47 protein-coding genes and 1 tRNA gene (1 of these 48 only partly in view) are annotated in these 56,623 nt (G+C 72.8%); 18 read left to right on the forward strand and 30 right to left on the reverse strand.

The window, feature by feature from the left end; all coding sequences use genetic code 11:
• The first annotated feature begins 140 nt into the window (after positions 1-140).
• On the forward strand, positions 141-422 hold the full coding sequence (locus tag ACIRPU_RS19250; protein ID WP_384109355.1) for an SHOCT domain-containing protein: 282 nt from the start codon (positions 141-143) through the stop codon (positions 420-422).
• A 61-nt stretch (positions 423-483) separates the two neighbouring features.
• Here ACIRPU_RS19250 and ACIRPU_RS19255 read toward each other — a convergent pair.
• A tRNA-Pro gene (locus tag ACIRPU_RS19255) sits at positions 484-557 on the reverse strand.
• Between the two features lie 44 nt (positions 558-601).
• Entirely contained in the window at positions 602-2,032 is a 1,431-nt protein-coding gene (locus ACIRPU_RS19260) for an MFS transporter (protein ID WP_403868489.1), read from the reverse strand.
• Positions 2,033-2,156: 124 nt separating this feature from the next.
• Here ACIRPU_RS19260 and ACIRPU_RS19265 point away from each other — a divergent pair, with 124 nt between their 5' ends.
• Positions 2,157-2,735, forward strand: a complete 579-nt coding sequence (locus ACIRPU_RS19265) for a TetR/AcrR family transcriptional regulator (protein ID WP_403868492.1) — start codon at positions 2,157-2,159, stop codon at positions 2,733-2,735.
• Positions 2,736-2,744: 9 nt separating this feature from the next.
• Here the strand turns inward: ACIRPU_RS19265 and ACIRPU_RS19270 are convergent, their stop codons facing one another.
• Entirely contained in the window at positions 2,745-3,947 is a 1,203-nt protein-coding gene (locus ACIRPU_RS19270; protein WP_403868495.1) for a serine hydrolase domain-containing protein, read from the reverse strand.
• A gap of 370 nt (positions 3,948-4,317) precedes the next feature.
• Between ACIRPU_RS19270 and ACIRPU_RS19275 the strand changes: the two genes are divergently transcribed.
• The 8 genes from ACIRPU_RS19275 (at position 4,318) to ACIRPU_RS19310 (ending at position 21,906) form a co-directional block, all read left to right on the forward strand.
• Entirely contained in the window at positions 4,318-5,286 is a 969-nt protein-coding gene (locus tag ACIRPU_RS19275; RefSeq protein ID WP_403868498.1) for an SDR family NAD(P)-dependent oxidoreductase, read from the forward strand.
• A 585-nt stretch (positions 5,287-5,871) separates the two neighbouring features.
• Positions 5,872-12,918, forward strand: coding sequence for an SDR family oxidoreductase (locus ACIRPU_RS19280; RefSeq protein ID WP_403868501.1), 7,047 nt, complete (start codon positions 5,872-5,874; stop codon positions 12,916-12,918).
• A 44-nt stretch (positions 12,919-12,962) separates the two neighbouring features.
• Entirely contained in the window at positions 12,963-17,474 is a 4,512-nt protein-coding gene (locus tag ACIRPU_RS19285) for a beta-ketoacyl synthase N-terminal-like domain-containing protein (protein ID WP_403868759.1), read from the forward strand.
• Positions 17,471-17,797: an acyl carrier protein gene (locus tag ACIRPU_RS19290; protein WP_403868504.1), complete on the forward strand. Its 327-nt coding sequence runs from the start codon at positions 17,471-17,473 to the stop codon at positions 17,795-17,797. The genes ACIRPU_RS19285 and ACIRPU_RS19290 overlap by 4 nt, the downstream gene beginning before the upstream one ends.
• 3 nt (positions 17,798-17,800) lie before the next feature.
• Positions 17,801-18,616 (forward strand): alpha/beta fold hydrolase, encoded by an 816-nt coding sequence (locus tag ACIRPU_RS19295; RefSeq protein WP_403868507.1) that lies wholly within the window; start codon positions 17,801-17,803, stop codon positions 18,614-18,616.
• The gene (locus tag ACIRPU_RS19300; RefSeq protein WP_403868510.1) at positions 18,613-19,788 is read left to right on the forward strand and encodes a glycosyltransferase; all 1,176 of its coding nucleotides are present in this window, start codon (positions 18,613-18,615) and stop codon (positions 19,786-19,788) included. Before ACIRPU_RS19295 ends, ACIRPU_RS19300 begins: the two co-directional genes overlap by 4 nt.
• Positions 19,785-20,852, forward strand: coding sequence for a class I SAM-dependent methyltransferase (locus ACIRPU_RS19305; RefSeq protein WP_403868513.1), 1,068 nt, complete (start codon positions 19,785-19,787; stop codon positions 20,850-20,852). Before ACIRPU_RS19300 ends, ACIRPU_RS19305 begins: the two co-directional genes overlap by 4 nt.
• 100 nt (positions 20,853-20,952) lie before the next feature.
• Positions 20,953-21,906 (forward strand): alpha/beta hydrolase fold domain-containing protein, encoded by a 954-nt coding sequence (locus tag ACIRPU_RS19310; protein WP_403868516.1) that lies wholly within the window; start codon positions 20,953-20,955, stop codon positions 21,904-21,906.
• Between the two features lie 153 nt (positions 21,907-22,059).
• Here the strand turns inward: ACIRPU_RS19310 and ACIRPU_RS19315 are convergent, their stop codons facing one another.
• From ACIRPU_RS19315 to ACIRPU_RS19335, 5 genes are all read right to left on the reverse strand, one after another.
• Positions 22,060-23,130: an Ldh family oxidoreductase gene (locus tag ACIRPU_RS19315; RefSeq protein WP_403868519.1), complete on the reverse strand. Its 1,071-nt coding sequence runs from the start codon at positions 23,128-23,130 to the stop codon at positions 22,060-22,062.
• Positions 23,131-23,149: 19 nt separating this feature from the next.
• Positions 23,150-24,868: a thiamine pyrophosphate-dependent enzyme gene (locus tag ACIRPU_RS19320; RefSeq protein ID WP_403868522.1), complete on the reverse strand. Its 1,719-nt coding sequence runs from the start codon at positions 24,866-24,868 to the stop codon at positions 23,150-23,152.
• A 13-nt stretch (positions 24,869-24,881) separates the two neighbouring features.
• A complete protein-coding gene (locus ACIRPU_RS19325; RefSeq protein WP_054241279.1) occupies positions 24,882-25,742 on the reverse strand; it encodes an amidohydrolase in 861 nt (286 codons plus the stop codon).
• A 403-nt stretch (positions 25,743-26,145) separates the two neighbouring features.
• A complete protein-coding gene (lhgO, locus tag ACIRPU_RS19330) occupies positions 26,146-27,357 on the reverse strand; it encodes an L-2-hydroxyglutarate oxidase (RefSeq protein ID WP_403868525.1) in 1,212 nt (403 codons plus the stop codon).
• 37 nt (positions 27,358-27,394) lie between these two features.
• Entirely contained in the window at positions 27,395-28,843 is a 1,449-nt protein-coding gene (locus ACIRPU_RS19335) for an aldehyde dehydrogenase family protein (protein ID WP_403868528.1), read from the reverse strand.
• A 190-nt stretch (positions 28,844-29,033) separates the two neighbouring features.
• On the opposite strand from ACIRPU_RS19335, the gene ACIRPU_RS19340 reads away from it, so the two are divergent.
• On the forward strand, positions 29,034-29,321 hold the full coding sequence (locus ACIRPU_RS19340; RefSeq protein ID WP_403868531.1) for a putative quinol monooxygenase: 288 nt from the start codon (positions 29,034-29,036) through the stop codon (positions 29,319-29,321).
• 136 nt (positions 29,322-29,457) lie between these two features.
• Here ACIRPU_RS19340 and ACIRPU_RS19345 read toward each other — a convergent pair whose 3' ends face one another.
• From ACIRPU_RS19345 to ACIRPU_RS19400, 12 genes are all read right to left on the reverse strand, one after another.
• Positions 29,458-30,486 carry a methionine synthase II (cobalamin-independent)-like protein gene (locus ACIRPU_RS19345; RefSeq protein WP_403868534.1) on the reverse strand — a complete coding sequence of 343 codons (1,029 nt, stop codon included), beginning with the start codon at positions 30,484-30,486 and terminating at the stop codon, positions 29,458-29,460.
• Positions 30,487-30,489: 3 nt separating this feature from the next.
• The gene (locus tag ACIRPU_RS19350) at positions 30,490-30,963 is read right to left on the reverse strand and encodes a heme-binding protein (RefSeq protein WP_403868537.1); all 474 of its coding nucleotides are present in this window, start codon (positions 30,961-30,963) and stop codon (positions 30,490-30,492) included.
• Positions 30,960-31,745 (reverse strand): alpha/beta fold hydrolase, encoded by a 786-nt coding sequence (locus tag ACIRPU_RS19355; protein ID WP_403868540.1) that lies wholly within the window; start codon positions 31,743-31,745, stop codon positions 30,960-30,962. The genes ACIRPU_RS19350 and ACIRPU_RS19355 overlap by 4 nt, the downstream gene beginning before the upstream one ends.
• A 26-nt stretch (positions 31,746-31,771) precedes the next feature.
• Entirely contained in the window at positions 31,772-32,143 is a 372-nt protein-coding gene (locus ACIRPU_RS19360) for a VOC family protein (RefSeq protein ID WP_384109392.1), read from the reverse strand.
• Entirely contained in the window at positions 32,140-32,931 is a 792-nt protein-coding gene (locus tag ACIRPU_RS19365; RefSeq protein ID WP_403868543.1) for a fumarylacetoacetate hydrolase family protein, read from the reverse strand. The genes ACIRPU_RS19360 and ACIRPU_RS19365 overlap by 4 nt, the downstream gene beginning before the upstream one ends.
• On the reverse strand, positions 32,928-34,376 hold the full coding sequence (locus ACIRPU_RS19370) for an NAD-dependent succinate-semialdehyde dehydrogenase (protein ID WP_403868546.1): 1,449 nt from the start codon (positions 34,374-34,376) through the stop codon (positions 32,928-32,930). Before ACIRPU_RS19370 ends, ACIRPU_RS19365 begins: the two co-directional genes overlap by 4 nt.
• A gap of 46 nt (positions 34,377-34,422) precedes the next feature.
• Positions 34,423-35,343: a VOC family protein gene (locus ACIRPU_RS19375; protein WP_403868548.1), complete on the reverse strand. Its 921-nt coding sequence runs from the start codon at positions 35,341-35,343 to the stop codon at positions 34,423-34,425.
• Between the two features lie 109 nt (positions 35,344-35,452).
• Positions 35,453-36,361, reverse strand: coding sequence for a LysR family transcriptional regulator (locus ACIRPU_RS19380; RefSeq protein ID WP_403868551.1), 909 nt, complete (start codon positions 36,359-36,361; stop codon positions 35,453-35,455).
• A 103-nt stretch (positions 36,362-36,464) separates the two neighbouring features.
• Positions 36,465-37,418, reverse strand: a complete 954-nt coding sequence (locus tag ACIRPU_RS19385; protein WP_403868554.1) for a sugar ABC transporter substrate-binding protein — start codon at positions 37,416-37,418, stop codon at positions 36,465-36,467.
• 42 nt (positions 37,419-37,460) lie between these two features.
• A complete protein-coding gene (locus ACIRPU_RS19390; RefSeq protein ID WP_403868557.1) occupies positions 37,461-38,483 on the reverse strand; it encodes an ABC transporter permease in 1,023 nt (340 codons plus the stop codon).
• On the reverse strand, positions 38,480-39,967 hold the full coding sequence (locus tag ACIRPU_RS19395) for a sugar ABC transporter ATP-binding protein (RefSeq protein WP_403868560.1): 1,488 nt from the start codon (positions 39,965-39,967) through the stop codon (positions 38,480-38,482). Before ACIRPU_RS19395 ends, ACIRPU_RS19390 begins: the two co-directional genes overlap by 4 nt.
• Positions 39,964-40,521 (reverse strand): carboxymuconolactone decarboxylase family protein, encoded by a 558-nt coding sequence (locus ACIRPU_RS19400; protein WP_403868762.1) that lies wholly within the window; start codon positions 40,519-40,521, stop codon positions 39,964-39,966. Before ACIRPU_RS19400 ends, ACIRPU_RS19395 begins: the two co-directional genes overlap by 4 nt.
• 200 nt (positions 40,522-40,721) lie before the next feature.
• Between ACIRPU_RS19400 and ACIRPU_RS19405 the strand changes: the two genes are divergently transcribed.
• On the forward strand, positions 40,722-41,135 hold the full coding sequence (locus ACIRPU_RS19405; protein ID WP_385552694.1) for a cupin domain-containing protein: 414 nt from the start codon (positions 40,722-40,724) through the stop codon (positions 41,133-41,135).
• A gap of 31 nt (positions 41,136-41,166) precedes the next feature.
• Here the strand turns inward: ACIRPU_RS19405 and ACIRPU_RS19410 are convergent, their stop codons facing one another.
• The 8 genes from ACIRPU_RS19410 to ACIRPU_RS19445 form a co-directional block, all read right to left on the reverse strand.
• On the reverse strand, positions 41,167-41,955 hold the full coding sequence (locus ACIRPU_RS19410) for an alpha/beta fold hydrolase (RefSeq protein WP_403868564.1): 789 nt from the start codon (positions 41,953-41,955) through the stop codon (positions 41,167-41,169).
• A 279-nt stretch (positions 41,956-42,234) separates the two neighbouring features.
• Positions 42,235-43,560, reverse strand: coding sequence for an MFS transporter (locus ACIRPU_RS19415; protein WP_403868567.1), 1,326 nt, complete (start codon positions 43,558-43,560; stop codon positions 42,235-42,237).
• 204 nt (positions 43,561-43,764) lie between these two features.
• The gene (locus ACIRPU_RS19420) at positions 43,765-44,715 is read right to left on the reverse strand and encodes a VOC family protein (protein WP_403868570.1); all 951 of its coding nucleotides are present in this window, start codon (positions 44,713-44,715) and stop codon (positions 43,765-43,767) included.
• Positions 44,712-45,824, reverse strand: coding sequence for a 4-oxalomesaconate tautomerase (locus ACIRPU_RS19425; protein WP_403868573.1), 1,113 nt, complete (start codon positions 45,822-45,824; stop codon positions 44,712-44,714). Before ACIRPU_RS19425 ends, ACIRPU_RS19420 begins: the two co-directional genes overlap by 4 nt.
• Positions 45,821-46,525, reverse strand: coding sequence for a 4-carboxy-4-hydroxy-2-oxoadipate aldolase/oxaloacetate decarboxylase (locus ACIRPU_RS19430; RefSeq protein ID WP_384117629.1), 705 nt, complete (start codon positions 46,523-46,525; stop codon positions 45,821-45,823). The genes ACIRPU_RS19425 and ACIRPU_RS19430 overlap by 4 nt, the downstream gene beginning before the upstream one ends.
• Positions 46,522-47,274, reverse strand: a complete 753-nt coding sequence (locus ACIRPU_RS19435; protein ID WP_384117632.1) for a PIG-L deacetylase family protein — start codon at positions 47,272-47,274, stop codon at positions 46,522-46,524. The genes ACIRPU_RS19430 and ACIRPU_RS19435 overlap by 4 nt, the downstream gene beginning before the upstream one ends.
• Positions 47,275-47,343: 69 nt before the next feature.
• Positions 47,344-47,994, reverse strand: a complete 651-nt coding sequence (locus tag ACIRPU_RS19440) for a GntR family transcriptional regulator (RefSeq protein ID WP_355702351.1) — start codon at positions 47,992-47,994, stop codon at positions 47,344-47,346.
• A gap of 139 nt (positions 47,995-48,133) precedes the next feature.
• Entirely contained in the window at positions 48,134-48,646 is a 513-nt protein-coding gene (locus tag ACIRPU_RS19445) for a hypothetical protein (protein ID WP_403868578.1), read from the reverse strand.
• A gap of 122 nt (positions 48,647-48,768) precedes the next feature.
• On the opposite strand from ACIRPU_RS19445, the gene ACIRPU_RS19450 reads away from it, so the two are divergent.
• On the forward strand, positions 48,769-49,152 hold the full coding sequence (locus ACIRPU_RS19450; protein ID WP_403868580.1) for a cupin domain-containing protein: 384 nt from the start codon (positions 48,769-48,771) through the stop codon (positions 49,150-49,152).
• Here ACIRPU_RS19450 and ACIRPU_RS19455 read toward each other — a convergent pair.
• Positions 49,142-50,194 carry a LacI family DNA-binding transcriptional regulator gene (locus ACIRPU_RS19455; protein WP_403868583.1) on the reverse strand — a complete coding sequence of 351 codons (1,053 nt, stop codon included), beginning with the start codon at positions 50,192-50,194 and terminating at the stop codon, positions 49,142-49,144. The genes ACIRPU_RS19450 and ACIRPU_RS19455 overlap by 11 nt on opposite strands.
• A gap of 129 nt (positions 50,195-50,323) precedes the next feature.
• Between ACIRPU_RS19455 and ACIRPU_RS19460 the strand changes: the two genes are divergently transcribed.
• Positions 50,324-51,481, forward strand: coding sequence for a Gfo/Idh/MocA family protein (locus tag ACIRPU_RS19460; protein ID WP_403868765.1), 1,158 nt, complete (start codon positions 50,324-50,326; stop codon positions 51,479-51,481).
• A 148-nt stretch (positions 51,482-51,629) separates the two neighbouring features.
• Positions 51,630-52,298 (forward strand): hypothetical protein, encoded by a 669-nt coding sequence (locus ACIRPU_RS19465; protein WP_403868586.1) that lies wholly within the window; start codon positions 51,630-51,632, stop codon positions 52,296-52,298.
• Between the two features lie 56 nt (positions 52,299-52,354).
• Here ACIRPU_RS19465 and ACIRPU_RS19470 read toward each other — a convergent pair whose 3' ends face one another.
• Positions 52,355-53,389 (reverse strand): LacI family DNA-binding transcriptional regulator, encoded by a 1,035-nt coding sequence (locus ACIRPU_RS19470; RefSeq protein ID WP_403868588.1) that lies wholly within the window; start codon positions 53,387-53,389, stop codon positions 52,355-52,357.
• A gap of 118 nt (positions 53,390-53,507) precedes the next feature.
• Between ACIRPU_RS19470 and ACIRPU_RS19475 the strand changes: the two genes are divergently transcribed.
• The 3 genes from ACIRPU_RS19475 to ACIRPU_RS19485 form a co-directional block, all read left to right on the forward strand.
• Positions 53,508-54,674 (forward strand): phytanoyl-CoA dioxygenase family protein, encoded by a 1,167-nt coding sequence (locus tag ACIRPU_RS19475; protein ID WP_403868591.1) that lies wholly within the window; start codon positions 53,508-53,510, stop codon positions 54,672-54,674.
• Between the two features lie 15 nt (positions 54,675-54,689).
• Positions 54,690-55,466 (forward strand): SDR family oxidoreductase, encoded by a 777-nt coding sequence (locus tag ACIRPU_RS19480; RefSeq protein WP_403868593.1) that lies wholly within the window; start codon positions 54,690-54,692, stop codon positions 55,464-55,466.
• A gap of 171 nt (positions 55,467-55,637) precedes the next feature.
• Positions 55,638-56,623, forward strand: partial view of a Gfo/Idh/MocA family oxidoreductase gene (locus ACIRPU_RS19485; RefSeq protein ID WP_403868596.1) — the 5' portion only. The gene runs 19 nt beyond the window's last position; only the first 986 of its 1,005 coding nucleotides appear in the window; its start codon is at positions 55,638-55,640; the stop codon falls past the right edge of the window.

Below are 56,623 nucleotides of genomic sequence, written 5' to 3' on the forward strand. Positions count from 1 at the left end.
GTTCAGCGCCCGGGCCGACGTGCGAGGGAAATCCGGCGGTGGTCCAATGGGGGTGTCCGGTGCGCCGACCGTCGCGCGTCGGCCGGGAAGCGGTCGAAGGCCGTCTCTCTCGCAGGTCTCCGGCGAGAAAGGAAACCGCCGTGCCAGGTCTCCTCCGCGGGGTCGCCCGCACAGCCGTAGTGGCCGGTACCGCGACCGCCGTGTCGAACCGCGTGTCACGCCGCCAGCAAGGGCGCTGGGCCCAGCAGGATCCTCAGCAGGCCGCGCCGCAGCCGGCACCGGCCGCCGCTCCCCCACCCGCCCAGCCCGCCGACATGAGCAGCAAGATCGACCAGCTGAAGCAACTCGGGGAGCTCAAGGCCCAGGGTGTCCTCACCGAGGCCGAGTTCGAGGAGCAGAAGCGCAGGATCCTCGAGTCCTGAAGCGAGAGGCCGTACCGGAACGACTCCGATACGGCCTCTGGCTCACGACGACTTCGAAAAGTCGGGACGACAGGATTTGAACCTGCGACCCCTTGACCCCCAGTCAAGTGCGCTACCAAGCTGCGCCACGTCCCGAGGCGTTGCCGCGGCGGTGAGCCGCGGGAACGCGCAGGCAAAGCCTACCGTACGGGGGTGGGGGCGGCGGTCGGCGTCTGGTGGGCGGCCGGCTCCGGCAGACGGTTCGCGCGGCGGACCGGGACGAGCAGGGCGGCGAGGGCGGCGCCCAGGCAGAGCACCGCGAGCAGGGTGAAGCCGTGGGTGTAGCCGGAGCCGTAGGGCAGGCCCGACGGCTGGAGGCGGCCGGTGACCAGGACGCTGGTGACGGCGGCTCCGATGGACCCGCCGATGGTGCGGATGTTGGCGTTCATGCCGGTGGCGGCGCCGGTCTGCGCGGCGGGCACGCTGCCGACGATCAGGTTGGCCATCGACGCGAAGGCCAGGCCGATGCCGAGGCCGAACACGCCTGCCACGAGGGCGACCTGCCACTGTTCGTCGTGCCAGAGGGCGAGGAAGCCCAGCGCGACCGCGCCGAGTGCGGCCCCGGCGGTGAGCAGTGCCTTGGCCCCCACGCGGGGCTCGAGTCGGCCGCTGAGCACGCCGGAGACGAACATCGCGAGCAGCATCGGCAGCATGAGGAGCCCGGAGGCGGTGACGCTCGCGCCGAAGCCGTACCCGGCCGTGCTCGGGGTCTGGACGAACCCGGGCAGGAAGGACCAGATCGCGTACATGCCCGCGCCGAACAGCAGGGCGGCGAGGTTGGTGGTCCACACGGCCGGCAGTCGCATGATGCGCAGGTCGATCAGCGGGCTGCGGGAGCGGGCCTCGGTGAACAGCCACAGCGCGAACAGCGCCACGGCCACGGCGAACAGGCCGATCACCCGGACCGAGCCCCAGCCCCAGTTGCCCGCCTGACTGAGCGGCAGCAGCAGGGCGACCAGCCAGCCGGACAGCAGCACGGCGCCGAGCCAGCTGACCTTGCCCTCCGCCCGATCTGGCGACTCGGGCACGTAGCGCACGGCGATCAGCGTGGCGGCCGCGACGATGCCGACGGGGATCCAGAACAGCCAGCGGTAGTCGAGTGCGGAGACGATCGGTCCGGCCGCGACCATGCCGACACCGCCGCCGGCGGCGATCACGGCGGACAGGTTGCTGATGCTGCCGGGCACCCGGGACGGGGCGAACTCGTCCCTGATGATGCCGAAGGAGAGCGGGAACAGCGCGCCGCCGATGCCCTGGACGACCCGGGCGAGGATCAGGACGCCGATGTTCGGCGCGAGCGCGGCGAGCAGACAGCCGGCCAGGACGGCGAGCAGGACTCCGACCAGGGTGCGCTTCTTGCCGATCAGGTCGCCGACCCGGCCGAGGATCGGCGTGAAGACGGACGCGGACAGCAGATACGCGGTCATCACCCAGGTCGCGGTCGACTGCGAGGTGTGCAGCGCGTGCTGCACGGTCGGCAGCGCGGGCGCTATCAGCGACTGGAGCATGGAGAACACGCCGGCACCGGTCGCGAGGACCGCGAAGGTGAGGCGGGTGGACTTGCGGGGCATGACAAGCCTCTCGGAAAGACCCGGAAAGAGGAGAAGAGGCCTCGGACTGTTAAAGTGGAGGCACCCCTCCACTGTAGCGGAGGCACCCCTCCGGTTCAACCGAGTCCCCGCCCAGGAGGCAGCAGTGCCGGCTCAGCAGTTCCCCATCAGCGAGATCGTCGCGGCTCAGCGCCCGGCCCGTAAGGACGCGGCCCGCAACTACGACGCGCTGCTGGCCGCCGCCCGCGAGGCGTTCGCCGAGCACGGCTCCGAGGCGTCCCTGGAGGACGTCGCCCGGCGCGCGGGCGTGGGCATCGGCACGCTGTACCGGAACTTCCCGACCCGCCGGGCACTGTTCGAGAGCGTGTACGCGGACGAGGTCAACGCGCTGTGCCGGTCGGCCGTGGAGCTCGCCGCCCTGGAGCCGTGGGAGGCGCTCACCGCCTGGCTCGACCGGTTCGCCGGCTACATGGTCACCAAGCGGGCGGTGCGCGAGGCGCTGGAGGACGAGTCGGAGATCTTCCAGGCCTGCCGTGACTCGATGTACGCGGCGGGCGGCCCGCTGTTCGAGCGGACCCAGCGGGCCGGGCTGGCCCGCGCGGACATGGACTTCGGCGATCTGGTGCGACTGGTCGCGGGTATCACCGCGACGGTTTTCGTGGACGACGCCCAGCGCGACCGCGTCCTGGCCATCGCGCTGGACGGGGTGCGCGCCGGGCGTTGACCGCGCGGGTCAGCCGGCCAGCGGGTGCTGCGGGTCGAGCAGGTCCGCGATCCGTTCGGTGATCGTCTGGGCGGTGTTGCCCGCGGGGGCGTCCGGGCCCACCGTCGTGGACACCGCGATGGACAGCCGCTTGTGCGGCTCGTACGCCATCACGGCCGCGTAGCCGAAGAAGGACGGGTTCTGCACGACCCAGCCGTTCTTGACGACGACGCCGAGGCCGAAGTGGAAGTCCTCGGTCATGGGCAGGCAGACCGTGGCGGGGCAGTTCGCGGTCTGGTGCCCGAGGCCGACCGTGCCCGGATCCAGCTGGGTGCGGAAGGAGCGCTTCGAGAGCAGCTCGCCCGAGCCGATGGCCTGTCCGGAGCGCGCCAGGTCGCAGATGTTCTGGGTCAGGATGGCACCGGGGGCGGTGGTCCAGGAGGGGTTCCAGTAGGTGGACTCCTCGTAGGTCCCGCGTTCGTCGTCATAGGCGTGCAGCACGGGCGGCGGGATGAGCGCGGTGTCGTTGTTGCGGGTGTTGCGCAGCTTCAGGGGCCTCATGACGCGCTCCCGCAGGAGGCGGTCGAGCGAGGTGCCGGAGATCTCCTCCAGGGCGCGGCCGAGGAGGACGAAGTTGGCGTGCGAGTAGCTCCAGTTGGTGCCCGGCCGGTACCACAGGGGGTGGCTGAGCGAGATCCCGACGACCTCCTCGGGGGCCCAGTGCTGCCAGGGGTCGGCGTAGAGCTTCTTCAGGAAGAGTGGGTCGGTGACGTAGTCGTGCAGGCCCGACGTCGAGTCGCCGAGCATCCGCAGGGTGATCTCGTCGCCGTGCGGCAGGTCGGGCAGCCAGCGGGAGACCGGGTCGTCGAGGCGCGCCTTGTGCTCCTCGACGAGCTGGAGCAGCACCGTGCCCATGAAGGCGATGCCGACCGAGCCGGTCCGGAAGTGCGCCGCGGGCGTGGCGGGCACGTCCGTGAGGGACTCGCCGTCCGCGCCGGTGACGAGTTCACGCCCGCCCACGGTGACCTTGACCAGGGCGGCCTTGAGACCGAGCTCCTTACGGGCCGCGCGGACGAGGGCGAGGACCTCGCGCGCCTGGCCCCCCGGTTTCTGGGTGGCGGCGCAGGCCCGGTCATGGTGGCCGGGGTCGGCGGTCGCGGCCGCGGCGGCCGTCTGAAGGGTCGAGGCGAGGAGAGCGGCGGCGCACAGGAGCGCCGTACGGGTACGCGTCATATGGGCACTATGGGCTGATTGTCACATCGGTCACGGGGACAACACTCCGTACGCCGTCACCCTGGACCCGAACGGCCCCTCGGCACACCGGAGGAGACCCGCCCGGCCGGCCCGCCCGGCCCGCCCGGTTTGTGTCGCACGGAAGGACCGCGACCACCCGTTCTCCCCGAGGGGTGCTGCTCCGACGTCGCGGGCGGCGGCTGACTGGGCGTCACGATCCCGGAGCCGTACGGCGGTCATGGCCTCGGCAGGGCCCGGCACGCGTGCGGGTTCGCCCGGGCCGCGGCCGAGATGGATCGGCGCACGTCCCTTGCCCCGGAACATGCCCGGTGAGAACGTGATTCCCGAACAGCCGTGACACCACTGACAGTTGCGGTCAGACGGTCAGACCCGCGGGCTCTTCGAGGCGTGGCACGGCCTCGCGGACGACCCCGGGCCGCGGGCCGTCGTCCCCACCCGCGAGGCGAGGGACAGCCACGCCGGGACGAGCCAGGTCGTGAAGGTGGTCGTCGCCAAGCCCCTGGGGCTGCGGGACAGGAGGCGGGGCCACCGGGGCGCGGGGACAGGGAGGACGGTGGGCGTGGAGGACTTCTCGGGCCGGCCGGGGGTGGCGTTCGTCGCGGGCGGCACGGGCGGCATCGGCACGGCGGTCGTACGGACGCTCGCGGCCCGCGGCAGCGCGGTGGTGTTCACCTACCGGTCCCGGCGGGAGGCGGCCGAGGCCCTCGCCGAAGGGACGAAGGGGCTCGCGCCGCTCCCGGTGGACCTGACCGACGAGGCGGCGACGGCCCGGGCGGTGACCGCGACCGCCGAGGCGTACGGCGGCATCCACACGCTCGTGTACGCGGCCGGTCCGCAGGTGCCGATGCGGCATCTGAGCCGGGTGACCCCGGGCGAGTACCGGGCCCAACTCGAGGCGGACACTGTGGCGTTCTTCAATCTCGTCCATCCGGCGCTGCCCGTCCTGCGCCGGAGCGGGGGCAGCGTCGTCGCGGTCACCACCGTCGCCACCCGGCGCTTCCCGGTACGCGACGGACTGTCCTCGGGGGCGAAGGGAGCGGTCGAGGCGGTCGCCCGCGCGCTGGCCGCCGAGGAGGGGCGCTACGGGGTCCGCGTCAACTGCGTCGCGCCGGGCATGCTCACCGACGGCAACGCGGGCCGGCTGATCGAGTCGGGCGAACTGGACGACGAGGCGCTCGCCGTCACCCGGCGGAACATCCCGCTGCGCCGGTTCGGAGAGGCGGCGGACATCGCGGAGGCGGTGTCCTTCCTCGCCTCGGACCGGGCCGGATTCATCACGGGCCAGGCTCTGGGGGTGGACGGCGGCTACAGCGTGTGAGGCGCCCGGGACTCCCCCGTCGTCGGCCGCCTGGGGGGTGGGTGACCACGCAGTCAAGCCGGTCGACGACCTCCCGAGGACCGGCTCGACTCCGCGGTCGTTCCAGTCTTCGTGGGAGGTCGGCCGGCGTCAAGGCCTGTCTCACGGGGCGACTCGGGCACCGTCGTCAGCACAAGCCTTTCCCGGTCACTCCCGGAACGACACACAGAATTTTCCCCGCCGCCCGACCGACGCCGGGAATGTGCGTAGCGATTCGGACAAGCGGTCCACAGGAACCCATTTCCTGCGTTCGTTCATGTTTCTACAGTGTGAGTGGAGGGTGAACGGGGCCGGACCGACAAGGAATTCATCCGATTTCCTACGCCCTGGCCCTCCCCCCGCGACTGACCGAATCATTGCGGCTGGGTACCGGCCGATCGTTCGAACGTTGACCAGTGAGTAATAAGCGCACTACCTTTCAACGCGTTTCGAGCACGCGCTTTAGAACGGCGTTCCGCGGTGGCCCTCTGCCCGCGGGAATCCGGTGAGCCGCCATTGCTGTCCCGAACCCCCCACCGTGCAGTCTCACCCTTGATTCGGAGAATCATGACGTCTGCTGTGCGTTCCGAGGACATGATCATCGGCATCACTCCTTTCGGCGAACCCGATGCCGGGCTCGCCCTGGCGATCAACCGGGCCGGCGGGCTCGGCGTACTCGACCTGGGATCCGGTGACCGAAGAACCCGCGAGGCCCTGTCCCGTCTGCGCCGCGCCTCCCCGGGCGGCTTCGGAGTCCGGGTCGACGCGCACTGTCGGCTGACCCCCGCCGACCTGGGCCCCGACGGCCCGCACACGGTGGTCCTCTCCACGGAGGCGGCACAGGCCGCGCGGGCCGCGGAGCCCGACGAGGCGCCCTGGCCGATCGCCGGTCTTTCGGCGCGCCACCGCGTGCTGGTCGAGGTCACCGACCTGGCGGGCGCGCGGGACGCGTTACGCGCCGGAGCGCACGGCCTGATCGCCCGCGGCGCCGAGAGCGGTGGCCGGATCGGCGAACTGAGCACCTTCGTCCTGCTCCAGCAGCTCCTCGCCGCCCCCGAGGTGACCTCGCCGGTGTGGGCGTGCGGCGGAATCGGCCCGCGTACGGCCGCCGCCGCGGTGGCCGGCGGTGCGGCGGGCGTCGTCCTGGACAGCCAGCTCGCGCTGCTCGCCGAGTCGGCGCTGCCCGAACCCGCCGCCGCCGCGCTGCGCACCCTGGACGGCTCGGAGACCGTCGTCCTCGCCGGACACCGGGTCCTGCTGCGGCGCGGCCCGGACGCCCCGCGGCTCGCGCAGCACGCGGAGCCGCGGGCGGTGGCGGCGCTGCTGGGCGCGCAGGACCCGCACGGACAGCTGCTCCCGGTGGGCCAGGACGGCTTCCTCGCCGCGCGGTTCGCCGAGCGCTGGGGTGACGTGCGGCGGACCCTGCGGGCGCTGCGGGACGCGGTCCTGGACGCCGTACGAGACGACACGGCCGTACGGGCGCTGCGGGACCGGTCACCGATGAGCCGGGCGCTCGGCACCCGGCTCCCCCTCGCCCAGGGGCCGATGACCAGGGTGAGCGACGGGGCCGCGTTCGCCGCGGCGGTGGCGGCCGACGGGGCGCTGCCCTTCCTCGCCCTGGCGTTGGCGGACGGCGCGCGGACCCGGACCATGCTCGCCGAGACCCGGGACGCGGTGGCCGGCCGGCCCTGGGGGGTGGGCGTGCTCGGCTTCGCGCCGGAGGACGTGCGCGCCGCACAGCTGGAGGCCGTACGGGAACTGCGGCCGACGCACGCGATCATCGCGGGCGGACGGCCGTCCCAGGCGCAGGCCCTGGAGCGGGACGGCATCCGGACCTTCCTGCACGTGCCGTCGCCGGGACTGCTGCGGCAGTTCCTGGAGGCAGGGGCGCGCCGGTTCGTGTTCGAGGGCTCGGAGTGCGGCGGGCACGTCGGACCGCGCGGCAGTTTTCCGCTCTGGGAGGCCCAACTGGCGGTCCTGGAGGACTGGTCGGCGGGTCACGGGGCCGAGGACGTCGAGGTGTTCTTCGCGGGCGGAGTCCACGACGAGCGGTCGGCGGCGATGGTCGCCGCGCTCGCCGCGCCGCTGACCGCGCGCGGAGCGGCCGTCGGCATGCTGATGGGCACCGCGTATCTGTTCACCGACGAGGCCGTGTCCCGCGGCGCGATCCGGCCGCTCTTCCAGCGGCAGGTCATGGCCGCCGAGCGCACCACGCTCCTGGAGTCGGCGCCGGGACACGCCACCCGCTGCGTGCCGAGCCCGTTCGCCGCCGGCTACCGCGACGAGGAGGCCCGGCTGCGGGCCGAGGGCGTGGCGGACCGGCGGATCTGGGAGGCCCTGGAGCGGCTCAACGTCGGCCGGCTGCGCATCGCGAGCAAGGGCGTGACCCGGGACGCCGACGGCTCCCTCGCCCCCGTCGACGAGCGACGCCAGCTCGACGAGGGGATGTTCATGGCCGGGGAGGTGGCCGTGCTGCGCTCGACGACCACCACGGTCGCCGCGCTGCACGCGTCGGTGACCACCGGCGCGATCGAGCATCTCGCCCTGCGCGCGGCGGAGTTGGGCCAGGAGGAGCCGGTCCGGGAGCCGGCCGCCCCGGCCCCGCTCGACATCGCCGTCGTCGGCATGGCGTGCATGTTCCCGCAGGCGCCCGACCTGCCCGCCTTCTGGGCGAACGTGGTCGGCGGCGTGGACGCGGTCGGCGAGGTCCCGGCCGACCGCTGGGATCCGGCCGTCCACCACGGCGCGTCGACCCCGTCCAAGTGGGGCGGCTTCCTGCCCCGCATCCCCTTCGACCCCCTGCGGTACGGGATCCCGCCCACGTCGCTCGGCAGCGTCGAGCCCGTGCAGCTGCTGTCCCTGGAGGCGGCCCGGCGCGCCCTGGAGGACGCCGGATACGGCGAAGGGGAGCGGGAGTTCGACCGCTCCCGCACCTCGGTGGTGTTCGGCGCGGAGGCGGGCAGCGACCTGTCGAACGCGGCCACGCTGAGGGCGGTCCTGCCCTCCTACTACGGCAGCGTCCCGGCGGGCCTCGACGACCAGCTCCCGCAGCTCACCGAGGACTCCTTCCCCGGCATGCTCGCCAACGTCATCTCCGGGCGGATCGCCAACCGGCTCGACCTCGGCGGCGCCAACTACACCGTCGACGCCGCCTGCGCCTCCTCGCTGGCCGCGGTGGACGTCGCCTGCAAGGAACTCGTCGGCGGCACCTCCGACGTGGTGCTCTGCGGCGGAGCCGACCTGCACAACGGCATCAACGACTACGTCCTCTTCTCCTCCGTGCACGCCCTGTCCCCGACCGGCCGCTCCCGCGCCTTCGACGGTTCGGCGGACGGCATCGCCCTGGGCGAGGGCGTGGCCTGCGTCGTCCTCAAGCGGCTCGCGGACGCCGAACGCGACGGCGACCGGATCTACGGTGTGATCAAGGGCCTCGGCTCCTCCAGCGACGGCCGCTCGCTCGGCCTCACCGCGCCCAGGCCCGAGGGCCAGCGCTCGGCCCTGGAGCGCGCCTACCGCAACGCGGGCGTCTCCCCGGCCGACGTCGGGCTCGTCGAGGCGCACGGCACCGGGACGGTGGTCGGCGACCGCACCGAACTGCGCATCCTCAGCGAGGTGTTCGAGGAGGCCGGGGCGCGGCCGGGCGGCTGTGCGATCGGCTCGGTGAAGTCGCAGATCGGACACACCAAGTGCGCCGCCGGACTGGCCGGCCTGATCAAGACCCTGCTGGCCCTGCACACGGGCGTCCGGCCGCCCACGCTGCACGTCGAGGCCCCCAACGCGGCCTGGGACCCGGAGAACAGCCCCTTCGCCTTCCATGCGCGGGCCCGGCCCTGGGCGACGCCCGCCGGTGAACGGATCGCCGGGGTCAGCGCGTTCGGCTTCGGTGGCACCAACTTCCATGTGGTGCTGAGCGCCTACGCCGACGGCGTGCCGCCGGTGCGGGGCGCGGACGCCTGGCCGGCCGAACTGTTCGTCTTCCGCGGACGGGACGCCGCCGCGGCCGGCCGTGCGGTGGACGAACTGCTCAGGGCCACGGAGGCGGAGGGCCGGCCGTGGCGGCTGCGGGACCTGGCGCTCGGCGCCGCGCGGCGGTCGGACGCGAGCGGGGAACCGGCGCAGGTAGCGGTCGTGGCGACGGACGTCGACGACCTGGTCGGCAAGCTGCGACGCGTGTCGGCCGATCCGGCCGGACACGACCCTGCGCGGGGGATCCACCGGGCCGGACCGGGCGACGGGCACGGTCTCGGGGACTCCAAGGTCGCCTTCCTCTTCCCCGGCCAGGGCAGCCAGCGCACCGGCATGCTCGCCGACCTGTTCGTCGCCTTCCCCGAGCTGCGGCCCTACCTGGAGCTCGGACGGGCCCACGCCGACGCCCTGTATCCGCCGGCCGCCTTCGACGAGGCGGTTCGCGGCCGTCAGGAGGCCGCGCTGACCGACACCCGGGTGGCACAGCCGGCCCTCGGCGTCGCCGGGCTCGCCGCGCACGCCGTGCTCACCGCGGCCGGGGTACGGCCGGACATGGCCGCCGGACACAGTTACGGCGAGCTGGTCGCCCTCTGCGCGGCCGGCGCGCTGAGCCCCGAGACGCTGCTGGACCTGAGCGCCGAACGGGCGGCGGCGATCCTCGAAGCCGCCGGGGCGGCCGCGCCGACCGGATCCACCGCTCCCACTGGATCCACCACGTCCGCCACATCCACCACGTCCACCACGTCCACCACGTCCGCCGGTGGCGATCCCGGGACCATGGCCGCCGTCGCGGCCGGCGCCGACAAGGTGGCGCGGGCGCTCGCGGAGACGCGGGCGCCGGACTCGGTGGTCGTCGCCAACCGCAACTCGCCCGAGCAGACGGTGATCTCGGGCCCCACGGACGCCGTCACCGAGACCGTACGGCTGCTGCGCGAGGCCGGACTCGGGGCCAAGCGGATCCCCGTGGCCTGCGCCTTCCACAGCCCGCTGGTCGCCGGCGCCGGCGACCGGTTCGCCGAGGCGCTCGCGGCCCGGCCGGTGTACCCGCCCGAGTTCCCGGTGTGGTCCAACCGCACGGCCGCGCCGTACCCCGCCGACGCGGACGAGGTGCGGGCCGGACTCGCCGCCCAGATCGGCGCCCCGGTCGCCTTCGCCGAGCAGATCGAGGCGATGTACGCGGCGGGCGCGCGGATCTTCGTCGAAGCCGGTCCCGGGTCGGTGCTGACCCGGCTGGTCGGGCAGATCCTCGGCGACCGTCCGCACCACACGGTGGCCTGCGAGCCGCGCCCCGGCGGCGGTCTGCAGGGCTGGCTCGACGCCCTGGCCCGGCTCGCCGTCGCGGGCCTGCCGGTACGCGCCGGGTGGCTGCTGCGCGGCCGGGACGCGGTCGACGCGGTACGGACCCCCGTGCCGAAGCGGCCCGGCTGGACGGTCGACGGACAGCTGGTCCGCACCGCCGCCGGCGCCCTCCTTCCCGGTGCGCTCGCACCGGCCCGACGAGTCGTGGAATCCCCCGAGAGGACCGTGGCGACTGTGCCGACGAACCCCCCGCACGGCGTCCCGTCCGACCGGGACGCACTCGTCTCCGAATTCCTGCGCACCAGCCGGGAGATGATCGCCGCCCAACGGGACGTACTGCTCACCTACTTCGGCGCCACCGCGGGCGCGCCGCCCGCACCGCCCGTGGCGGCGGTGCCGCAGGTGATCCAGGCGGTGCCCCAACTCGCCACGGCGCAAACGGCGGTGGCCGCCGTGACGGCGGAACCGACCCAGGACGCCGCTCCACCCCGGGCCACCGGGCCCGCCGATGTCCAGCAGGTCGTCCTGGAGATCATCAGCGAACGCACCGGCTACCCCGTCGACATGATCGAGCCCGACCTCGACCTCGAGGCCGACCTCAGCATCGACTCCATCAAACGGGCGGAGATCGCCGGTGAGCTGGCCAAGCGCCTGGGCGCCGGGACGGGCGCGGACCTCGCTTCGATGGACGACGACGAGCTGGAGGAGCTGGCCAAGGCGCGCACGGCCGCCGCGGTGACCGACTGGCTGACCGCCCGGCTGGGCGCACCGGCCGCCCCGGCGGCGCCCACCCCCACCCCCGAGCCCGACGCGGCGGTGGCGGCGGCGGCCGTGGCGGACTCGGAGCCCGGGACGCCTGTGCGGGCCGCGCAGGAGGTGACCGGCGTGCCGCCCAGGAGGCACGTACTGCGGCCGGTCCTGCTCGACGCGGGCGCCGACGCCTCCGCCGCCCCCTCCACCACGCTCTCGGGCACCCGATGGACCCTTCTCGGGGAGGCCCCCGAGGTGGCGGCCCGTCTGGCGTCCCACGGCGCCGACGTCGCCGTACGGGCCCGGGACCACGTCCTGACCGAGGCGGACGGGCCGGTGGACGGCGTGCTGTACCTCGGCGCCCTCGACGACGACGGCCCCGTCCTGCCGGACGCGTTCCCCGTCCTGAAGGCGGCCCTGGCACGCGGCCCGCGCTGGTTGCTGGCCGTGCGGACCGTCGAGGGCGGGACACCCGACCCCCGGACCGCCGGGCTGCGCGGTCTGTTCCGGACGGTGGCGCGCGAGTACCCGGAGCTGGTCGCCCGGGTCGTCGACCTCGCCGACGCCGCGCCGGCCGCCGTCGCGGACGCCGTGGTCGCGGAGGCCCTCGCGCCGGACCGTACCCCGGTCGTGTGGCGGACGCCGGCCGGCCGGCACGGTTTCGAGCTGGTCGAGGCGCCGCTCGGCGCGCTCGGCAGCACGGGCGCCGGACCGGCCGGGGACGGGGCCGCCGAGGCGGCGGCGCTCGGTCTCGACCGGGACTCGGTGGTCCTGCTCGCGGGCGGGGCGCGGGGCATCACCGCGCAGTTCGCCGCCGCGCTCGCCCGCGCCGCCCGCTGCCGTCTGGAGCTGCTCGGCCGGACCCCCGCGCCGGACGGTCCCGAGGACGCGGACACCGCGGCCGCCCGCACCCCGGCCGAGCTGCGTGCCGCGCTCGCCGCGCGCGGCGGCATGAAGCCGGCGGAGATCAACCGCGCCGCCGAACTCCTGCTGGCCCAGCGGGAGATCACCGCCACCCTCGCCGAACTCACGGCGCTCGGCGGCCGGGCCCGCTACCGCTCCGTCGACTTCCGCGAACCCGGGGCGGTGCTCCAGGCGGTGAAGGAGATCCACGCCGAGCACGGCCGGCTCGACGGCGTGGTGCACGCGGCCGGGGTGATCGAGGACCGGCTCGTCGCGGAGAAGAGCGCCGAGTCCTTCCAGCGCGTCTACGGGACCAAGGCGACCGGCGCGGACGCCCTGCTCACCGCGCTGGAGGAACTGCCCGCCGCACCCGCGTTCACGGTGCTGTTCGGCTCGATCTCGGCCGTCCTGGGCAACCGGGGCCAGGTGGACTACGCGGCCGCCAACGACGCGCTGGAGACCCTCGGCGCGGCCTTCGCCGCCCGTACCGGTCACCGCGCGGTGACCGTGCACTGGGGGCCGTGGGCGCCCGCGGCCGGGCACGCCGGCATGGTGGGGGTGGAGCTGGCCCGGGAGTACGCCCGGCGCGGCATCCGGCTGATCGATCCCGAGGAGGGGACCGCGGCGCTGCTGCGGGAGCTGGCCTGGGGCGACGAGTCCGCCACCGCCGTCGTCCACACCGCCTCGGGCTGGTGACGGCGCCCGTGGCCGCGCGTCACCTGCCCGTCGCCATCGTCGGCATGGCGGTACTGCTGCCCGGCGCCGCCGACCTGGACGCGTACTGGCGGAACCTGCGGGACGGCGTGGACGCGATCGGCGAGGTGCCCGAGGGGCGCTGGGACCCCGAGTACTACCGCCCCGGCACGGCCTCCGACCCTGCTGTCGCGGACCGGGTGTACGCGCGGCGGGGCGGGTTCGTGGACGGGCTGGCGCAGGTGGAGGTCACCCGGTTCGGGATCATGCCCCACTCGGTGGCCGGGACCGAGCCGGACCAGCTGATCGCCCTGCAGGTGGCCTCGGCCGCCCTCGACGACGCCGGCGGCGCGGACCGGCTCCCCGACCGGGGGCGGGTCGGCGTCGTCCTCGGTCGGGGCGGCTATCTCGGACCCGGCCTGGCCCGGCTCGACCAACGGGTCCGGACGGCCGGTCAACTCGTGCGCACGCTCGGCGAGTTGCTGCCCGACCTGACGTCCGACCAACTCGGCCGGGTGCGGGCGGCGTTCACCGAGCGGCTCGGTCCGGACAGTCCCGAGTCGGCGATCGGCCTGGTGCCCAATCTCGCCGCCTCCCGGATCGCCAACCGGCTGGACCTGCGCGGTCCCGCGTACACCGTGGACGCCGCCTGCGCCTCCTCGCTGGTGGCCGTGGACCAGGCGGTGGGCGAACTCGGCTCCGGGCGCTGCGACCTGATGCTCGCGGGAGGCGTCCACCACTGCCACGACATCACGCTGTGGAGCGTCTTCTCCCAGCTCCGCGCCCTCTCCCCCAGCCAGCGCAGCCGCCCCTTCCACCGGGACGCCGACGGCATCCTGATCGGCGAGGGGACGGGCGTCGTCGTCCTCAAGCGGCTGGCCGACGCCGAGCGCGACGGCGACCGGATCTACGCGGTGATCCGGGGCACCGGGGTGGCCAGCGACGGCCGGGCCGCCGGGCTGGTCAACCCCGATCCGGGCGGTCAGGCGCAGGCCGTCCGGCAGGCGTGGCGGGCCGCCGGACTCGACCCGGCCGAGCCCGGTTCGATCGGGCTGCTGGAGGCGCACGGCACCGCGACCCCGGCCGGCGACGAAGCCGAACTGGCCACCCTCGCCGAGGTGTTCGGCCCCGGTGAGGGCGAAGCGGTGCTGGGGTCGGTCAAGTCGATGATCGGGCACACCATGCCCGCCGCCGGGGTCGCCGGCCTCGTCAAGGCCGCGCTCGCCGTCCACCACGGCACGCTGCTGCCGACGCTGCACTGCGACGACCCGCACCCGGCCCTGGCCCGCACCCGGTTCCGCACCCTGGAGAAGGCCGCCGACTGGGAGACCACCGAGCGGCAGCCCGTGCGCCGGGCCGCCGTGAACGCGTTCGGGTTCGGCGGGATCAACGCGCACGTGGTGCTGGAGGAGGCGCCCGGGGCCCGCGGATCCCGCGCGAGCGCCCCGCCCCGTCAGCTCCTGGCGGTCGCCGAACCCGAGCGGGTCCTGCTGCTCGCCGCCGACTCCCCCGCGCGCCTCGCCGCCCTTCTGGACGCCGACGACGACAGCGTGCGGGCCGCCGGGCTCGCCCCCACGCATCCGCACCCGGACGCGGGACCCGCCCGCCTCGGCATCGTCGACCCGACCGCGAAGCGGCTCGCTCTGGCCCGCCGCACGGTCGCCAAGCAGCGCGCCTGGCACGGCCGCAGCGACGTCTGGTTCCGGCCGAGCCCCCTGCTGGGCGCCGGCCGGGGCGGACCGGCGTTCCTGTTCCCCGGTCTGGAGGGCGACTTCACTCCGCAGGTCGACGACGTGGCCGCCCACTTCGGTCTGCCCGCCCCGTCCGTCGCCGGGGACCGGCCCGGTGACGTGGGCCGCCACGGTTTCGGCGTCGTCGCCGTCGGCCGGCTGCTCGACGCGGCGCTGCGCCGCAGCGGGATCGTGCCGGACGCGGTCGCCGGGCACAGCGTGGGCGAGTGGACGGCGATGGCGACGGCAGGCCTGTACTCCGGGGACGAGGTCGACGCGTTCATGGCGGGCTTCGACCCCGACTCGGTGACGGTCGCGGGGCTGGCCTTCGGTGCGATCGGCGCGTCCGCCGAGCGGGTCCTGGCCGCCCTGCGGGACGGCGGCCCGGCCACGGCGGGCCTGGTGCTCTCCCACGACAACGCGCCCGGCCAGTCGATGGTGTGCGGTCCGCAGGCGGCGGTGGAGGAGTTCGTGCGGGCCTTCCGCGCCCAAGGGGTCCTCAGCCAGGTGCTGCCGTTCCGGTCGGGTTTCCACACCCCGATGCTGGAACCGCATCTCGGCCCGATCAAGGAGGCCGCCGACCGGTTCCGGCTGTATCCGCCGCACACCCCGCTCTGGTCGGGGACGACCGCCGCGCCCTTCCCCGAGGACGAGGCGGGGATACGGTCCCTGTTCGTCCGCCATCTGCTGGAACCCGTCCGCTTCCGGCAGCTGACCGAGGCGCTGTACGCGGCCGGACACCGGGTGTACGTCCAGGTCGGCCCGGGTCAGCTCGGCTCCCTCGTCGGGGACACCCTGGGCGGCCGGGATCACCTGGTCGTCGCCGCCAACTCCCCCCACCGCTCGGGCCTGGCCCAGCTCCGCCGGGTGGCCACCGCGCTGTGGACGGCGGGGGCCGCGGTGACGCCCTCCCTGGCCTCCCCCGCGTCGCCGGCCGCGGCCGCGCGGGCGGCACGGCCGCCGGTACGGCTGGACCTGGGCGGCGCCCTGGTGTCCCTCGCGCCGCAGCGGCTCGCCGCACTGCGGGCCGAACTGCGCACCCCGCTCCGCGCCCCGCTCCGCGCCCCGGTCCGCGCGGCGGGCCCCGCCGGTGCGTCGCCGCTGGACGCCCTCGTCGAGGGCTCACCGATGGCCGCCGAACTGTCCGCCCTGCTCCACGAGACGGCGGACACGGCGGCCGCCCTCATGACCGCGCGGGCCACGGCTCCCCCGGCCGCCCGGCGGACGGGCCCCTGGCACAGCAGCGTCCACGTCTCCCCCGACACCATGCCCTACCTGCTGGACCACTGCTTCTTCCCGCAGCGGCCCGGCTGGCCCGAGGTCGCCGACCGGTGGCCGGTCGTCCCGGCGACGACGATCGTGCGGCACATCGTGGACGCGGCGGTGGAGGCGGCCCGGGAGTGGGCTCCCGGCAGGGTGCCGGTCGCCGTGCACGGCGCGCGGTTCGAGGAGTGGCTCACCGCCACCCCCGCCGTCGACGTGCCGGTGACCGTGACCCCCGAGGGCCCCGACCGGCTGGCCGTCTCCTTCGGCCCCCGGGCCAGGGCCACCGTCGAACTGGCCGCCGCCCACCTGCCGCCCCCCGCCCCGTGGCCCACCGACCCCGGCGCCGAGCGCGCTCCGGACCACACCGCAGCCCAGCTCTACGACGAGCGCTGGATGTTCCACGGCCCGGCGTTCCAGGGCGTCACCGAACTCACCGCGATCGGCGACCGCCATGTGCGCGGGGTGATCACCACCCCGTCCGCGCCCGGCGCGCTGCTGGACAACGTCGGCCAGATCCTCGGCTACTGGATCATGGCGACCCGCGCCGAGCGCACCGTCGTGTTCCCGGTCGGGATGCGGGAGATGCGCTTTCACGGACCGCGTCCGGCGCCGGGGACCGAGGTGGGGTGTCTGGTGCGGATCACCTCGCTCACCGACGCCTTCCTGGAGGCCGACGTCCAGCTGACGGCCGGGGGCACGGTGTGGGCGGAGCTGTACGGCTGGCAGGACCGCCGGTTCGACAACGACCCGAAGACCCGGCCCGTCGAGCGCTTCCCGGAGCGCCACACCCTGTCCGAGACTCGTCCGGGCGGCTGGCAGCTGCTGCACGAGCGGTGGCCGGACCTGGCCTCGCGCGAGCTGATCATGCGCAACTCCCTCGGCGGAGCGGAGCGTTCGCAGTACGCGGAGCACCCGCCGCGCGGGCGTCGGCAGTGGCTGCTGGGCCGGATCGCGGCGAAGGACGCGGTACGGCGGTGGCTGTGGGACCAGGGCGAGGGCCCGGTCTTCCCGGCCGAGCTGCGGGTGCGCAACGACGAGGCCGGCCGGCCGTACGTCACCGGCGTGCACGGCCGCGTCCTGCCTCCGCTGGACGTCTCGCTGGCCCACTGCGCGGAGGCCGGCGTCGCCATCGTCCGGCCGCACACGCCGGGCCCCGGCCCCGGGATCGACATCGAGGAGGTCACCGACCGCACCCCGGAAACCCTCGCCGCCGCCCTCGGCGAGGGCGAACTACGGCTGCTGCGCGCCCTGTCGGCCGGCTCCGACGGCTCCGGCGACTCTGGCGGCTCCGGCGGCTCGGAGGCCCTGTGGTTCACCCGTTTCTGGGCCGCGAAGGAGGCCGTCGCCAAGGCGGAGGGCACCGGATTCGGCGGCAGGCCACGGGACTTCACGGTGCTCGACGCGACACCGGCCGGCGACCGGCTGACCGTCGCGGGCCGCCTGGAACGCGCCTACGCCGTGCACTGCGCACCGGCCGCCAATCCGCCCCGGCTGCCCGACCGTTCGTACGTGGTGGCCTGGACGACGGGACACCCGACCGCAGAGGAGTACGACGCCCGATGACACCCCCCACCCCCCGCATCCCCGTCACCGCCGACGAGAAGTCCGTCCTGGCCGATCTCACCGGCATGCTCACGCGGCTCCTGCAGGACGAGTACGGCCTCGACGACATCGAGATCGACATGCAGACCACCTTCAACCGCGACCTGGAGCTGGAGAGCATCGACCTGGTCACCCTGGCCGGCCTGCTCCAGGAGCGGTACGGCGACCGGGTCAACTTCGCCGAGTTCCTGGCCGGCATGGAGTTCGACGAGATCATCGAACTGACCGTCGGACGGCTCGTCGAGTACGTCGTGACGAGCCTGAAGGCCGCGGAGGCGAGCTGAGTCATGGCGATGGTCGACACCGGCTCCGTCCGGTTGCACGTACAGCGGCTCGGCCCCCGGCAGGGCCGGCCGGCCACCGCCACCGTGGTGCTGGTGCACGGTCTGCTCACCGACAGCCTGGCCAGCTACTACTTCACCATCGCCCCGGCGTTCGCGGCCGCGGGCCTCGACGTCGTCATGTACGACCTGCGGGGCCACGGCCGCAGCGAGCGCCCCGCCCGGGGCTACACGCTGGACGACAACGTCGACGACCTTCAGGCGCTGCTCGACCGGCTGGCGGTGACCGGTCCGGTGCACCTGGTCGGCAACTCCTACGGCGGCACGATCGCGTTCGGCTACGCGGCCCGGCACCCCGAACGTGCGGCGAGCGTCACCCTCGTCGAGTCCGAACCGGCCACCGCAGCCTGGGCGGTGAAACTCGGCGGGATCCTGGACCGGGTCGTGACGCAGCTCGCCCACAACGAGTCCGACGCGATCGCGTGGATCACCGCCCACCGCGGTCACAACACCGCCCGGCTGGCCAAGGGCGCGGCCCGGCTCGCCCGGGAGACCACCCTCGGACAGGACATCCCGGCCAGCCGGGTGCTGACGGATGACCAGGTGGCCGCGGTGCGCTGCCCGGTGCTCGGTCTGTACGGCGGCGACTCCGATCTGGCCGAACTCGCGCCCTGGCTCGAGGCGGTGCTGCCGCACTGCCGGACGGTGGTGATCCCGGGGCATGAGCACTCGGTCCTCGTGGAGGCCTCAGGAACGGTCGGCGGGCACATCCTGACCCTCGTCGACGAGGCCGGGCGGGTGGCGGCGGAGGCGGCCGGATGAGCCGGTTCCTGTTCGTCGTGCCGCCGTTGGTGGGTCACCTCAACCCGGCGATCGGTGTCGCCGCCGAACTCGCCGCACGAGGCCACCGGGTGGCGTGGGCCTGCCCCGATCCGGAGCTGGTCGGCCGGCTGGCGGGCCCCGGAGCCGGGTCCGTCTTCGCCTGCGGCGGGGCGCCGCGCGGCGAGCGGCCCGCCGACCTGCGCGGCCCGGAGGCGCTGAAGTTCCTGTGGGAGTGGTACCTGCTGCCGCTCGCCGAGGCGATGGCGCCCGGTGTGCGGGCGGCCGTCGAGGAGTTCGGGCCGGACGTCGTCGTCGCCGACCAGCAGGCCTTCGCCGGCGCGCTGGTCGCGGAGCGGCTGGGTCTGCCGTGGGCGACCTCGGCGACCACCTCGGCCGAGTTCACCGACCCCCTCGCCGGGCTGCCCAAGGTCCGGGAGTGGCTGGACCGGCGGCTGGCCGCACTGCGGTCCGCGATCGGCGATCCGGCGGGCGACGCCGACCCCCGCTTCTCGCCGCATCTCGTCCTGGCCTTCAGCACCCCGGAGTTGGCGGGCGACGGACCCGGTGGCGTCCGCTGGGTGGGCCCGTCGATCACGGCCCGGCCCTCGGCCGCCGCCTTCCCCTGGGAGTGGCTCGACGACGGCCGGGCCACCGTGCTGGTCACGCTCGGCACCGCGAACACCGACGTCGGCGGACGGTTCCTCGAGGTCTGCCGGGACGTGCTGCGGGAGCGGGCCGACCGGGTGCAGGGCGTGATCGTCGATCCGGGCGGCGCGCTGGAGCCACAGGGCGACGACAAGGACCTGCTGATCCTGCCGTCCGTGCCTCAACTCGCCCTGCTGGAGCGGCTGGAGAGGGGATCCGGCGCGGTGGTCTGCCATGCCGGGCACAACAGCGTGTGCGAGGCCCTGTGGCACGGCCTTCCCCTGGTCGTGGCCCCGATCCGCGACGACCAGCCGGTCGTGGCCGGGCAGGTCACCGACGCGGGGGCCGGTGTGCGGGTGCGGTTCGGCCGCGTCACCCCGCGACAGCTGGGCGCGGCGATCGACTCCGTCCTGGCCGGACCCGGACACCGCGCCGCCGCCGGCCGGATCCGTACGGCGTTCCGCGCCGCGGGCGGTTCGTCCGCCGCGGCGACCCATCTCGAGGACCTGGCAGGGGAGTTCAGATGAGCGAAGAAAGCACGCGCGCCGAGCGGATCGCCGAGGCCCGGCCCGCCTACCAGGCGGACCTCGCCGCCGACCCGGCCCGCTTCTTCGAGCCCCGGCGTACCACCTGCCCCTGGTGCGACTCGGCGGCGCTGACCACCCGGCTGCGCACCACCGACCTGCTCCAGCACAAGCCGGGCCGCTTCGTCCTGGACCGCTGCGAGGGCTGCGGGCACACCTTCCAGAACCCTCGACTGAGCGCCGAGGGGCTGGAGTTCTACTACCGGGACTTCTACGACGGGCTGGGCGAGAAGAAGCTCGGGGACACCTTCGGGGGCCGGACGAAGATGTACCGGGGGCGGGCCGGGTCGATGCTGCCGCACGACCCCGCGCCGAAGACCTGGCTGGACGTCGGCACCGGGCACGGTCACTTCTGCGCGGCCGCCCGGGAGGTGCTGCCCGGGACGACGTTCGACGGGCTGGACTTCACCGACGGCGTCGAACTCGCCGAGCGGGAGGGCCGGGTGGAGCACGGCTACCGGGGCGCGTTCCCCGAGCTGGCACCCGAACTCGCCGCCCGTTACGACGTGGTGAGCATGTTCCACTACCTGGAGCACAGCACCGACCCCGACCGCGAACTGCGGGCCGCGCACGAGACGGTGCGCCCCGGCGGCCATCTGCTCATCGAGGTGCCGGACCCCGAGAGCCGCTACGCGCGGCTGCTGGGCCGCTGGTGGCTGCCCTGGCTCCAGCCGCAGCATCTGCACTTCGTGCCGGTGGCCAATCTGCGGGAACGGCTCACGCGGCTGGGCTTCACGGTGGTCGCGGAGCAGCACGCCGAGCCGCACGACCCGGTCGACCTGCTGGCCGCCGTATGGCTGGCGCTGGACCACGTGGCGCCGCGCGAGGACGCGCCGTGGCTGCCCGAGGCGCCGGGCGCGCTGCGCCGCACGCTGCGCGGGGCGCTGCTGCTCGCCGGGATCCCGGCGTTGATCGTCGGCACCCTGCTCGACCGGTTCGCGGTGCGTCCGCTCTCGCACCGGCTCGGGGTGTCGAACGCGTACCGGATCGTGGCCCGGCGCGACTGACCGACCGGTGCGCGCGCGGGTTCCGCCATGCTAGCTTCGCCCCGTTCTATTCAACAGGAATCCTGACGATCGACGGCACGGCTCGACGAACGGAACGCGCATGTCCCTCCTGGCCAGACCGGCGGTGGCCGCCTTCGCCGCCAAGACGATGCAGGGCCTCACCGGGCTCGCGAGCCGCCGCTCCGGTGGCCCCGGCTCCACGGCCGACGGGCAGGCCCGTTTCCCGGAGTACCCCCGCGCGGTGCGCGAGCTGACGGTGCCGACCTCCGTCGCCCCGGCACAGGTCACGGTGTACGCGCCCCCGGCCGGGACGGCGACGCCCGCGCCCGTCCACGTCAACTTCCACGGTGGCGGTTACGTCGTGTCGATGCCGGAACTCGACGACGGGCTCTGCCGGTGGCTGGCCGCCGAGGCGGGGGTGGTCGTGGTCAACGTGAAGTACGTCGTCGCCCCGCAGCACCCGTTCCCGGCCCCGCCGACGCAGGCCTTCGAGGTGGTGCGCTGGGTCGCCGAGCACGGCGCGGAGCAGGGCTGGGACGGCGGGCGGCTCACCGTGGGCGGACAGAGCGCGGGCGGCGGACTCGCGGCGGCCGTGGCCCGCCAGGCCCTGGAACAGGGCGGACCCGCGATCGCCCTCCAGGTGCTGCACTACCCGCCGCTGGATCTCGCGACCAGCGCGAAGGACAAGAAGGCGGCTGTCGCCAAGCCCATGCTGCGGCCCTGGATGGCCGAGATCTTCGACACCTCGTACGTGCCGGATCCGCGCGAGCGCGCCCACCGGCTCGTCTCGCCCGCCCATGCCTCCGACACCGCCGACCTGACGGGCATCGCCCCGGCGCTGGTCATCACGGCCGAGTACGACCTGCTCAGGAACGAGGCGGTGCGGTACGCGGAGCGGCTGGGCGCGGCCGGTGCCCTCGTCGAGCACCATGACCTCGCCGGGGCCGACCACGGCTACGACACCAAGGACGACGAAAGGGCCCGGACCACCTACGCGCTGATCGCCCGTCATCTTCGACGGGCGACCGACGCCGGTACGCCGCAGCCCTCTTGAGGCGAGGCCGGGGGGGACGGGGCGGGAGAGGGCGGGAGGGCGCGTCCGCCGCACCGGACGCCCCCCGGGTGGCCCGCAGGCGCAGTCCGCCGCACCGGCGCGCCCCGGCCACCTGCCCCCGCCCCGGTCGTCGCCCCGGGCAGCCGCCGTCCCCTATCCAGCGGCTGCCGGCAGGGCGACGCCCAGCTTCTCGGCGCGCTCGGCCAGGTCGCGCCACACCTTGGGCGCCACCGGTACGCCCTTCTCCCCGCGGCCGGCGGCCACGGCTGCACTGCGCTCGCCGGGGTAGAACACGCCCTGCGCGTCGTCCGCGGCCGGCAGGCCCTTGAGCGTGTCCAGCGTGGCGTCCACGGACTCGGTGAAGGCGTCCGTCCCCCCGAAGGCGGCCGGGTCGACGGCGATGAGCAGGGCGTTCTGGCGGTGCTTGCGGCCGGCCGGGTCGTCCGAGTGGAACGACGCGAAGATCGGCGCCCCCACGAGCACGCTGGTCAGCAGCTCGAAGGCGAGGGACATGCCGGAGCCCTTCGCCCCGCCGAGCGGCAGCGGCATGACCGCCCGCTCGGGGTCGGTGGTCGGGGTGCCGTCCTCGGTGGCGGCCGCGCCCTCGGGCAGCGGGGTGCCGCTCGCCTTCGCCTGCCGGATCCTGCCGAGGGCGATGGTGGCGGTGGCCATGTCCAGCAGCAGCGGCGCGTGCGCCGACGAGGAGTCGGTCGGGACGGCGATGGCGAGCGGGCTGGTGGCGACCGCCGCTCCCCTGACTCCGGTGTAGCCCATGTTCGGCATCCCGGCGACGAACCCGATGCCTACCAGGCCCTGTTCGGCGATCTTCGACACGTAGTAGCCGATCGCGCCGGTGTGCACCGTGCGGCGCACTCCCACCGCCGCGATGCCGGTCGTCCTCGCCCTGGTCACGGCCTCCTCGGCCGCCGCGCTGAGCGCCACCGGGCCGGGTGCGCGGTCGGCGTCCAGGACGGCGGCGGCCGGGGTGGTGGACTCGACCGTGATCCGGGCGTCCGCGTTGGCGACGCCCTTCTCCAGCAGGTCCAGGTAGGCGGGGACCCGGGCGATGCCGTGCGAGTCGACGCCGCGCAGCGCGGCCCACACGAACACGTCGGCGGTGGTGCGGGCGTGTTCGGCGCTCAGGCCGCCCTTCTCGAGAAGGGCGGCGGAGAAGGTGCGCAGGTCCTCCGCGGGCACCAGGATCTTCGTAGCGGGGGTGGACATGGTGGCGGTGCCTCCTGGTTCAGCGGGTGACGAGGACGTCGACGACGGCGGTGGTGCCCTCCGCCACGGCCTTGAGGGCGCGCTCGAGGGCGGGCCCGAGCGCCTGTGCGGTGTCGACGGTCTCGGTGTGCATGCCGAACGGCTCGGCGAACTGGGCCAGTCGGGGCAGACGGTGCAGGTCGGTGCCGAGCCATTCACCGGTGTCGGCGGCCGCTCCGTCGGGATAGAACCTGCGGTGGTTGAGGTTCATCGACTTGTAGACACGGTTGTTGAACACCACGATGAGCAGCGGGAGTTCGTACGCCTTGCTCGCGTCGTACGAGGGGACGACCGGGTTGTAGGCGAACGCGCCGTCGCCGATCGTGAGGACCACCGGCCTGTCCCCGGCGGCGAGTTTGACGCCGAGCGCCACCGCGATGCCCTGGCCGAGGCCGCCCTGCACGTAGAAGTACGAGTCGGGGGCGGCCGTGCGCAGGTGCCGCTTGACGACACGGCTGTGGGTGATGGTCTCGTCGACGACGATGCCCTGCGCGCCGTCGAGCAGCTCGCGCAGCGTGGCCGCGACCAGCACCGGGTCGACGCCCTCGGCCTGCTGCTGCGCCCCGGCCCTGTGCTCGGCGTCGGCGACGGCGGCCTGCTCGGCGGCGTGCCGCTCGTCCTGCGCGGTGCGCCGTACGGCGACGGCGGCCTCGTCGAGGTCCTTCGCCCGCTTGGCCAGCTGGCGCAGGGTGTTGGTGACGTTGCCCTCCAAGTACCTGTCCGCGAACAGGACTTGGTAGACGACATGCGGACGCTGCGGCACCTCGTCGATGACGACGACCTGCGCCTTCGAGGGGCGGCGCGACGGCGGGTAGAACGGGGCGCGGCAGTTGACGAGGAGGATGAGGTCCGCCTCGTCCATCCACGGGCCGATGTCGTTGCCCGCGTGCAGCGGGTGGGTGCGCGGGAAGTTGCCGCACACCGCCGAGTCCGGCTCGACGACCGGGATGTTCCAGGCCTCGGCGAAGGCGACGAGGGCCTCGAAGCCGCCCGCCTCACGGCCGGCGGTCTCGGTCACGATGACCGGGTTCCTCGCCTCGCGGATCAGCTGGGCGACCGGGTCGACCTCCTCGGGCGAGCTGTGCGTGGAGCCCGGCGGCACGAGGGGCTTGGCCTCGCGGCCGTCCCATTCCTCCAGCAGGATCTCCAGCGGGACGTTCAGGTACGCCGGGCCCGCCGGGGCCCGCCAGGCCAGCTCGGCCGCCCGCGTGACCATGGTGGGCAGCGTGTGGACGCTGGCGGCCTCCGTGGACCACTTGGTGAACGGAGTCGCGACACCGTGCGGGCCGCCCACGATGGACAGGTTCCGGTACCACTGGCCGCCCGGGTCCTGTCCGGGGCCGTCGCCGTAGGTGGTCGACTCCGAGGAGCTGACCACCATCGGGACGCCGGCGAGCAGCGCCCCGTGGACGGCCATCGAGCCCTGGAGCAGGCCGGGGGCCGCGTGCAGCAGCACACCCTGCGGCCGGCGGCTGACCAGGCCGTAGCCGGTGGCCATGCCCACGGCGACGGTCTCGTGGGTCAGGTCCAGGTACCGCGGGCAGGGCAGTCCGTCGCGGTGGCGCCGGGCGAGGGACTCCCACACCGGGGCCCACTCTGACCCGGACGAGCAGAACAGGTAGTCGGCGCCGACGGCGTTGAAGGCGGTGACGAGAGCGTCTCCGCCGTCGGCTCGCGGTGAGGTGGTGGTGTCGGTCATCTCTCGTGTTTCCTCAGCCCTCGATCGGCCAGTTCAGGACCTCGGAGATACCGCGGCCCATGATCCACTCCAGCTCCTCGGGCGTGAAGTCCCAGTGCTTGGTGAACTGCTCGATGGTGTCGGTGTAGGTGATGCCGTGGCCCAGCAGGCGGGTGATGTCGGTGCCGTAGAAGCAGCGCTGCGGACCCATCTTGTCGACCATCTCGCGCACGTACTTCTGGATGTTGTTGTTCGGGAACGGCTGCGTCGAGTAGCCGGGCAGCGCGGACACCTTGACGTAGATGTTCGGGTGGGCGGCGAGGTCCGCGGTCTCCGCGACCCAGTATCCGATCGCGTCGTCGACGCAGCGGGCCATGATGCCCATGTGGTCGATGATGATCTTCAGCTCGGGGTGCTTGGCGGCGATCTCGCCGAGCTCACGCTTCCAGATCGGGGCGTGGACCATGGTGGGGATGCCGAGCTCCGCGGCGACGGGCCAGTACCAGTCGTTGGTGCCGTCGATCATCCAGTTGCGGTCCTGCGGGCGGTGGAAGGTCAGTCGCGTGCCCTTGATGTGCGGGTTCTGCGCGAAGTCCTTCAGCATGGCCTTGCCCTCTTCGGGCTTGTTCTGCGGGATGCGGGCCATGATGCCGAAGCGGTCCGGGTGCGCCTCACAGGCTTCGAGGGCGTAGTCGATGCGGTCGCCCTCCCAGGAGGGCGGCAGGATCAGCGCGCGGTTCACGCCGGCCTCGTCCATCAGCTCGAGGGCCTCCTCGTAGGAGAAGGGGTCCTCGCGGTGGCCGTTGAGGCGGATCCGCTCCCGGGCGCCCGGGACCCAGGGGCGGTCCGGGGTCTCTTCCAGCCAGATGTGGATCTGCGTGTCGACGACGAACATGTCCCGTACTTCTTTCTCTCGGTAGGGCACGTGGTGAGGCGTTGCGGAGGGAACGCTAGGCGGCCGGAAAGGCCTTGCGGAGCCCCTGGGAGCGCAAGCTGTTGTTGCGTGAAAGCGCCCTGTTCGCAGGGCACTTTCAGGTTGCGCGCGCGGTCGCCGAAAGCGGTTTCCGGGCCTGTTGCGCCACCGGTTGCGCAGCAGGCTTCTCGGCCTGTTGCGCAACCGGTTTCTCGACCCGCTTCGGTGGCCTGTTGCACAACCGCTTCCCGGCCTGCATCGGCCCGCCCTGTTGCGCAACCGGTTCCCGGCCCGCTTCGGCCGCCCTGTTGCGCAACCGGTTCCCGGCCTGCTTCTCGGCCTGCTTCGGCCGTCCTGTCTCTCGGCCGGTTTCCCGGCCTGTTTCTCAGCTGCTGCCGGAAGCGCGGTCGAAAACGGCTTCGACGATGTGCTCGGCGATCGCCATGGAGGCCGTGGCGGCCGGCGAGGGCGCGTTGCGGACGGCGGTGACCCGGCCCACCCGGTGGATTCGGAAGTCGTCCACGAGGGTGCCGTCCCGGTCCAGGGCCTGGGCGCGCACGCCCGCCCCGCCGCGTACGACGTCCTGGACGCCGACCGCGGGGACGTACAGCTTGGCGTCCTTCATGAAGGCCTTCGCCGAGAACGACCCGCGGTACTCCCTGACGCCCGTGCGCCAGTGCTGGGCCGCCATCCTCCAGACGCCGGGGTAGGCGGCGAGGCCGAGCAGGTCCTTCGGGGAGACCCGGGTGCGGGTGTACCCCTCCCTGGCCAGCGCCAGGACCGCGTTGGGGCCGACCTCCACCGAGCCGTCGACGCGGGGCGTGAAGTGGACGCCGAGGAACGGGTAGCGGGGGTCGGGCACCGGGTAGATCAGGCCCCGCACGAGGTCGGTCCTGTCCGGCCTGAGCAGCATGTACTCGCCCCGGAACGGGACGATCCGCGGTTCTCGCCGGTCCTGCGCGAGGCCCGCCACGGTGTCGGAGTGCAGGCCCGCGCACAGGATCAGCCGGTCCACGCGCACGCGCCGCGGTCCGGAGACCACCTCTATGCCGCCGGGCACCTCGGTGAGGGAGGTGACCGGGAAGCCCGTCCGCACCTCTCCCCCGGAGCCGACGACGTCGTCGGCGAAGGCCCGGGCGATCGCCGGATAGTCGGTGATCGCGGTGCGCGGGGAGTAGAGGGCCGCGACACCGCCGGCGTTCGGCTCGATCTCCCGGATCTCCTCGCGGGAGACCTTGCGCAGATCGGGCACGTGGTTGTTCCTGGCCCGGTCGTAGAGGGCGTTCATCCGGCCGAGTTCGTCGTCGCGGACCGCCACGACCAGCTTGCCGATCTCGCGGTACGGCAGCTCGCGGTCCTGGCAGTACGCGCGCAGCAGGGCCACGCCCCGTACCGTCAGCTCGGCCTTGAGACTGCCGGGCGTGTAGTAGATGCCGGCGTGCACGACGCCCGAGTTGTGGCCGGTCTGGTGGAGCGAGACCTCCCGCTCCTTCTCGAAGACCACGACCCGGGTGCCGGGCCTGCTCAGGGCGATCTCTCGGGCCGTCGCCAGACCCACGATGCCGGCACCGACGATGCCGATCGTCTCATCAGCCATCGAACGCCTCCTCTCTCTTGTCCACTGCTCCCGATCGTCAGCCGCCGAAGTGCACGGCGACAGTCTTGACGCGCGTGGAAAAGCGCAGGACTTCCTCGCCCTGCTCCTTGTAGGCCGTGCCGGAGTCGTGGAACCCGCCGAAAGGCAGGTGGACGTCCCAGCCGGTGGTGGTGGAATTGACCGCGACCTGTCCGCACTCGGCCTCGTCGACGAATCGGTGGGCGCAGGCGAGGTCGCGGGTGAAGACGGCGGCGGCGAGGCCGAAGCCGGAGTCGTTGACCGCCTCGACGGCCGCGTCGAAGCCGTCGACCGCGCGCAGGACGAGGACCGGCCCGAAGACCTCCTCGCGCCAGATCGCCATCTCGGGGGTGACGTCCCCGAGCACGGTCGGCCGCACATAGCAGCCGTGGGCGCGCTCGCCCTCGGTGTCCGCGTGGCCGCCGGTGAGCACGGTGGCGCCCTGCCCGACCGCCCCGGCCAGGTCGGCGAGGACGCTGTCGCGCTGTTTCGGGCTGGACAGCGGGCACAGGGTGGTCGCCGGGTCGCTGCCCGGGCCGACCTTCAGCCGCTCGACCTCGGCGACCAGCAGCCGGGTGAACTCCTCGTACACCGGCCGCTCGACCACGACCCGGCTGGTGGCGGTGCAGCGCTGGCCCGCCTGCCCGAACGAAGCCGCCACGGCGGCCTTCGCGGCGGCCGGCAGATCGGCGTCCTTCAGCACCACCGAGGCGTTCTTGCCGCCCAACTCGCCCTGGAAACGGACGTTGCGGTCGGCGAGACGGCGACGGATACGGTTGCCGACGGCGTTGGAGCCGGTGAAGGTGATGCCGACGATCCGCGGGTCGTCGAGGAGGGCCTCCTCGATCTCCGCGGTCCGGCCGGTCACGACGTTCAGCACGCCCGCGGGGAGTCCGGCGTCGTGCAGGGCGCGGGCGAAGTGCAGGCCGGAGACCGGGGTCTCGGTGGCCGGCTTGAACACGGCCGCGTTGCCGGTCGCGAGCAGCGGGGCGAGCTTGCGGGCGGGCGTGATCAGCGGGTCGTTCCACGGGCTGATCACCAGGATCACGCCGATCGGCTCGCGCTGGGTGTGGGTGCGGTGGTGGGGCCGTACGTCGTGCAGGAGGGTGCCGTAGCCCTGGCGGGAGAGACCGGCGTAGTACTCCAGGAAGTCGGCGGCCTTGAGGGTCTCGCCGGTCGCCTCGGTGAGGGTCTTGCCGTTCTCCGCCGTGACGTCGGCGGCGATCTCCTCGGCCCGTTCGCGGATCAGCCGGGCCGCGTCGGTGAAGACCCGGGCCCGCTCGAAGGGGCTGGTGCGCTTCCAGACGGCGAACCCCCGCTCGGCGTGGTCGAAGGCACGGGTGACGTCCTTGGCCGTGAGGGCCGGAACGCGGGCGACGGGGGTGCGGACGTCGGCGGGGTCGAGGACGTCGATCCACTCGGCGCTCGCCACCCACTCCCCGCCCACGAGGGTTTCCAGGGTACGCATGTCGGGTCACTTCCTTTGTCGGCCAGGGTGCGGACTGTGACGACACACCACGTCAGGGCGGTGCCGCCAGCTCTGCGGCAGCAGGCATTGGTTGCGCCGCGCGCGGGTCGGCGCGGGCCTGATCCATGCTGGAATCGGCGGGCCGGAGGCCTGACCGCGGTCTCCGCCCACCCGCCGAGGAGAACCGGACATGTCCTACGCCGTCGTCGCCCACTACCGTTGCGCCCCCGCCGACGGGACGAGCGTCCGCGCCGCGCTGCTCCAGGTGCGCGAGCACACCCGTGCCGAGCCGGCGAACGAGGGGTACGAGGTGCACGCGGTCGAGGCGCAGCCCGGCGGCTTCCTGCTGTACGAGCGGTACGCCGACCGGGCCGGGTTCGAGGCGCACAAGGCGGCCGAGCACTTCCAGAAGCTGATCGTGGCGACCGTGTGGCCGCTGCTGACGGACCGGACGGTCACCTTCGCCGAGGTGCTGTAGGGCGCACGGCACGGCGCCTTGCCGTGCCTTGCCGTGCTTTGCCGTGCCTTGCAGCATCTGCCGTGGGGTGTCGTGGCCGTACGGCGTGGGCCGGGCAACTCGCTTGAGTCGCCCGGCCCTTGTCCGTGCGCCGCTGTCAGAACTCGTTGCCCCACACGTAGCGGGCGACCGTCTCCACCAGCACGAGCTTCCTGCGCTGCTCCTGCGCGGTCAGCAGCGGCCGGTTCGCCACGTCGGCGAAGCCCCGGGACGGCGACACGGCCGCGTCCTCGAGGTCCTTGAACGCACCGACGGCGTCGATGCGGGCCATCACCGTGTCGATGTCCTCGAGTTCGGGGACGGTCGCGTCGACCACGCCCAGGCACACGTCCCGGTCCTCCGGCAGCGCCCGGACGAGGTCCAGTTCGGCGTCGGTGCCCTGGTCGAGGGGCAGGATCCAGCGGTCGGCCGGTACCGCGCCGTACAGCCGCTCGGCGCGCGCCCGGTCCACGGCCCCGGGTGCGGCGAAGCCGGGGGCGACCCCGATCCGTACGCCCTCGGGACGCTCGTCGAGACGTACCGCGAGGGCCTCGACGGCGAGGGCGTCCTCGAAGGACAGGGCGCCCGGGTCGGCCGGTTCGGTCGCCAACTGGTCCAGCAGCAAAGGATTGTTGAGCTGGATCAGGCGTACGCCCTTCGACACCAGCAGCTCGATCTCCGCCTGCACGATCTCCGCGAGGGCCTCGCCCAGTTCGCGTGCCGAGGACACCCCGAGGCCGGGCCGGTAGGTGGTCGCGGCGAGGTACGCCGGGGAGGGCAGCGAGGCCTTCGGCGCGATCACCGTCAGCGTGGTGAGCCGGTCGGCCCAGTCGGCGAGCAGCGGGCCGCTCGCCTTGGGCAGGGACTCGGCGACCCAGCCGACCAGTCCGTCCGCACCGACCTCGTCGGTGCGGCGGAAGCCGGTCACCGCGTCGAGGACGGCGCCCCGGAAGTCCTCGCGGGGGAAGTCGCCGTCGGTCACGACGGTCGAACGGAGTCTGCGCTGGAAGACGACCGCTTCCTCGACCGCCGTCCGTTCGGCGGCCGCCCGTGCCTTTGGGTCGCCGGCCGCGCGGGCGGCGACCAGCTCGGCGGGACGGACCAGGCTGCCGTGGTGGTCGATGCGGTAGTTGAACGTGTCCGCCATGGGTCACGCGTCCTTTCCGGGCCCGGCCGCGCCCGCGACGCCCCAGGCGGCGAACTCCAGCTCGTAGCCGAGGGCGGCGAGCACCTCGTCGGCGATGGTCTGGTCCTCGTCCGCGGTGCCGCCCGCGATGCCGAGACCGCCGATGATCTCGCCGTCCTTCTTGATGGTGACGCTGCCCTCGGTGGCCATGATCGGCATGGCGGCGCCCGGGAGTTGGGAGAGCTGGGCGAAGAAGACGGGCTGGCTCTCCTGCCACTTCTTCAGCATCTTGCCGGGCCGCTGCATGACGGCCGCGGTGTACGCCTTGGCGCGGGCGATGTCCGGGGTGAGGGGGCGGGCCCCGTCCGGGCGGCGGATGGCGATGGGGAAGCCGCCGGCGTCCACGACGGCGACGCTCACCGCCTTGCCCACGGCCCGGGCCCGCTGGGTGGCGGCCTCGATGATCTCCTCGGCGGCGGCCAGGGTCAGGCTGCTCATACTGCTTCCTTCGGTGCGGTGAGGGTGCGGCGCAGTCGGGCGACGGCCTCGTTGTAGGCCTGGGGCGTCTCCCAGTACATGGAGTGCGGGGCGCCCGGGACGATCTCCAGGTGCGATCCGGCGAGCAGTTCGTGGGCACGGGTCACCGTCTTGACGCTCAGCACGGCGTCCTTCTCGCCCGCGAGGAAGGCGACCTTGACGCCCGACGCCTCGACCTCCTCCAGGGAGGGGCCGTTGGTGTCGAGGTTGCGCAGATCCTGCATCCTGGCCACGTTGAAGGTGCCCATCTGCTGGAACAGGAAGGTGAGGTCGGCGCGCTCCCGCTGGAACGGCTTGGTCAACAGCCGGTCGATGACCGGGAGTTGGACGGCCTCGGCGCGGTCGGCGGCGGCCAGCTCCTTCAGCTCCGGGTGACTGATGCCGCCCAGCGAGTGGCCGAGGACGACGGACGAGACGCGCTCGGGGCGCAGCAGGCCGGCGCGCAGGGCGGCGACGGAGCCGATGGACTGCCCGACCAGCATGACGTCGGTCAGGTCCTCCTGGTCGAGGACGGCGACGACGTCACCGGGGAAGTCCTGGCCGTCGAACTCCGCCATGGACGAGTCGGACTTGCCGAAGCCGCGCAGGTCGACGGTGACGACCGTGAACTCTTCGCGCAGGGCGGCGACCTGCTGCCACCAGGCGGCGTGGTGGCCGCCGCTGCCGTGCACGAACAGGATCGCCGGACCGCTGCCGTGGCGCTCGTAGTAGAGGGAGGTGCCGTCGGAATCGGCGAGAGGCATGGGATGTGACTCCTCAGCGGGGGCGCTCAGGCGCGGCGCTTGGCGTGGTGGACGATCTCGATCATGGTGTGGTCGGGGTCATGGATGTAGCAGAACTTCGACTGGTTCTCGGGGCGTTCGATGGTCCGGGTGTGCCGGATGCCGAGCTCGTCGAGGTGCGTCAGGAAGTCGTCCCAGTCGTCGACCTCGACGGCGAAGTGGTAGGGCGCCATGCGCTCCATCTCCTCGACCGGGGTGAAGTGCAGGTCGAAGTTGCCACGGGTCATCAGCACGACCCGGGTGTTGGACTTGGGCATGATCCGCTTCATGCCGAAGACCTTCGTGTACCACTCGGCGGTGCGGTCGGAGTCGGTGGTCGGGAAGTTGACGTGGTGGATGTAGCGGGGTTCCGCGCTCATGACTGGTGGTTCCCTTCGAGGTGAACGGGGTTGGACAGCACACCGATGCCGCTGATCTCGATCTCCACGGTGTCCCCGGGCTCGATCCCGCAGGTCGACTCGGCGCCCATCCACAGCACGTCCCCGGGCCGCATGGTGATGTGTCTGGTGATCTCGACGATGTAGTCGAAGGGGTCGAAGACCATGTCGCCGGTGGGGAACGAGGCCCGCTCCTCGCCGTTGACCCGCAGGGTGGTGGTCTGCGCCAGGGCGTCGACGTCCGTGTCGATCCACGGCCCCATCGGCTTGAAGGTGTCGCTGTTCTTGCTGCGCCAGAAGGTGCGGTCCCGGTGCTGCCAGGTGCGGGCGCTGACGTCGTTGCCGATGGTCCAGCCGAAGACCGACTGACGAGCCTCCTCGTACGAGGCGTGCCGGATCGTCCGGCCGATGACGGCGACGAGTTCGGGCTCGGCCTCGAACCGCCCCTCGACCTCCGCCGGCTTCCGGATCGGCGAACGGTGGCCGGTGAGCGCGTTGTTGGCGCGGTAGCCGACCTCGGGGCGGTCCGGCAGGACGGCGGCCGGGTTGCCGAGCCGGGCCGCGTGCTCGATGTGCCGGGGGTAGTTCAGGCCGACCGCGTAGAACACGGGCGGGACGACGGGCGGCAGCCAGTCGGCCGTGTCGCGCCGGACGGTGCCGACGACGTCGGGATCGCCTTCCAGCGGGGAGCCGGACAGCAGCTCGACGTCCGTCTGCCCCACCCGGCCCCACCGTGCCCGCCCGTCGACCGAGAGCCGTGCGTACCTCATGGCACCAGCTGGTGGGAGACGCGCTTGGTGACCAGGTAGGCGTCCAGTGCCTCGGGCCCGCCCTCCCGGCCGTACCCGCTGTCCTTGACGCCGCCGGAGGGCGCCTCGTGGACGGAGCCGCCGCAGTGGTTGAGGGAGAGGATCCCGGCCTCCAGCTCGGCGGACAGCTTCTCGGCGGTCGCGGCGGAGCCGGTGAAGCCGTAGGCGGCGAGGCCGTACGGCAGCGCGTTCGCGGCGGCGAGGGCCTCGTCGAGGTCGTCGAACGGCACGATCGGCGCGATCGGCCCGAACGGCTCCTCGTGCAGCAGCTCCGCGTCCTCGGGTACGTCGGTCAGGACGGTCGGCGCGAAGAAGTAGCCGGGCCGGTCGGGCCGCTCGCCGCCGGTGAGGACCTTGGCGCCGCGCGCGACGGCGTCGGCGACGAGCCGCTCCAGGGACTTCAGCCGGCGTTCGTTGGCCAGCGGGCCCATGGTGGTGCCGGGCTCGAGACCGTCACCGACGACCACCGCCTCGGCGGCCTTCACGAACTCGGCGGTGAACTCCGCCACGAGGCTGTCGTGGACGAAGAAGCGGCTCGGCGAGGTGCAGACCTGGCCGGCGTTGACGAATTTCGCCCGGGCGGCCTTGCGGGCGGCCCGTACCGGGTCGGCGTCCGCGCAGACGATCACCGGGGCATGGCCGCCGAGTTCCATCAGGGACGGCTTCATGACCCGGCCCGCGTGCGCGGCCAGCAGCTTGCCGACCGGCACCGAGCCGGTGAAGGCGACCAGGCGGACCACCGGTGAGGCGATCAGGTGGGCGGAGACCTCGGCGGGCTCGCCGAAGACGAGGTTCAGCACGCCGGCCGGGAGCCCCGCGTCGGTGAAGCAGCGCACGAGTTCCATGGCGGTCGCCGGGGTCTCCTCGGAGGCCTTGACGACGATCGAGCAGCCGGCGGCGAGCGCGGCGGAGATCTTGCGCATCGGGCCGCCCGCCGGGAAGTTCCACGGAACGAAGGCGGCGACCGGACCGATCGGCTCGCGGCGGACGGTCAGTACCGTGCCGGGCTCGGCCGGGATGATCCGGCCGTAGGCGCGACGGGCGTCGTCGGCGTGCCAGCGCAGGGTGCCGGCCACCCGGCGGGCCTCGCCGGTCGCCTCCGCGAGCGGCTTGCCCTGCTCCAGGGTCATGATCCGACCGATCTCGGCGGCGCGCTCGGTGAGCAGGCCGGCGGCGGCGTGCAGGATGTCGGTGCGCTCGGCCACGGGCGTCGCGCGCCACGCCGTGAAGCCCGCGGCGGCGGCTTCGAGCGCGCGGTCCAGGTCGGCGGGGGCGGCCAGGGGTACTTCCCCGATCACCTCCTCGGTGGCGGGGTTCACGATCGGGGCGGTACGTCCGGTGCCGCCCTGGCACCACTCGCCCGCGATGTGGAGGCGGACGGCGGGGTAGCCGTGGTCGGTGGTCATGGGTGGGTGCCCTCTCAGGCTGGAGAGTCGATGAGGCTGAAACGGCTCAGGAAGCGGTTGCGGCGTCCTGGTCGCGGTTCGTGCGCAGCGCCCAGATGTGGTGCGGCGGGGTGGTCTCGTGGACGCGGGTCTCGTAGGTGTCGTCGACCCGGTCCATGTCGGCGGCGTACTCGACGCGGCCCCCGCACGGGGCGTGCAGGAAGCGGAAGACGTTCGAGCCGACGGTGTGGCGGCCGAGCCGGCGGGCCTCCCGCCAGCCCTTCTCGATCATGTGGTTGCCGCCCTCGACGACATCGTCGAAGCCGGGCACCTCGTAGGCGATGTGGTTGACGCCGACCCGGTCCGGGCGGTGGCACAGCAGCATGGTGTGCTGGTCGTCGTCGCCCGGGGCCTGCATGAAGACGCCCATCGGCGCCACGATGTCGGTCGGCCGGAAGCCGAGGACGTCGGTGTAGAAGGCGACGGCCTCGTCCTTGCCGGCCTTGGTGATGTTCAGCGCCACATGGCACATGCGCAGCGGGAACGCGCGCGTGAGCGGCTCCAGGGCGGTGTTCCACCGGTGGACGCTGCCGGTCGCGTTGGCGGGACGGGGGTCGACGGCGACCGGCTTCGGCCGGGCGAGAGTGAGGCCCACGCCGAAGCCGCTGAGGTCGACGGTGTGGAAGACGCCGTCGGCGCTCTCGCGCACCGCGCGCCGCCGGCCGGCGGCCTCGGCCAGCCGGGTCAGCTCCTCGCGGGTGTCGACGCCCCAGACGACCTCGCGCAGGGTGGGTCCGTCCTCCACCGGCGGGGGCAGCAGGGGGTTCGGCGCGGTGTCGAGGTGGAGCGTCTGCCCGGTGAGGGTCTCGAACACGGCGTGTTCCTCGGTCCGCTCCACCAGGAACAGGCCGAAGTCCTCGAAGAACCGGACGCATGCGTCGAGGTCGTCGATGCCGTAGGTGACCGATTCGATTCTCTGGATTCCCATGCATTCCTCGTTTCCGGGTCGCCAGGTGAGCGTAGGTTTGGGGTGGCCGGGGCCTCAATGGCCCCCGCTCCACCAAATGCGCAACTCTTGGTTTCGCCCGCCGTCGGGGCTACCGGATCGCGGGAATCGGGTTCTGCGAGAACCATTCGGAGAGAAAGTCCAGGAACACGCTGATCTTGCGCGGGGTGTCCTGTCCGGGGCCGTAGATGGCGTACAGCGGGCGGTCGGGTACGGCGAGTTCCGGCAGCAGCACCTGGAGGGCGCCGGAGACTAGGTCGTCGTAGGCCGGGCGCTGCGGGAGCAGGGCGATGCCCCGGCCGTGCACGGCGGCCTTCTGAAGGGCCAGGTAGGAGTTGGACGAGAAGGCGATGTTGCGGATCTTGTGCAGGGTGCTGGCGTGGCCGTGGCCGATGCGCCAGACCGGGTCGTTGACGTGCACCAGACAGTCGTGGCCCGCGATGTCGTTGGGATGCGCGAGGCCGCCCTGCCGTTTGACGTAGTCCGCCGAGCCGCACAGCACGAACGGCAGGGAGGAGATCTTCTTCAGGCGGACGCTGGAATCGCGGAGGTCGCGCGTGTGGAAAGCCACGTCGAATCCGCTGTCCAGGAAATCGTAGGTGCGGTCGGACATGCCGCCGAGTTCGAAACGGACCTGAATCTTCGGGTGGGCGGCGGAAAAGGCCGCGATCGCGTCACCCAGGTCCAGGCTGCCTATCCATTTCGGACAGATGATGCTGAGGGTGCCCTCGGCCCGGTCGTGCGAGTCGGCGAGTGCCGCGTCCTGCGCGTCGATCTCGTCGAGGATGCGGGCGGCGAATTCCGCGTACCTCAGCCCCGGCTCGGTGAGGCTCACCGAGCGGGCGGTGCGGTTGACCAGGCGGACCCCCACCTGCCGCTCCAGCTCGGCCACGTGCCGTGACACCAGTGATCCGGAGGAGCCGAGTTTCTTGGCGGCTCCGTTGAAGCTTCCGGCCTGAGCGACAGTGACGAAACTGTGCATCAGCAGCAAGCGGTCCATGTTTCCTCCGATTGCGGCTCCCGCCCGCGGCGTCGAGAACGGGAGCATTCCTGCGGCTCGGGACAACCGGGGCGCAGGCAGGCACCGCTTCCCGGTGGGGCCCTCACTTCGGGCAGTACTGGGGTGCCTCGCTCAGGTTGTCCTTGGTGACCAACAGAAGAGGAATGTTGGCAATTTTGTCAACCTTTTCCTTTCCAAGGAGTGCGACGGCGTTCTTCACGGCCGTCTCGCCGATCGTCTTCGCCGAGTTCGCGACGGTGGCCGAGAACTCGCCGTTCTTGACGGCGGCCAGGCCCTCGTCGGTCCCGTTGACGGTGACGATCTTGACGTCCTTCGCGCCGGCGGCGTCGAACGCCTTGCGCACCGCGAAGGCCATCTCCTCGTTGGCGACGAACGCGTAGTCCAGGTCGGGATGGGCCTGGATCATGTTCTCCGCCACGTCCTGGGCCTTCGCCGGATTGAACATGCCCGGCTGGTTGGCGACCACCTTCGCCGTGGCCGGCAGAGCGCCCTTGAAACCGCCCACCAGCAGGTCCGAGGCCGCGCCGGGAGCCCCGGCCACGATGCCGACCTGCACCGGCTCGGTGCCCGCGTCCTGGGCGATCCAGCCCGCGTCGAGGCTGCCGACCTTCTTCAGGTCGACGACGGCCGCGCCGAGGATGTCGGCGGCGTCGCTGGTGGACACGGAGGTCAGATAGATCGGTATGCCGGAGGCCTTCGCCTTGGCGATGTCGCCCTTGAGCGCGTCGACGTTGACCGTCTGCACGATCAGCGCGCTCACGTCGCGGGAGATCATGTCCTCGATGTTGGACAGCTCCGTCCCGGCGTTCTGGTGGGAGTTGGCCGTGGAGACCTTCGCTCCCGCGGTCTTCGCCTGGCCCTCGACGGCCTTCTGGAGACAGCTGTGGAAGTTGGTGTCGCCACCGTTGACGAAGCCGAGGGAGACGCTGTCGGCACTGCCGCTGCCGGTGTCGCCGTTGCCGCAGCCGGTCAGCACCAGGGTGGAGCCGGTGACGGTGGCGAACAGCGCCCTGCGTGAACGGGCGGAGAGTCTCATGGTGAAACGCCTTTCAGGACGAGGCGGGAACGAGCGGGAGAGTCAGTGACGCGCCGAGCCCGAGCGGGCCTTGTGCATCTCGTTGGCGACGGCCGCCACGAGCAGCACGGCGCCGACGGAGACCGGCTGGTAGTTGCTGGAGAAGTCCAGGAGGTTCAGCGCGTTGGCCACCACACCGAGCAGCACCAGGCCGAGAGCGGTGCCGACGACGGTGCCGTGCCCGCCGGCCAGCGAGGTCCCGCCGATGACCACCGCGGCGACCACGGCCAGTTGGAGCGAGAGGCCGGCGGTGCCGCCGGGGCTGGAGGAGCCGAGCCGGGACAGCAGCATCAGGCCGGCGAGTCCGGAGAGGGTGCCGGTGAGGCCGTACAGGGTGAGCTTGCGCGCGGTCACGTTGATGCCGCTGAGGCGGGCCACGTGCTCGTTGCCGCCGATGGCGAAGGCGTCCCGGCCGAACACCGTGAACCGCATGACGAGCGCCGTCGCGATCAGCACCAGGACGGCGACGATCAGCAGATACGGCACGCCGAGCACCTTGTCGTTGCCGAGGGCGAACATCCGGGTGCCGATGGAGATGGTGGAGCCGTCGTGGACCAGGAGCGCGACGCCGTCGAGCAGGGTGGCCGAGGCCAGCGTCACGACGAACGGCGCCACGTTGGTGAAGGTCACCACCAGCCCGTTGACGAGTCCGATGGCGGTGCCGAGCAGCAGCGCGACGACGACGGCGTAGCCGGTCGGCCGGCCGTCGGCGAGCAGTTTCGCCGCGACCGCGGCCGTGACGGCGACGTTGCTGCCCATGGAGAAGTCCATGCCGCCCGCGGTCATCAACAGGGTGAGCCCCGCGGCGAGTACGGCGTTGACGCTCACCTGGCCGAGGATGTTGACGATGTTGCGGTCGGTGGCGAACGTCTCGCTCTGCACGGCGGTGAACACCACGACGAGGACGAGCACGGCGATCAGACCGGCGTGCGGCAGATCGCGCACCCTGCCCAGGGAGAAGCGGGACTTGGGCGCCTCGGGCGGGTCGGACACGCCGGGGGCATCGGTAAGTGTCTTGACGCTCACTGCGGTTGTCCTCCGAGGGCGGTGGCGACGAGTTCGTCGCGGGTGATGGCGGTGATGTCGTGTTCGGCGACCGTGCGGCCGGCGCTCACGACGACGACCCGGTCGGCCAGCCGCATGACCTCCTCGGCGGAGGAGGAGGCGAGCAGTACGGCCACCCCCCGGGCGGCGAGATCGTCGAGGAGGGTGTGGATGTCGGCCATGGCCGCGATGTCCACGCCGTTGGTGGGGTCCTCCAGGAAGCACGCGGCCGGTGAGGTCTCCAGCCACTTGCCCAGCAGCACCTTCTGCTGGTTGCCGCCCGACAGCGCGCTCACCGGCGGGTTCCCGGCCAGTGCCCTGACTCCGTAGCTGTGCCGCAACGGGGCGGCCCGACGGGCCAGTTGACCGCGGCGGTGCAGCCGGCGGCGCGCGAACCGGTCGTCGGCGAGCATCAGGTTCTCGTCCAGCGACATGCCCGGGACCAGGCCCAGTGAGCGGCGGTCGCCGGTCACACAGCGCAGCCCGCTGGCGAGCGAGGCCGGGACCCGGCCGAAGGGCACGGCCCTGCCGTCGACGTGCAGATCGCCGCTGTCCGGGCGCTGCCGCCCGGACAGCAGGTCGAACAGCCGGGACTGGGCGTCCCCGGCGGGCCCGAGAACGGCGACGATCTCACCCCTGCGCACCTCGACGGTGAAGTCCCGGATGGCCCGGCCCTGACTCAGCCCCCGCACCGCGAGGCCGACTTCGTCCTTCGGCATGGGGCGTTCCGGGCGGGTGGAGACGACGTCCCGGCCGACCATGGCGCGCACCAGTCCCGCGTCGTCCAGTTCGGCGGCGGGCGCGCTCGTCACGACGGCCCCGTCCCGCAGGACGGTGAGCCGGTCGGCGACGGCCATGACCTCGTCGATGTAGTGCGAGATGTAGACGACGGCGACGCCCTCGTCGCGCAGGGTGCGCACCAGGGCGCGGATCCGGTGGGCGTCCTTGGCGCTCAGACACGCGGTCGGCTCGTCCAGGATCAGTACGCGGCCGCCGCGCCGGACCTCGCGGGCCACCTCCACCATGGTCTGCTCGGCGACGGTGAGCGAACCGGCGGCGCGCTCCACGTCGATGGCGATGCCCAGGGCGGCGAGGGCCGTGCGGGCCTCTTCCTTGACCGCCCTCCACCGCACGGCGCGCCCCCGCGTGGGCAGGTCGCCGAGCAGGATGTTCTCGGCGACGCTCAGGCCCATCGCCAGTTCGCGGCGCTGCGGCACCGAGGAGATGCCCAGCCTGCGCGCCCTGCGCACGCTCAGCCCGTGCTGCTCCTGTCCGTCGACCTCGATCGTGCCGGCGTCGGCCTGGTGGACGCCGGACAGCACCTGCACGAGGGTCGACTTCCCGGCGCCGTTCATGCCCATCAGGGCGTGTACCTCGCCGGGGTACAGATCGAGGTCGACGCCTCGCAGCGCGGCCGCCCCGCCGAAGCTCTTGGTGACGCCCCGGGCGCGCAGTACGGCGGTCATGGCCGGTCGCCCTCGGGGGCCACACGTCCGTAGCCGCGGATGTCGGGGAAGGGGGGCTCCTTGTCGGCCTGGAGGTCCACCTGGAAGGTGTTCAGGCACATGCCGAGCATGGTGAAGTTGCCGAGCGCGCCGATGGTGTCCACCAGGCCCTTGGAGCCGAAGTGCGCATGCGCGGCCGCGAAGGTCTCGTCGGTGACGAAGTGGTCCTCGAGGATCTCCCGGCAGAACCGGTAGAAGACCTGGTCCGCCTCGTTGTCGAAGACCGCCTCGCGCTTCTCGGCGATCGCCTGCACGGCGGCCTCGGGGACGCCCGCCTCGATCGCCTGGTGCACATGGGCGTTCCAGGAGTACTGCGCGTCCCAGTTGCGGGCGGCCATCAACAGGGTCAGCTCGCGCAGATGCTTCGGCAGCGAGCAGTCGAACCGGGCGAACGCGCCGAGCGACTCGGCCCGCTCGCACATCTCCGGGCTGTGCAGCCAGACCCGGAAGGGACCGCGCACCGCGCCACGGCGGCCGGCGATCCGCGCGGCCAGCTCCTGCTGCCGCGCATCCATTTCCTCTTCGTCGAGAACGGGGAGCCTCATCCGGCCTTACCTGCCTTTTCTTTCCGGCGCATTACGGGCACGGGTCGTGAATCCGTGCGGTGCCAGGAAGGTACAGCCGTGTCCGAGAAGCTCACCCACCTCGGAGCGCAACGTAAAACTGCACGCCGGAGGCCCCCCATTCGCCGGGCGGCGACCTAACGTCGTCCGACATGACCACCATCATCAAGGCCGCGTCCGTCCCGCTGCTCGACCGCGGCGGCGCGGTGGTGACGACCCCGCTCGTCACCACCGCGTCGGCGAACGGGGAGAACCGGATCACCAGCGGGATGAGCGTCTACCCCGTCGGCTCCGGGGCCCCGCTGCACTCGCACAACTGCGACGAGCACGTGACGATCCTCGAGGGCGAGGCGGAGGTGTGGGTGGACGGCGAGGTGACGAAGCTGGAGCGGTTCGACACCACGTACGTGCCGTCCCCGATCCCCCATCTGTTCCGCAACATCGGCGACCGTCCGCTGCGGATCCTGTGGGTGTACTCCTCGGGCCATGTGACCCGCACGTTCACCGAGACCGGCCGGACGGTGGAACACCTGTCGGCGGAGGACCAGATGGGCTCCGACGACTGAGGACGGCCGCGCGACGGCCGGGCGACGGCCGTCAGCGCACCGACGCCGTGGCCGCCTCCGCGATGACCTCGGCGACCGCGGCCGGCTGCTCGACGAGGAGGAGGTGCCCCGCGTCGGGCACGGTGACCATGCGCACGCGCGGGCAGGCCTCCAGGCCCTGCCGCTCGTCGGCGGTCAGCCCGATCACGTCGCGGTCGCCGCGCACCACCCAGGCGGGCGCCCCGGACCCGCACAGCCTCGGCACCAGCGACGGATACCGGTCGAGGTACGCGTAGTAGCCCCGGACGATCCGACGGCAGACCGCCGGATCGTTGCCGCCCATCACCGCCGCCAGCGCCTCGGCACGGTGCGGCGGCATTTCGCGTTTCATGGACCGCGGCAGCAGCCTGACCATGGCCGTCCAGGCCGCGCCGCCCAGCACGGGCACCCGGCCCACCGCGTTCAGCACGGTCAGGAACGTCGCCTCGTCGCCCCGCGAGAAGGTCGGCGACAGCAGCACCAGCGGGCCGTTGAACAGTCCCTGCGCGGCCATCTCCAGCGCCACGTTCGCGCCGAGGCTGTGCCCGACGACCGTCTCGCAGCCGGCGTCGGCGGCGAAGCCGGCCATCAGCCGGGCGTAGTGGTCCATGGACACGTCCTCGGGCGCCTCGGTACGGCCGAAGCCCGGCAGGGTCGCCGCGACCAGGCCCAGCCCCGCCACCGCCGGCTCGGCCATGACGTCGGCGTAGAACTCGGTCGTGCACAGCCCGCCCGGAATCATCAGCACCCGGTGCGGGGCGTCCCTCGGCCCCGCCCGACGGACCTCCCACCGCTCACCCATACGACGAGCGTGACGCCGGAAGCGGCCGGCCGCACCCCGAGAAGACCGACGCCGGACAGCCCGGACGCGAGCCCCGCCCGCACCAGACAGCACAGGCGACCACAACCCCCCAGGGGCGCGGGGAACTGCGCGGCCAACCCCCACCGGCCCGCGGCCGACGAACCCCCGCACCCGCCGCCAGGGGCGGGCGCCGGAGACGCCGGACGCCGGCCCCCGCACCTCGTGCGGTGGCCGGCGTCCGTCCTCGCCCCCGGTGTCGGTCGTGCGCCGCGCGCTCGCTCAGTGCGCGCCCACCAGCTCCTGGTCGGCGCCGCGCGGGGTCTGCTTCGCGCTGCGCAGTGCGGCGATGCCGATGAAGACCATGGACGACAGGCCGGCGATCGCGAACGAGGTGAAGCCCCAGTCGCCGTGTCCGGAGGCGAGCAGCTGACCGCCCAGCCACGGGCCGAACACGGCGCCGAAGCGGCCCATGCCGGAGGTCCAGCCGACGGCGGTGGCCCGGTCGCCCGCGTGGGACCGGATGGAGACCGTCGCGTAGATCATCGTCTGGGCGCTGTTGAGGAAGACGCCGGTGAGGAAGACGACGATCATCGTCACGCTCATCGGCATGTGGACGCTGAGCAGGAACACGCCGGCGGCGGTCAGCGCGAACCAGATCGCGGAGATGCGCGGGGCGCCGAACCGGTCGGCGGCGCGCCCGGCGACCAGCATGCCCACGATGCCGCCGAGGTTGAAGACGACCACGAAGGACAGCGCCGAGCCCAGCTCGTAGCCCTCGGCGCGCATCAGGGTGGGCAGCCAGGTGGCGACGCCGTAGACGAGGAGGAGACCGCCGAAGGAGGCCAGCCAGTACAGCAGGGTCTGGGTCCACTCGCCGCCGCGGAAGAGGTTGCGCAGGGCGTTCCAGCGGTCGGCCGCGCCCTGCTTGCCGGACTTCGCGGCGGGCAGTTCGACGTCGTAGCGGGTGGCCAGCTCGCGGGCCTCGTCGGCGCGGCCCTTGGCGACGAGGAAGCTCAGCGACTCGGGCAGCAGCTTGGCGAGCACCGGGGCGAAGAGCAGCGGGAGCACGCAGACCCAGAAGGCGGCGCGCCAGCCGACCGGGTCGATGAGCCACTTGGCGACGTAGGCGGAGAGGATGCCGCCGGCGTGGTGGGCGGTCATCAGCAGGCCGATGACGATGGCGCCGCGGCCGCGCGGGGCGTAGTCGGAGACCATGCTGATCGCGGTGGGCAGCAGGCCGCCGAGGCCGACGCCCGCCAGGGTCCGGCCGAGGCCGAAGACCTCGACGCTGCCCGCCGTCGCGCACACGCCGGAGGCGAGCGAGAAGAGGATCACGCAGCCGACCATCAGCTTCTTGCGTCCGATCCGGTCGGCGACGGTGCCCGCCGTCAGGGCGCCGATCAGCATGCCGAAGGTGGCGTAGCTGCCGAGGTCGCCGGCCGTGTCCGGGGTGAGGCCGAAGGTCTTCGTCTCCAGCAGGTGCGGTAGCACCGAGCCGTAGATGAACATGTCGAGGCCGTCGAAGAGCACGGCCAGCCAGCACAGACCGACGACCAGGAGGGCCAGTCTGCTGCCGCGGGCGGACAGAGCGGGGGAGGAGGACATCGTTGTTTTCCTCTCGTCCAGGAGGCGAACCCTGGAGGGGACGAGTGAAGAGGGCCGGCGCGGCTCGTGCGGCTGACCCGGTGTGCGCAAGACGCTAAGGATCGCCCCGGAGAGAGTCAACACTTTTGTCAACAATCTCATCGACAATCCACTGGACCGCTGCTTTTCCGCTGGTCCGACGCCCTGCGCACCCGAAAAACAGACTCAGCTCACGGGCGGTGTGCCGTGCGTGTGGAACGACTCGATGGTCCGCAGACCCCAGGCCTGCCCCTTCTTGCGCTCCTCCTCGGTCCAGGTGACGAGCGGCCAGTCGGGGGCCAGGACGAGGCGGGTGAGCGGGTTGCACAGCTCGATGCGGTTGCCGCCCGGCTCGTAGACGTACAGGAAGAACGTCTGCTGGATGGCGTGCTTGTGCGGACCCGTCTCGATGAACACGCCCGAGTCGATCGCGAGATCGGCGGCGCGCAGGATGTCCTCACGGGTGTCCGTCGCGAACGCGATGTGGTGCAGCCGCCCGGAACTGCCGGTCCAGTCCGAGGTGTAGACGACGTCGTACGACTTGTTCGTGTACGTCAGCCAGCGCGCCGCGATCCTCCCCGTGTCGAGACGGATCTGCTCGGTGGGGCGGGCGCCCAGCAGGTTCTGCTGGAACTCGGAGTTGGCGAGCACGTCGGCGGCGAGGAAGTTGATGTGGTCCAGACGCCGCACGCCCACGCCCCGGTTGGGCTTGGCCTGCGGCTGGTTCTTCAGCGCCGGCTTCAGCTCGTCGGGGGCCCGGTAGTACTCGCTCTCCCAGTACAGGGCGTGCTCGTGGCCGTCCGGGTCGGTGGTGACGTACAGCTTGCCGAGGCCGGGCTCGTCCTCGACCCAGTGGCCGGTGCCGCCCGCCGCCTCGATCGCCGCGACCCGGCGCTGGAGGGCCTCCTCGCTGGAGGTGCGCAGGGCCAGCCGGCCGAGACCGGGCTCCGCGCGGGCGGTGAGCACCAGACTGTGGTGCTCGTAGTCGTCGAAGGTCCGCAGATGGACCGTGTCGCCGTCCTGCCCGTTGACGGTGAGCCCCAGGTAGTCCGTGAAGAAGCCGACACTGGCGTCCAGGTCCGGGGTGAAGAGCTGGGCGTGGCCGATGTGGGCGATGTCGCCGAGCGGCGGAGTCATCGTTGACCTCCAAGGGAGCGTGCGGGCAGGGGGGCCGTCTCGGCGGACCTGGGGAAGACGGTGCCGTCGAAGATCTTTCGGGCCGTGCGCACCACGGCGGTGCGGCGGGCGGAGGGCAGACCGTCGGGGGTTGCCCCGAGGCTACTTTCGATATCCAGGAATCCAGCGGGATGTTCTATGCGAATTCGGTCACTTCCGGCGTCGACCCTCGCCAGATCAGCCCCCACACTGCCTTCGATCCGCAGGCCGGCCGCGACGCTGGCCGCGCCGAGCACCCCGATCGAGGGGTGGCAGCGCACAGGAATGAAGGTCCGGGTGGTGACCGCGCCGCCGTCGCGGGGCGCGGCGAGCAGCGTGAGCTTGGGCACGGTGGAGTCCGAGACGTCGCCGAGGCCCATCAGCCGGCCCGCCGCCAGGCGGATCGTCCGGAGCCGGTCGGCGAGCGCCACGTCCTCCTCCAGGTCCCTGGGCAGCTCGTAGCCGGTGACCTTGAGGGAGGTGGCAGCGATGAGCACCGTGGGCATCCCGTTGTCCACGCAGGTCACCGCGACACCGTCGATCTCGTCCCGGACGTTGCCGGTCGGCAGCAGCGCCCCGGCGCCCGGCGGGAACTCGATCACCACGGGCGCGGCCGCCCCCGGCACCCCGGAGATCTCGGCGGCGCCGGTGTAGTCCACGCGACCGCCCGGCGTCGGGAAGGTCGCCGTCGCGTGGTCGTCGGAGTTGACCATGCGGATACGGACGGCGGTCTCCTCCTCCCCCGCGGCGACGAGCCCGCGCTCCACGGCGAACGGGCCGACGCCGGCGAGGATGTTGCCGCAGTTCTGACGGTCGCTCACCTCCGGCCGGTCCACGCCGACCTGGAGGAAGAGGTAGTCGACGTCGGCGTGCGGGTCGGCCGACGGCGACACCACGGCCACCTTGCTGGTGAGCGGGTGCGCGCCACCCAGCCCGTCGATCTGGCGGGCGTCCGGACTGCCCATGACGCGCAGCAACAGCGCGTCGCGCAGGGCCGGTTCGGCGGGGAGGTCGTCGGCGAGGAAGTACGCGCCCTTGGAGGTGCCGCCCCGCATCAGCAGACAGGGCAGCTCCTCGGGCACGGAGGTCACGACGACTCCCCCGCGTAGGTGTCGTACGTCTTGTACTCGACGCCGAGCCGCTTCAGGGTCTCCCTCAACCCGTAGCGGTCCAGGCCGAGTTCGCCGTCGAGGAAGGCGGCACGGGAGCGGGCCTCCTTGGCCTCGCGGGCCTCGGACGCCTCTGCGGTGGCGCGGGCCCGCTCGCGCGGGACGACCACGACACCGTCGTCGTCGGCGAGGATCACGTCGCCCGGACGGATCACCTGGCCGTCGATCGCGATCGGCACGTTGACCGAGCCGCCGGTGGCCTTCACGGTGCCCTGCGAGGAGACGGCCCGCGACCAGGCCGCGAAGCCCATGTCCCGCAGCTCCTGGGTGTCGCGGATGCCCGCGTTGGTGATCACGCCGCGCACCCCGCGCCGCTGGAGCGCGGTCGCGAAGAGCTCGCCGAACATGCCGTCGGTGGACGGGGAGGTGGTGGTGACGACCAGGATGTCACCCTCACCGCACTGCTCGACGGCCGCGTGGATCATGAGGTTGTCGCCGGGCCAGCTGAGCACGGTCACGGCGGTGCCGGCGACCCGTACGCCCTGCTGGATCGGGCGGATCTCCGGACTCAGCAGTCCGGTCCGGCCCAGCGCCTCGCCGACCGTGGCCACGCCGAAACCGGCCAGCGCGTCGACGTCCTTCAGCTCCGCCTTCGGCGGGTTCGTCACGATCACGCCGCTCATGCCAGCTCCTTCGCGATCTGCGGGTAGGGACGCATGAACGCCTCGGCCATGGTCTTGTGCGCCAGGCCCAGGTTCGGACCGGCGTTGCGCTTGAGCTGGACGCCCCGGCGCACGGCGAGGTCGGTGTAGTAGTCCCACAGGTGCTGCTGGGCGCCGAGGCACTCCATGGCCTTGCGCTTGGTCTCCCACACCTCGGTGATGTCGAGCAGCACCTCGGGCCTGAAACCGCTCATCTCCGGCTGGTGCGGCTCGAAGTAGAAGACCGGCGGCGCGCCGATGATCTCGCCCTCGCCCGGGTAGCCGATGGCCTGGGCGAGGACCCTGGCCTCCAGCGCCATACGGTTGGCGGCCGGGTGGTCGCCGTTGTACGGGTCTTCCGTGGGGTGCGTCAGCACCACGTCCGGCTGGGTGTCCCGGTAGACGGCGACGAGCCGGTCGGTGAGCTCGGCGGTGGCCACGAGCGGGTAGTCCCCGGCGTCGAAGAAGCGGACCTCGGCGCCCAGGGCGGCGGCGGCGCGCTCGGCCTCGTCCCTGCGTATCGCCTTGATCTCGTCGAGCTTCCTGCCCTCGCGCCACGCCTTGGCGGACTCACCGCGCTCGCCGAAGGTCAGGCACGCGATGGTCACCTTCTCCCCGCGGGAGGCGGCCAGGGCGATGGCGCCGCCCGCCCGCCACACGAAGTCGCCGGCGTGCGCGGTGACGACGAGGGTCGATCGTGGTGGGCTGGCGGGCGCGTTGGCCTGGGTCATTCTCAGATCTCCTTGGTGACAGGTGGGCGCCCGCCCCGCGCAGCCGTGATCAGTCCCGCGCAGCCGTGATCAGTCGCGCAGCGCCTCGATCACACTGGTGAGGTGGGCGCGGACGGCCGTCTCGGCCGCCTGGGGGTCCCTGGCCCGGATCGCTTCGATCATGGTCAGGTGCTCGTTCAGGGATTGCTGCGGCCTCCCCGGCCTCAGCGCCAACTGGAAGCGATGACGCACCAGTTGGGCGTTGAGCCGCTCCAGCAGCTGCTGCGCGGTCCGCTGGTCGGAGAACTCCCGGATGCGGACGTGCAGTTCGTGGTTCAGCTCGGAGTAGGTGACCGGCTCGCCGTCGGCGACGGCCTTGGTCATGGCCGTGCCGAGGTCGGTGAGCTCGCTCAGCTGGTCGTCGCTGGCCGCGACGGCCGCCTTCGCCGCGCACAGTCCTTCGAGGACCATGCGGCACTCGGTGATGGCGACCGCTTCGTCCACGGTCACCACCCGCACCCGCGAACCGCGGTTACGGATCCGTTCGACGAGTCCCTGGGACTCCAGATCGATGAGTGCCGCGCGGATGCTGGCCCGCGTCACACCGAACTGCTCGGCGAGTTCGTTCTCCACCAGCCGCTGGGCCGGCGCCATCTCGCCGTGCAGGATCGCCTGCCGCAGCTGCGCGAGCGCATGCTGTTTGGCCTGCTCCCCGGTGCTCGGACGGGCTTCTTTCGGCATGGTTGCCCTCCCTGAGTGAGTGCCTGTCGAACCTAAATCTAGCGAAACAAGATTGTCAACAATTTTGTCCGCCGTATTGCGCGCGTGCTGCCGCCGCGCCATGGTCCCATCGGACGGGCACGGTGAAGGACCGCGCGGGTTACTTGATCAACGCGTTCGCCACGACCACGATCACGCCCAGCAGCGCGTCCACCGCCCCGATCAGCACCGCGACGACCCACGGGCGGCGCGACCAGCGGGCCGTGACCAGGCCGAGGGCGAACAACAGGGCGATGTTCAAGACGAACGCGGCGTACTCCACCCCGCTCGCCGGCCACCAGCCCCAGCCGGCGCCCGCGAGGATCAGGACGGTGGGCAGCACGGCCGCGACGAGGGGCCACTCCTCGACGAGGGTGCGCAGCGCGTCCCCCCGGCGGTGCCGGCCCCGCTCGGCGATGTAGTGGGCGTACCCGTGCGCGAGCGCCGAGGCGAACGCGGTCACCAGCAGCCAGGCGGCGTCGTAGCGGCGGCTGTCCTGGGAGGTGTGCCCGTGCTGGCTGAGCGCGGCGACCATCGAGCTCGCGAGGACCGCGCCGTAGACACCGCCGAAGAGAAGCGCCTCGCGCAGATCGTGCCGGTGCGGCTCGCGCACGGCCGCGGTGTCGTCCGCCATGGGCTCCACGATCACCCCGTCCCGCACGGGCCGCCAGTCGTGACGAAGTGTCCTCCCACCTGGGCCGACAGCCCACACAGTGTCCACGCCCGGCGGACGTACGGCCTCGCTAGGGTCGCCCCATGAGCCCCGACAGCAGCCCCGGCAGGCCCGGCAACCCGCTGCCCCAGAGCTTCGTCGTCCACATCCCCGACGCCGACCTCGAGCCCGAGCCGCTCGATCCGCGGCAGATCGTCGCCGGGACCCCCGAGGTGACCGGCAGGGTGGTGTGGGAGTCGGCGGACGGCCGGCAGGTCAGGGGGATCTGGCAGATCACCCCGGGCGTCGTCACCGACACCGAGGCGGACGAGCTGTTCGTGGTGATCAGCGGATCGGCGACCGTCCAGGTCGAGGGCGGCCCCACGCTCGACGTCGGCCCCGGCGACATGGCGGTACTGCGCGCGGGCGACCGGACGACCTGGACCGTCCACGAGACGCTGCGGAAGGCCTACGCGATCACGCTGTGACCGAGGGCGGGGGCGCCGTCGTCCCCCGGACCTCCAGGACCGGCGGGGCCAGCTGCAGCCGTCCCGCTCCGCCCGGCCGTTCCAGACGGTCGAGCAGACAGCGGGCGGCACGGCGGCCGACCTCGTGGCCGGCGCCGTCGACGGTCGTGAGCCACACATGGCGCAGCCGGGAGATGCCGGTGTTGTCGTAGCCGACCACGGACAGGTCGCGCGGCACCCGCAGACCCAGCTCCTCGGCCGCCGACAGCACCCCCACCGCCGTCATGTCGTTGACGGCGAACACGGCCGTGGGCCGGTCGGGGCGGGCGAGCAGCCGCACCAAGCCCCGGTATCCGCCCTCCTCGGTCATGTCCCCCGCCTCGACCAGCGCCGCACGGTCCGGTCCCGCCGCCCGCATGGTGGCCTCGAAGCCGCGCCGGCGCAGGTCGGCGACGGCGCCGTAGCCGGCCAGATGGGCGATGCGACGGTGGCCGAGCCCCACGAGGTGCTCGGTGACCAGGCGGGCGCCGCGCTCGTCGTCGTTCGCCACCAGGTCCACCCCGGCCGGCACCGGCTCGCGGGCCCCCGCGACGACGACCGGCATCCGGGCGGCGACGGTCTCCAGCGCCGCCGGGTCGGGCAGCGTGCCGACCACGACCAGCCCGTCCGCCCCCACATCCAGGAAGGGCCCGGCCGGGTCCTGGCCGACGCGCCGGTGCAGCCGGGCGTCGGCCAGCAGCATGTGCAGGCCGCTCGCGTGCAGCAGGGAGTTGAGGCCGTCCAGGAGGTCGACGTACCAGGGATTGCGCAGGTCGTGCAGCAGGACGCCGACCACGGGGGCGCCGGTCCCTCCGCCCGGGCGCGGCCGGGGGTCGGGGAGGGTGCGCCGCTCGCTGAGGCTGCGCGCGGCCGCGTTGGGCCGGTACCCCAGCTCACGCACGGCCCGCAGCACGGCCTCCCGCTTCTCGGCACGCACCTGATCGGAGCCGCGCAGGACGAGGGAGACCAGCGACTTGGACACGCCGGCCCGGTCGGCGACGTCACGGATGGTCGGTGGTCTCATGATTGGACCGTTCCATGTGAGGCAGCGGTTGTCAAAGGGCCCAGCACCCCTTGACACCTTGGGGAAACGGCCCGCAGGGTGGCCTGGTCATCGGATGGAGCGGTCCAAGGAAGGGCTGGAGTGACTGCCATGGTGGATGCGCTGGGAGTGGCCGTCGTCGGGTTCGGCTGGATGGGCCGGGTGCACACCCAGGCGTACGCCCGCGTCCGGCACCACTACCCGCGGCTGGCCCTGCGGCCGGAGCTGTTCGTCGTCGCCGAGGAGGTGCCCGGCCGGGCCGACGAGGCCGCGGAGCAGTTCGGCTTCGCCTCGGCCACCCGGGACTGGCGCGAGGTGGCCGCCGACCCGCGCGTGCGGGCCGTGAGCATCACCGCGCCGAACTTCCTGCACCGCGAGATCGGTGTCGCGATGGCCGAGGCCGGCAAGCACATCTGGATCGAGAAGCCGGTGGGCCTGTCTCCCTCGGACGCCCGGGCGGTGGCGGACGCGGTGGCCAAGGCGGGCGTGCAGGGCGCGGTCGGCTTCAACTACCGCAACGCGCCCGCCGTGGAGAGGGCCCGCGACCTGATCGCCGCCGGCGAGCTCGGCACGGTCACCCACGTCCGCGTCCGTCTCTTCAGCGACTACGCGGCCCATCCCGACGGTGCCCTGACCTGGCGCTACGAGCGCGAGCGGGGCGGCAGCGGAGTGCTGGGCGACCTGGCCTCGCACGGCGTCGACCTGGCCCGTTTCCTGCTCGGCGACATCACGTCCCTGACGGCCGACACGGCGGTCTTCGTCCCCGAGCGGGCCCGCCCCACGGGAGCGACGGCGGGCCACAGTCTCGCCGTCGGCGGCGAACTCGGCCCGGTCGAGAACGAGGACTACGTCAACTGCCTGCTGCGCTTCGCCTCCGGCGCCCGGGGCGTGCTGGAGGCCTGCCGGGTCTCCGTCGGCGAGCAGAACAACTACGGCTTCGAGGTGCACGGCACCGAGGGCGCCGTGTTCTGGGACTTCCGGCGGATGAACGAGCTCGGCGTCAGCCGCGGCACCACGTACCAGGACCAGCCCGTCAGCACGGTGTACGTCGGCCCGGGCGACGGCGAGTTCGGCGCCTTCCAGCCGGGTGCGGCGAACGCCATGGGCTACGACGACCTGAAGGTGGTGGAGGCCTACCGCTTCCTGCGCTCGGTGGCCGAGGGCGCCCCCTACGGGGCGACGCTCGCGGACGCGGTGCACAGCGCGACCGCGCTGGAGGCGATGACACGGTCCGCGCAGAGCGGCTCCTGGGTGGACGTGCACCCGTAGGGGTGGCGGTAGGACCACCCCCGATCCGGCTCTCAGGCCCAGGGACCGCGCGCCCCGGGAACGGCAGGCTTCAAGGGTCGGTGCGCGACGTGCGCCAGCACGCGGCCACCGACGCCGAACCCGCCACACCGAGAACCCGGGGGATCCCATGTCCGAAGCCGTCGCCCGTCGCCTGACCGGCCTCGCCGCCGTCGTCGCCGCGCTCGCCCTCATCGTCCAGGTCCCGCTGTACTTCCTCTACTCGGGGCCGCCGCCGGACGCCAACGTGCTGTCCCGGCTGCTCGTCGGGATCGTCGCGCTCGCCTCCCTGGTCGTGTTCGTGACCGCGTTCCGGGAGCTGGTCAAGAGCGTCGCCCCGGCCCATGAATGGATCGGCTCGATCGCCTTCGCCACGGGCCTCGTCTACGCCACGGTCACCCTGGTCTCGATGGGCCTCGAGGCGGGCGCGGTCATCGCCGTCGACCACCCGATCGACCCGACCATCGACGTCAGCGGCACCTACATCCTCTACGGGTCGATCTCCCGGCTCATGCTGGCGCTCTTCCTTACCGCGCTCGGCCTCGCCGTCGGCCGCACCCGTCTGCTGCCGCGCTGGACCGGCCGCTCGGCGTACGTCCTGGCCGCGATCAACCTGGCCTTCGTGCCGTCGCTGTTCTTCGGCAACGACCCCGCGTTCTTCTACGCGGCGAACGGCTGGGGCACGACCGCGCTGATGGGCGCCGTCCTCAGCTACTGGCTGCTGGCCCTGGGCGTGTGCACGTACCGCGGGGCGGCGCGCCCCGCCCCGGCGGCCGGAACACCGGCTCTGCGGCACTGAGCGGCCCGCGGGGCGCTCGCCCCGGCCGGATCCAGCGCCCTGGCCGGCGACCGGTCTCAGCCGGCCGCCGGCTGGGGCGGCAGGTTGTACGGGGTGACCACCTGGATCGCCGACGGCGGCGTGGGACCGGCCGGCGGCAGCGCGCCGTGCGCCCGCATCACGGTGTGGCAGGCCTCGCGCACGTCGTGGCGCAGGTCGTGGTGGAGGACGGCGGACAGCCGGTGGCCGCGCAGCAGCCGGGTGTTGTCATGGTCGAGGTCGTGCGCGACGAACACGGCGCACTCGCGGCCGAGGTCGGCGAAGGCACGCAGGGTGGCGTCGTTGCCGCCGCCGATGGAGTAGACGGCACGGATGTCCGGATCGCGTTCCAGCGCGGCCCGCACGAGCTCGTACTGCGTGGCGTCCAGCCCCTGCCCCTCGGCGATCTCGACCAGCGTGCGCTCCGGATGCCGGGCCCGCATCACGCTGCGGAAGCCCATCTCGCGCTCCTCCTCGTTGCGGAAGAAGCCGCTGCTCAGGCTGGTGAGCACATTGCCGGGGCGGTCGCCGAGCCACTGGCCCATGAGATAGGCGGCGGTGGCGCCGGCGGCCCGGTCGTCGATGCCGACGTAGGCGCGGCGGACGCTGGCCGGCAGATCCGTGACCAGGGTGACGACCGGGATGCCGGCGGCGACCAGTCGGCCCACGGCGGCGTTGATCTCGGGTACGTCCGGCGCCTTGAGGATGACCCCCTGCGAGCCGCGCCGGGCTATCCGGTCGAGGGTGGCTACCTGCTCCTGCGCGGGACCGGTCTCCCGGAAGTGGAAGCGGGAGCGCAGCACGGCCGGGTGCAGGGACGGCAGCTCGGCCTCCAGGGCGGCCCGGACGGCGGTGCTGAACCGTTCCGGCGCCTGCATGACGATGTCGACCATGAAGGTGCGCCCGACGAGCCTGACCTGGGTCCGCTGCCGGTCCAGGTCGGCGATGGCGCGCCGGACCTCCTGCACGGTGGACTCCCGCACCCCTCCCCTGCCGTTGAGCACCCGGTCGACGGTGGCCTCGCTCAGACCCGCCTGACGTGCGATCTCTCGGATGGGGAAGGGGTGGCCCACGACATGCTCCCAGGGGATCCGCTTGAGGGGTTTTTGATGGCCGCCTGCTGGTTGTTCGACGGGTTTGTCATGACAAGAATGGCAGCGCTGAGCCGCCATTGTCATCGAAGGGACGACGATGTCCTTCACCTCCGTACGGGACCACGCCTGGCTGACCGAGCAGGACTGCGACCTCGACACCTTCCGCGCGCTCGTCGAGCGCACCACCGACCGCGCCGACTTCCCCCACGCCTCGGCGGTGCGGGGGAACGTCCTCGTCTACGACAGTGAGCGCCTGCGCGCCCCCGGAACGGGCCGCGCGGTCCGCGCCGAACTGGTGCGGGCCCTGAGCGACGGTCCCGGCGTCGTCGTCTTCCGGAACGCCTTCCCCGACCCGTCGGTCGTCGACCGCGCCACCGCCGTCTTCGACGCGCTCATCGCCGAGCAGCACGCCTCGGGCGCGACCGCCGGCGACCACTTCGCCCGGCCCGGCGCCAACGACCGCGTCTGGAACGCCCTGGAGAAGACCGCCCTGCGCGACCCGGAGGCGTTCGCCGACTACTACGCCAACGACATCCTCGCGCTCGTCTCGCGGGCCTGGCTCGGTCCGGGCTACCAGGTGACGTCCCAGGTCAACGTGGTCAACCCGGGCGGTGCGGCACAGCGCCCGCACCGCGACTACCACCTCGGCTTCCTCTCCGACGAACGGGCCGCCGCCTACCCGGCGCATGTCCACCGGCTCTCCCCCGTGCTCACGCTCCAGGGCGCGGTCGCGCACTGCGACATGCCCGTGGAGTCCGGGCCCACGCTGTATCTGCCCTACTCGCAGACGTACGAGCCCGGCTACCTGGCGTGGCGACGGCCCGAGTTCCAGGAGTACTTCGAGAAGCACCACGTCCAACTGCCGCTGGCGAAGGGCGACGCCGCGTTCTTCAACCCCGCCGTCTTCCACGCCGCCGGCACCAACCGCACCGCCGACGTGCGCCGGACGGCCAATCTGCTCCAGGTGTCCTCGGCCTTCGGGCGCGCGATGGAGACCGTGGACCGGGAGGCGGTGACGAACGCGGTCTACCCCGTGCTGCTGAGGCGCCGGGCGCAGGGCGCGGACGAGAGGTGGCTGGAGCATGTCGTCGCCGCGAGCGCCGAGGGCTACCCCTTCCCCACCAACCTCGACAGCGACCCGCCCGTCGACGGCCTGGCCCCGCCCGCGCAGGCGGACGTCGTACGGCGCGCGTTGCACGAGGAGTGGACCCCGCAGGCACTCAAGGACGAGCTGCGGGCCGGCGCCGTGCGGCGCACGAGCTGAAAGGAACCCCCGAACATGGGACTTCTCGAAGACAAGGTCGTCCTCGTCAACGGCGGCAGCCAGGGCGTCGGCGCGGCCGTCGCACGGGCCGCGGTCCGCGAGGGCGCCCTGGTCGCCGTCACCGGGCGGCGACCAGGGCCCGGCGAGGCGCTGATGGCGGAGCTGACCGCCGCCGGCGGCAAGGCGCTCTTCGTCCGGGCCGACCTCTCCGACGCCGGGCAGGCGAAGGGGGCGGTGGCCGAGACGGTGGCCTCGTACGGCCGCATCGACTGCCTGGTGAACTCGGCGGGGCTGACCTCCCGGGGCACCCTGCTCGACACCACGCCCGAGCTGTTCGACCAGCACATCGCGATCAACCTCAAGGCGCCGTTCTTCGCCATGCAGGCGGCCGTCGCGGACATGCTGGCCCGCGAGGCGCCCGGCACGATCGTCAACATCATCACCTCTTCGGCCCACGGCGGTCAGCCGTTTCTCGCGCCGTACGTCGCCGCGAAGGCCGGCCTGGTCGGCCTGACCCGCAACGCGGCGCACGCGCACCGCTTCGACCGGGTCCGGATCAACGGCCTCAACATCGGCTGGACGGCCACCGAGGGCGAGGACACGACACAGAAGGCCTTCCACGGCGCCGGGGACGACTGGCGCGAGCAGGCCGCCGCACGACTGCCGATGGGCAAGCTGGGCCAGCCGGACGAGATCGCCGACTTCGTGGTGTTCCTCCTGTCCGACCGGTCGGGCGTGGTCACCGGATCAGTGATCGACTGGGACCAGAACGTCCTGGGCGGCCTGGACTGAACCCACACTTCGAGCCCGCCCGGGCACCCTGAACCCGCCCGGGCATTTCGAGCCGGCCCGGGTATTTCCAGCCCGTCCGGCGATCGAGGACGAGCCCGCAGGGCGAACGGGGTCTGGGGCAGAGCCCCAGCAACAGACACCAACCAAACCACCAGGAAAGCAGCGGAGCGCATGCGCATCGGAATCCTAGGCCTCGGCCGCATCGGCGCCTTCCACGCCGAGACCCTCTCCGGACTCGACGCCGTCGAGTCCCTCGTCGTGGCCGACCCGTTCGCGGAGGCCGCCAAGACGGCCGCCGAGCGGTTCGGCGCCGAGGTCGCGGACTCCCCCGAGGCCGTGCTGGCCGCCGGGGTGGACGGTGTCGTGATCGCCGCGGCGACGGACGCCCACCCGGGCCTGATCCTGGCCGCCGTCCAGGCGGGCATCCCCGTCTTCTGCGAGAAGCCCGTCGCCAGGACCATGAACGAGGGCGTCGCGGTCCTCAAGGCCGTCCAGGGCGGCGCCGTCCCCATCCAGATCGGCTACAACCGCCGCTTCGACGCGGGCTTCGTCGCCGCGCGGGCGGCCGTGACGGCCGGCGAGCTGGGCAAGCTGCACACGGTCCGCTCGACCACGCTCGACCCGGCGCCGCCGCCGGCCGCGTACGTCGCCGCCTCCGGGGGCATCTTCCGGGACTGTTCCGTGCACGACTTCGACATCATCCGCTGGGTCACGGGCCGCGAGGTGACGGAGGTGTACGCGGTCGGCGGCAACCGGGGCGCCGACTACATCAAGGAGGCGGGCGACGCCGACACCACCGGCGCGATCCTCACCCTCGACGACGGCACGATCGCGGTGGTCTCCAACTCCCGTCACAACGCCCGGGGTTACGACGTCCGGATGGAGATCCACGGCTTCAAGGACTCGATCGCGGTCGGCCTGGAGGACAAGCTGCCGCTGCGTTCGGTGGAGCCCGGGGTGACCTTCCCGGCCGGTACCCCGCACGACTTCTTCATGGACCGCTTCACCGCCGCCTACCGCGCCGAACTCACCGCGTTCACGGAGGTCGTGGCCGGTACGCGCACCTCCCCCTGCACGATCGAGGACGCCCTGGAGGCGGGCTGGATCGCGGAGGCGTGCACGCTGTCCCTGCACGAGCACCGGCCGGTGACGATCGC

Source organism: Streptomyces sp. NPDC102259, assembly GCF_044766465.1.
Lineage (GTDB): Bacteria > Actinomycetota > Actinomycetes > Streptomycetales > Streptomycetaceae > Streptomyces.

Bases quoted from the DNA above. Each gene is read 5' to 3' on its own strand.
- ACIRPU_RS19260 (WP_403868489.1), bottom strand. From the start codon at position 2,032: ATGCCCCGCAAGTCCACCCGCCTCACCTTCGCGGTCCTCGCGACCGGT.
- ACIRPU_RS19270 (WP_403868495.1), bottom strand. From the start codon at position 3,947: ATGACGCGTACCCGTACGGCGCTCCTGTGCGCCGCCGCTCTCCTCGCC.
- ACIRPU_RS19280 (WP_403868501.1), top strand. From the start codon at position 5,872: ATGACGTCTGCTGTGCGTTCCGAGGACATGATCATCGGCATCACTCCT.
- ACIRPU_RS19285 (WP_403868759.1), top strand. From the start codon at position 12,963: ATGGCGGTACTGCTGCCCGGCGCCGCCGACCTGGACGCGTACTGGCGG.
- ACIRPU_RS19290 (WP_403868504.1), top strand. From the start codon at position 17,471: ATGACACCCCCCACCCCCCGCATCCCCGTCACCGCCGACGAGAAGTCC.
- ACIRPU_RS19295 (WP_403868507.1), top strand. From the start codon at position 17,801: ATGGCGATGGTCGACACCGGCTCCGTCCGGTTGCACGTACAGCGGCTC.
- ACIRPU_RS19300 (WP_403868510.1), top strand. From the start codon at position 18,613: ATGAGCCGGTTCCTGTTCGTCGTGCCGCCGTTGGTGGGTCACCTCAAC.
- ACIRPU_RS19305 (WP_403868513.1), top strand. From the start codon at position 19,785: ATGAGCGAAGAAAGCACGCGCGCCGAGCGGATCGCCGAGGCCCGGCCC.
- ACIRPU_RS19310 (WP_403868516.1), top strand. From the start codon at position 20,953: ATGTCCCTCCTGGCCAGACCGGCGGTGGCCGCCTTCGCCGCCAAGACG.
- ACIRPU_RS19315 (WP_403868519.1), bottom strand. From the start codon at position 23,130: ATGTCCACCCCCGCTACGAAGATCCTGGTGCCCGCGGAGGACCTGCGC.
- ACIRPU_RS19320 (WP_403868522.1), bottom strand. From the start codon at position 24,868: ATGACCGACACCACCACCTCACCGCGAGCCGACGGCGGAGACGCTCTC.
- ACIRPU_RS19325 (WP_054241279.1), bottom strand. From the start codon at position 25,742: ATGTTCGTCGTCGACACGCAGATCCACATCTGGCTGGAAGAGACCCCG.
- lhgO (WP_403868525.1), bottom strand. From the start codon at position 27,357: ATGGCTGATGAGACGATCGGCATCGTCGGTGCCGGCATCGTGGGTCTG.
- ACIRPU_RS19335 (WP_403868528.1), bottom strand. From the start codon at position 28,843: ATGCGTACCCTGGAAACCCTCGTGGGCGGGGAGTGGGTGGCGAGCGCC.
- ACIRPU_RS19340 (WP_403868531.1), top strand. From the start codon at position 29,034: ATGTCCTACGCCGTCGTCGCCCACTACCGTTGCGCCCCCGCCGACGGG.
- ACIRPU_RS19345 (WP_403868534.1), bottom strand. From the start codon at position 30,486: ATGGCGGACACGTTCAACTACCGCATCGACCACCACGGCAGCCTGGTC.
- ACIRPU_RS19350 (WP_403868537.1), bottom strand. From the start codon at position 30,963: ATGAGCAGCCTGACCCTGGCCGCCGCCGAGGAGATCATCGAGGCCGCC.
- ACIRPU_RS19355 (WP_403868540.1), bottom strand. From the start codon at position 31,745: ATGCCTCTCGCCGATTCCGACGGCACCTCCCTCTACTACGAGCGCCAC.
- ACIRPU_RS19360 (WP_384109392.1), bottom strand. From the start codon at position 32,143: ATGAGCGCGGAACCCCGCTACATCCACCACGTCAACTTCCCGACCACC.
- ACIRPU_RS19365 (WP_403868543.1), bottom strand. From the start codon at position 32,931: ATGAGGTACGCACGGCTCTCGGTCGACGGGCGGGCACGGTGGGGCCGG.
- ACIRPU_RS19370 (WP_403868546.1), bottom strand. From the start codon at position 34,376: ATGACCACCGACCACGGCTACCCCGCCGTCCGCCTCCACATCGCGGGC.
- ACIRPU_RS19375 (WP_403868548.1), bottom strand. From the start codon at position 35,343: ATGGGAATCCAGAGAATCGAATCGGTCACCTACGGCATCGACGACCTC.
- ACIRPU_RS19380 (WP_403868551.1), bottom strand. From the start codon at position 36,361: ATGGACCGCTTGCTGCTGATGCACAGTTTCGTCACTGTCGCTCAGGCC.
- ACIRPU_RS19385 (WP_403868554.1), bottom strand. From the start codon at position 37,418: ATGAGACTCTCCGCCCGTTCACGCAGGGCGCTGTTCGCCACCGTCACC.
- ACIRPU_RS19395 (WP_403868560.1), bottom strand. From the start codon at position 39,967: ATGACCGCCGTACTGCGCGCCCGGGGCGTCACCAAGAGCTTCGGCGGG.
- ACIRPU_RS19400 (WP_403868762.1), bottom strand. From the start codon at position 40,521: ATGGATGCGCGGCAGCAGGAGCTGGCCGCGCGGATCGCCGGCCGCCGT.
- ACIRPU_RS19405 (WP_385552694.1), top strand. From the start codon at position 40,722: ATGACCACCATCATCAAGGCCGCGTCCGTCCCGCTGCTCGACCGCGGC.
- ACIRPU_RS19410 (WP_403868564.1), bottom strand. From the start codon at position 41,955: ATGGGTGAGCGGTGGGAGGTCCGTCGGGCGGGGCCGAGGGACGCCCCG.
- ACIRPU_RS19415 (WP_403868567.1), bottom strand. From the start codon at position 43,560: ATGTCCTCCTCCCCCGCTCTGTCCGCCCGCGGCAGCAGACTGGCCCTC.
- ACIRPU_RS19420 (WP_403868570.1), bottom strand. From the start codon at position 44,715: ATGACTCCGCCGCTCGGCGACATCGCCCACATCGGCCACGCCCAGCTC.
- ACIRPU_RS19430 (WP_384117629.1), bottom strand. From the start codon at position 46,525: ATGAGCGGCGTGATCGTGACGAACCCGCCGAAGGCGGAGCTGAAGGAC.
- ACIRPU_RS19435 (WP_384117632.1), bottom strand. From the start codon at position 47,274: ATGACCCAGGCCAACGCGCCCGCCAGCCCACCACGATCGACCCTCGTC.
- ACIRPU_RS19440 (WP_355702351.1), bottom strand. From the start codon at position 47,994: ATGCCGAAAGAAGCCCGTCCGAGCACCGGGGAGCAGGCCAAACAGCAT.
- ACIRPU_RS19445 (WP_403868578.1), bottom strand. From the start codon at position 48,646: ATGGCGGACGACACCGCGGCCGTGCGCGAGCCGCACCGGCACGATCTG.
- ACIRPU_RS19450 (WP_403868580.1), top strand. From the start codon at position 48,769: ATGAGCCCCGACAGCAGCCCCGGCAGGCCCGGCAACCCGCTGCCCCAG.
- ACIRPU_RS19455 (WP_403868583.1), bottom strand. From the start codon at position 50,194: ATGAGACCACCGACCATCCGTGACGTCGCCGACCGGGCCGGCGTGTCC.
- ACIRPU_RS19460 (WP_403868765.1), top strand. From the start codon at position 50,324: ATGGTGGATGCGCTGGGAGTGGCCGTCGTCGGGTTCGGCTGGATGGGC.
- ACIRPU_RS19465 (WP_403868586.1), top strand. From the start codon at position 51,630: ATGTCCGAAGCCGTCGCCCGTCGCCTGACCGGCCTCGCCGCCGTCGTC.
- ACIRPU_RS19475 (WP_403868591.1), top strand. From the start codon at position 53,508: ATGTCCTTCACCTCCGTACGGGACCACGCCTGGCTGACCGAGCAGGAC.
- ACIRPU_RS19480 (WP_403868593.1), top strand. From the start codon at position 54,690: ATGGGACTTCTCGAAGACAAGGTCGTCCTCGTCAACGGCGGCAGCCAG.